The following is a 55,885-nucleotide window of genomic DNA, read 5'->3' on the forward strand; positions in this document are numbered from 1 at the left end:
AAATATTAAGGATAAAATATATGAATTACTTAGGATATGGTGGTATTGCTCTTGGAACAATACTTGCATAGTAATATCATTTAATGTGAATAAATCAATATTAGGGGCTATCATTCATGGATTTTTTGGATGGTTTTATATTGTATATTATTTGTTATTTAGAAAATAGACTTCTTGCATAACCTCCTTCTAAAGGTGATTTGTACGTCAATCCGGTACTCGCATCCTCACGTTGCTTGCGTGTACGCTGCGGTGGCAAGTGCTTCCGTCTTTCTTTCAAAGTCCCTCTTTCTAGATAGGTTATGCAAGAAGTCTAATAATAGGCATCATCTACGAGAATAAAAGCTTTAAGTTGCTTTAAAGAGTGAAGTTTGTTAATCTCTATAAAAACATATTTGAGATTATATGATAACTACATATTTAAAGGAAAATAGTTCTATAGTAAAAAATGAAGAATATATTATTAATGAATCCACATTATGGATTGATTTATTCAATATAACAGATGAAGAAAAAGTAATAGTAAAAAATACATTAAATATAGAAATACCGACTTTAAAGGACATATCGCAAATTGAGATTTCTGAGAGGTTATATGTTGAAAATGAGGCGTTATATCTAACTATTACGGAACTCGTTAATAAAGAGCAAGAATTTCCTGAAACACATTCTATAGTATTTATTTTGCATAAATGTTGTCTTATAACAGTTCGTTACGTAGAATTAATACCCTTTAATGACTGTATAAATAAATTTGCTAAGCAGCTTAATAACAAACATAATGCAGAAAATATTTTATTTATGTTACTTCGTAATATGGTAACAAGATTATCGAATATTGTACAGTCGATTAGTATGGATATTGATGATTATGGACGTTTAATACTTGATAATAATATTAATGATTTGCGTATAGATCATACCAATGTATTAAAGAAAATAGGTCGAAAAGGTGATTTACTTTCTAAAAGCCGTGAGTGTTTATTTTCTTTAACTATGGCTATTCAATATATTTTAAAATCTCCACAAATAACTCACAATAAAGCATCTAAGGATCTATTAGATACATTGCTTCGAGACGTAGGCTCAATAATTAATTTTTCACAATTTATATCTAGCGAGATTGCAAGAACCCTAGACGCAGCACTCGGTATGATTGCAATTGAACAAAATAATATTATTAAAATTTTCTCGTTGGTTACTATATTTTTTCTCCCACCCACTTTAATAGCTAGTATTTACGGCATGAATTTTACCGTAATGCCTGAGCTTAAATCACCATATGGTTATCCTATAGCCTTATTCTTAATGCTATTATCTACAATTATTACCTATAAATATTTTAAGAAACGGAAGTGGTGGTAAGTTTTTATTGAGAATAGTTCGATAGAATTTTGCATAAAAATCAATGACCGTATTTTATAGTCAATTGATTTGGACTCACCTACATCATTACTCGTTGCTTTCCTATTAGTTATAGGCTTCGTGCCTTGCGCCTTTTATGCAAATCTCATTGAATGACTATATTACCAACAGTTAAAATTTCTTAAATTTCAATTTAATAATAATTAGGATTTAAATATGAGCGAATTAGATTTTGCAGTAGAAAAGACAAGTTTTATAGTAAGTGTTATTGATGCTATTGAAGAGTATATAAAAGCAGAATTTTTATTTGACTATGAAGAGCAAAAAGAAAATTTTCAATATATCCAAGGTGATTTAAATAATTTTGAATTGCCTGAGATTATTAAAAATTCTGGAGTCATGCAAGAATTCTTTAGATTAAAATCAGAATTTAGGAAATATATTAAAGATAAAAATTATACAATAGAGGATGAATTTTTTGCAGAAATATATAAAAAATCAAGTATATCTATAGAAGAGAAAATTGTAGAAATAGATACAAAAATAGAGCATATTAAAAACGATCAACCTGAAAATGAAGAAAAAAAGGCTTGGGAGTGGAATAAGAGTAATGAATTAGAGCAAAAAGCAATAGAAGAGGTGTATCAGAAAAAACAAGATAAGGAAAGTATAGATAGTTATAAACAATTAGGGGCAAGGGTAAAAGCGGTAAGAGCTAAATCATCAATAGAAAAGATGGAAGATCATTTTTTAGTGAAAGAGAAAATATTAAGTGCAGAAGAAATGAAAGCTATTATTTCAAATCGTGAATTATTAAATACATTAGCTAGTTATAATTATATGGCTAGTGCAAATGCAGTAACAAAATTATTTGAAATTGCTCGTAATTATTATTAAGATGATAAGCACAAAGGCATAAATGAACTTGGAGCAATAAACTATACAAACAAAAACAACTTATCTTCTTAATGAAAATATTTAAAAATTACTTAAACAAAAGCAACTTAGTTTTAAAGATATTGATTACGTAGTTGGTCATGAGTTAGATAAGTTATGTGAGTTAATAGCAGGAAATAGTACAATCCTTACTTTTAATAATGATCAAATACATAACAGTAATGATTTTTTTGATTTAGCAATATTAGATAGGTTAGAAGAAACGCTCAAAAAGTGAGCTGATGATTTTACGGTAAATGATGAGCGGATAAAATTCTATAGAACACTAACAGAAGAAAATGATAAAAAATTCTTTTTTGAAAATTGGAAGTTAATAAAATGGTGTTCCGATACCATAACTTATAAGGAACTATTGCAGTTGTTACCTAGTAAAAATTTTATTAGATCTCTTAAAAGATAGAAATTTATATAAATTAACAGAAAAAATGACTATTTCTAAAAATGAGTTACTTGAGATGTCACAAGAGGCATAAGAAAATTATTTAAAAGAAATAAAGGTTGAAGATTGTTTAGATATTCATTTAGACTCTATGAACATGAATACTCTTAAACTTATTATAGCATCAAATGTGATTCTTAGTAATATCTAATTCAATTCTGATACTACCGTAATTATAGAAGCAGGAAGGTCTTTGAATATCGTTGGTACACTAAATCTAGTATCAGGCAGTACTTTAAATATATCTAGTGAGGGTACATTAGGGTCAAATATTGTTTCAAAAGGTATAATAGAAAATATAAATAATGGTCAATCAGTAATTAAGGATCACTTCTGAAATTCTTTTAAATAATACTATTGCACTCAATTTAAATTTTATGGAAGAAAATACGGATAGTAATTCAGATACAACAATATTGGGAAATACTGATCCGGAGATTTAATAAATAATATTGTAAGTTCTTTCTAAACTCTATTTTTATTCGCAACTAGGGATAAGATTAAAAAAAATCTTATCCCTTTTTTGTCGGTTACTTTATAGCCTTATTTTCAATGCTATTATCTATAATTATCAACTCTAAATTTTTATAAATACTATATAGCTTTATATGATTTTTTCTTGTTAAAAACTTAACAGCTATGAATAAAATACCAACTATATCTTGACTTTTATAAAAAATTGCCATATTATGTGGTAATTCCTATAGGATATGATAATTAAGTTAATTATATAATATATAAGGATATAAATATGCAAAAAATATTGTTTAAAGGCCCGAATATAAGTGTGAGAAATGTAAATTCTGATATCAAGGAAATAAAAACCTTAGCTGAATTACCTTCAGGTACAGGTAGTGAATATTTTATAAGTGCACATGGATTAGAGTTTTTCTATAAACCTACTAATTTAGGTTTAGTGGGAAGAATTAAATCATACTTTATGCCTGAGCCTTCTTACTTATCAATGCGTATATTTTCTGATGAAGGTACAACTTCTGTGTTAGATATTACACTGCTTAATAAAATACAAAATAATACCACTGCAAATCAATGTAATATTGTTCATATATTTTCTTGTCATTCAGGAGCCGCTCAACATCATTTAGATTGGATACAGGGCAATATGGTGTTATGCACTTATAATAAGGCCAGCGATGCAAATATTGTACTATTAGCTCAAAATAATTACGATGCTAGAACAAAAAATGACTCTTTATTTGAATATATAAGAGAGCATTTTCATCTATTAGTAGCATCAGATTTTAGTATAAGCTATAAATTAGACGATCAAATTTATAGTTTTTCTTTAAGTGCTAATAAAATTAAACAGATGAAAAGCATAAAGGAGTTGCCGGCTTTTCTCCATAAAGAATATAAAGCTTTTGTAAAATTTTATAAAAATATTCATGAGAAATATCATGAATCATATCCTGAAATATTTAACTTAAATATAGAAACAAAGCCGAAAGAATTAACATACGATGACTTAATCAGGGTATTTAATAGCGCTTTAACCTTAGAAGTATGTAATTTTAATAAATTTTCTCTAAGCAAGATAGAGACTATGTTAAATCAGAAAGGATTATGCACTGATACTAGTATAGCGAACGCTATAGAGAAAGGGAATTCTAAACTATTAATTTGTTTACTTAATTATGGTGATACTAAAGTAAGTACCTATAATCTTAATAAGGCTATAGAGAAAGGTGATTTAGCTATTCTAAAAGCTGTACTTGAGCATAGTACTACAAACATAGAATCATATAATCTTAATAAGGCTATAGAGAAAGGTGATTTAGCTATTCTAAAAGCTGTACTTGAGCATAGTACTACAAACATAGAATCATATAATCTTAATAAGGCTATAGAGAAAGGTGATTTAGCTATTCTAAAAGCTGTACTTGAGCATAGTACTATAGAGGTAGATAGCTATAATATTTATGAGGCTATAGAGAAAGGTGATTTAGCTATTCTAAAAGCTGTACTTGAGCATAGTACTACAAACATAGAATCATATAATCTTAATAAGGCTATAGAGAAAGGTGATTTAGCTATTCTAAAAGCTGTACTTGAGCATAGTACTACAAACATAGCATTATATAATCTTGATAAGGCTATAGAGAAAGGTGATTTAGCTATTCTAAAAGCTGTACTTGAGCATCCTACTATAGAGGTAGGTAGCTATAATATTTATAAGGCAGAAGAGACACATAATTTAGACGTTATCGAATTAGTAAAAAAATATTATAATTCTACTATAAATACTATTACGTCTGAAGAAAATACTATATATACAACACTTACTGTAGTAGAAGAAGTACCGGCATTAGGAGAGGGGACAGAGGGAGTATAAGTAATAAAATTCAATATTATTCCCGTGGAAGGCTTGCTTGCATGGTTTGAAAAACCTACTCGATGTCATTCCCGCGAAAGCGGGAATGACATAAAACAAGCCATGCCACAACGCAGCGACTGTAAGGAGCGTGGCAATCTATAAAAAATAGTAAAAAATTTGTAGATCAGAATTTTTTACTGGATTGCTTCGTCAAAATTTTCAATTTTTCCTCGCAATGACGGCAAAACCAAGCCACGTGAGTAATGCCAAGTCATTTCAAAGACCTCTTCGGACACTCTACTTCTAGAGGTAATTTGTACGTCGATCCGGTACTCGAATCCTCACGTACTCTTTTGTATGCTGCGGTTCTGCGTTCCGTGTCTCCTTCAAATTCCTCTCTATAAGCGAGTTTCCGAAGAGGTCTATTAAAATCTAAATATTTCTTAGAATTACTTTACTTAATTCATAATTCAAGTGTGAGAAGTTTATCTCTTCAAATCCTTTTCTCGGAATAATAATCATTGCAAATTTTATAGCCTTAAAGCTAGAATCACTAACAATAATTCTAATTAGATGTCGTATACGCCTTTTAATTTTGTTGCGAACTACAGCTTTTTTATTTAGCTTTCTGCTAACTTTGATTCCTAAAAAGGTATTATATTTTGATTCAAGGAAGCTTTTTGGAAGTTTTGTGGCGATTACCAAAATAAAATATCTCTCATGGAGCTTCTTTCCAAGCTTATTTATAAGCTCAAATTCTTTTTGATTTTTTAAAGAGGTAATAGACAATTTAGTAAGTCAGATTATTTTAAGCAGATAATTTATGTCTACCTTTAGCACGACGCTTTCTTAAGATTGCTCTTCCGGTTGGAGTCGCCATTCTAGATCTAAAACCATGTCTTCTTTTTCTAACTAAATTACTAGGTTGAAATGTACGTTTCATAATATTTATACCGAACGAAAATAAAAATTAATTATTATAAATATGTCATCCCGTGGTCAAGCCACGGGATGACATTAAATACTTAAATATGTGCTTTTGCTTTTTCTACGATACTTACGAATCCGTCACTGTTATTGACGGCAAGTTCTGCAAGTACTTTACGATCTATATCGATTTCTGCTTTTTTAAGAGCTCCCATAAATTGAGAGTAAACAAGCCCATGTTCTCTTACTGCTGCATTTATTCTTTGAATCCATAAGCCTCTAAAATCACGTTTACGGTTTCTACGATCTCTATAAGCATATTGGAGGGCTTTTTCTACTTTTTCAATAGCTACTCTAAAACAGCTATTTGCTCTACCTCTATAGCCTTTGGCTAATTTAAGGATTTTCTTATGTCGACTTTTGGAAATTTTTCCTGATTTTGCACGTGTCATTGCTTTAGCTCCTAGTTAATTAATTTATACCGTACGGTAAAAAATATTTTTTAATATTATATCCGTCTTGAGGACAAAGTATTGTAGTGCCTCTAAGGTTACGAATTTGAGCTTTAGTACGACGACGCATAAAATGTTTTTTACCTGCTTGAGATGCAATAACCTTGCCGCTAGCAGTAAGTTTAAAACGTTTTTTTACAGCAGATTTTGTTTTTAATTTAGGCATATTGTTCCTTATAATTGGTATTTCTAGGTTGAAACGGTAAAACATTAGGCATACCAAAGCCATATTACCGATGAAACCTAGATAATAGTTTTGTTTATTAGTTATTGCAAGATTTTTTTATAAAAATGTACTATAATGTTTTTAATCAATCGATAATAATTTAAAAATGTTTGGACAAAATCCTAAAAGAAGCATATTAAACGGTGACGGTACTCAGTTAGAGGTACAGTCTATTTTTAAGACTATACAAGGGGAGGGCATTTTTGTAGGTTGTCCTGCGATCTTTATTAGGCTTGGAGGATGTAATCTTGCTTGTAATTTTTGTGATACGGAGTTTGAAGATTTTGATTTAGTAGATATAGATAAGATTTTGAATAAAGTAGAAAGCCTGGCATTAAATTCTAAAAATGAAAAATCGATTAATTTAGTAGTAATAACCGGCGGTGAGCCGATGCGTCAACCTATAGAGTTATTATGTCAGAAGTTATTAGACCGAGATGTTAAAGTTCAAATAGAGACTAACGGTACGTTATATCGTTCTTTGCCGAAAGAAGTGTCTATAATTTGTTCGCCGAAGGTAGGTAAAACCGGTTATAGTAAAATAAGAGAAGATTTATTGCCTAAAATTAGTGCGGTGAAATTTATCGTTGCTAAAAATATTTTAGAATATAGTCTCATACCGGAAGTAGGGCAAACCTCTTATAATATACCGGTTTTTATTCAACCTATGGATCAAAACAACCAAAGACTTAATGGCGAAAATAATGAGTTAGCAGTAAAATTAGCATTAGAGAGCGGTGCTAGATTATCTCTGCAAACTCATAAATTTTTAAATATCCCATAGATTTAGGTCGCCGTATGACCCCTTTTCATCACCTAATAATATTACTATTCCAACGTTACCATTGTCAGAATTAGAAGGATAAAGCTCTTTAAAAATTTTAATTATAACGATATAATTTCCCTCATTGTCTTTGTTGTTCTACAGAAGGGAAAGGTAAGATAATTTTGTCAGCATCTATGTTACTTTTTGATGTTGATGTTATCATAGATTCAATTGAAAACTTTCGGTACAGAATTGTTGGAGTTGTGCTACATGTAATTACCTGCTTTTCATTGTCTAAATTAGAAACCTCCGCATTGTCTGCTTGTTCTCTAACATTTGTTTGGTAGCACATATGTAATATACTAAACTAAATCTAAGTGAATTTTGCATTCCGGTTCTTTAATTTTTAACAAGAGTATTGATACATAAGAATCGTCATCTTCACTATCTTCACTCTCGCTGTCACTCCCAAATATAGTCAGCGTCAGAAGAGTACATAATAGATTCAAGGAGAAAATCCTTATTATATCCTTGGCAGCAATTTCTTCTCCACAGTTTGAGGGATTTGCAATACGCTTAGGTTGTATCTGTTTCATAATTTCCTTACAAAATAATTTCGGTTAGAACTAAATTTCTTTTCAATATCCAATAAATTAAAGAATTTTAACTAAGGAATATATTACTACTATATTCTAGTCAAAAATTAATTTACTTGAATTTTTAATTGTACTTAAGTATGATAATGAAGATTTATTATAAGTTAATATGGAGTAATAATGAGTGAAATATTAGAGCTTGAAGCGGAATCCCGCACGGAATTCGGTACGGGAGCAGCAAGAGCATTAAGAAGAGCAGGGCGTGTTCCGGCTATTATTTATGGAGCGGGTAAAACACCAGTTAGTATTTCTTTGGAAGAAAAGGAAATAACTAAATATTATAGAAAGCCGGCTTTTATCTCTCAGTTAATTAATTTAACAATTGATAAGAAAAAATATAAAGTATTGCCGAAGGCTGTAGACTTACATCCTGTTACGGATATAGTACGCCATGTTGATTTTGTCTTTTTAGAAGAGAAAACCCAAAAAATGGAAGTACCTGTAGTATATGAAGGGAAAGAAAGAGCTTTAGGCGTTAAAAGAGGTGGATACTTTAATATAGTAAAAAGAAGAGTTACTTTATTATGTGATGTTAATAATATCCCAAGAAACGTAACTATAGATGTTACTAATATGCCTATGGCTACTTCGCTAAAATCGTCAAAAATAGAATTACCAAAAGGATGTAGTTTTGTTACAAAAAAAGAATTTGTCCTTGCAACTATTATAGGACGTAGAGGAGTAAAAACTGACGCTGAAGGGGAACAACAAGCCGCTGAAGCAGGGAAGTAAGATAATTTTCACGATAAGGACTTGCTTAGATACTTAAATCGTTATTGCAAGGATTCGTAAGCGTTGTTGTTTGGCTCGTTTTATGCCATTCCTAGCTAGAAGTGGGAATCCGGTAATCTTTAATTGTCATACTGCGAGCTTATAGCGGTATCCAGTCTTTGTTAATTTTTTTCTGGATACCGTGGTCAAGCCACGGTATGACATCGGGTAGGTTTTTCGATCCACGCAATAATGCTGAGCTAAGAATGACATTATTCTGTACTTCTTGCAAATCAATACTTCTTTAAAAATTTTCCATTACTATTTACTTAGGTAAATTATTATGATTCTTGTTATTGGTCTTGGTAATCCAGGAAAAGAGTATCAATATACGAGGCATAATGTCGGCTTTATTGCTATAGAGAAAATAGCAAACCAATATAATTCATCATTTAGTACAAAGAAAAAATTCAATTGTGAAATTGCTGAAACTATTAGTGATGGACAAAAGATAATTTTTATAAAGCCTACCACCTATATGAACTTGTCCGGGAAGTCAGTGATATCGGTGAAAACATATTATAATATCCACCCCGCAAAAATCTTTGTTATTCATGATGATATTGATTTAGAAACAGGTAGAATAAAATTTAAAACCGGTGGCGGTAATGGCGGGCATAATGGTTTAAAGTCGATTGATGGGGTTATAGGTAATAATTATAACCGGATTAGGATTGGAGTCGGTAGACCGCAAAATAATCAGGATGTAGCAGATTACGTACTTAATAATTTCTCTAAACCGGAGTATGAAACAGTAATGCAAGATATAGATAGAATCACTAGTAGCTTTGGTTTAATATTAGAGAATAAGTTAGAAGAATTTAAGAATAAGATAGCTTGATATATTCAATGTTATTCCTACGACTTGATCGACGTTGCTGAGTGGATACCAACTCGTCATTGCAAGGAAAAACTGTAAGTTTTGACGAAGCAATCTCAGGAATTCTATACTACTGCACGAGATTGCCACATTGATGCTACGCATCTCCTCGCAATGACGGGAAAACGATATTAAAACTAAACAGCAAAGAAGCAACGATTTATGACACAAAATTTTGAAATTGTTTATGCTGATGCAATGGATAGAACTCATAGAACTATAATTATTGAGGCATTGAACAAAGATGCTAGAGAACACAAGGGGTTAGTAGGATATATTGAATCTTTTTCATTTTCCTGTTTAGATCAGGATAAAAATTTTGTTGTAGGAATTAGCGGTATGAGTTCTTAGGGGGATTTTACATTGATTCACTCTTTGTTAATGAAAATATAAGAAACTAAAATTATTATGGTACTGTACTAATGCAAAAGGCTGAGGATTTAGCACGTGAACGAGGCTGTAATTTTATTCATCTTGTTACTATGGATTTCCAAGCAAAATCGTTTTATGAGACACTGGGGTATAAAATTGAATTTGCTATGCACGGTTACGAAAAAGATTCTATAATGTATTATTTACGGAAAAATTTATGACACTAAAACTCGGAATTGTTGGGTTGCCAAATGTCGGTAAGTCGACGTTATTTAATGCCTTAACGGCAAGTCAGGCTGCAGATGCCGCTAATTATCCGTTTTGTACTATTGAGCCTAATAGCAGCAAAGTTTTAGTGCCTGATGCGCGTTTGCATAAACTAGCAAGCTTAGCCGGAAGCGGTAAAATTATTCCGTCTTATATTGAGTTTGTCGATATTGCAGGGCTTGTTAAAGGAGCAAGCAAAGGGGAGGGGCTAGGTAATAAGTTCTTATCTCATATCAGGGAAGTCGATGCAATACTGCACGTACTGCGTTGTTTTGAAGATGAGGATATAATGCACGTACATAACAAAGTCGATCCGCTGCATGACCTCGAGATTATTGAAACGGAATTAATACTTGCCGATATAGAATCGGTTGAAAAGCGTTTAGCTACAAGTGCAAAACGCTTGAAGTCAGGCGATAAAGCAATGGCAGAGCAGATAGAGCTGTTAAAAGAGGTTTATAAGGTATTAGGTGAGGATAAACCTGCAAGAGTGCTAAATGAAGCTTTAAGAGTTGATAATTTAAAACAATTGCAGTTAATTACCTCTAAGCCCGTTTTATATATATGTAACGTACTTGAAAAAGATGCAGCTATAGGTAATGAATTTACAAAATTAGTAGCGGAAAGAGCAAAGAAAGAAAATGCTAAAAGTGTCGTAATTTCTTCAAAAATAGAAGCTGAAATTGCTTTACTTGAAAGCATGGAAGAAAAGGAAGAGTTTTTAAAATTTATAGGTTTAGACGAAACAGGGCTTAGTAAAGTCATTAAAGAGGGGTATAATCTTTTAAACCTTAAAAGCTTTTTTACTATAGGACCAAAGGAAGCCCATAGCTGGACTTTTAAAGACGGCACACTTGCACCGGCTGCTGCCGGTATTATTCATACCGATTTTGAAAAAGGTTTTATCAGAGCAGAAGTTATCGGCTATAAAGATTACATAAATCTCGGTAGTGAAGCAAAAGCCAAGGAAGTAGGTAAAATGCGTTTAGAGGGTAAAGAATATAAAATGCAGGATGGGGATATAGTACATTTTAGATTTAACGTTTAAATAACGATCAGCTATGAAAACAATTTGACCAAAATGGTCTCTTGAAGTTCAAGATAGGCTTGATTATATAGTGCAGCAAATTTTGGCTGTTGCCAAGGATAAAATTGCCCTGATTATCTTGTATGGCTCGTATGCTAGGTGATTGGGTTAAAGATATGTATACGGTATTACTTATAGTGATACAAGTGATTTTAACTTTTTAGTAGAAAAAAAGATAAATTTAAGGAGCATGTTACTTTAAGGGTAGAATCTAAGATAGAAAAAAGGTTAGAACAAACAAGCTTAAGAAAAGCCGAGGTTTTTTTTGCTAGAACCTTGGATAGACAAGCTTGAAAAAGGGCGTTATTTTTATACCGACATTAAGAATGAAGGTATTTTTTTATATGATAGTGGCGAGCAGCTTTCTCGAGCTAAAAATTTGCCTTGGAGTGAAGTAAAAGAAATGGCTAAAGAAGATTATGAATACTGGTTTGGTAGAGGCAAGAGTTTTTTTATTGATTGTAAATACCCATTAGAAAGAGGTGATTTTAGTAAAAGTGCTTTTGAGCTGCATCAAGCCACTGAAAGTGTTTACAGTAGCATTTTATTAGTTTTTGCCTGTTACAAACCAAAGTTACACGATATAAGAAAGCTAGGTGTATATTGTGTAAATTATAATGTTGAACTACTTAAAGTATTTCTGCAATCGTCTCCCAAAAAGAATGTTTTGAATTACTAGAAAAAGCTTACGTTGATGCAATATATGATAAAAATTATAGAATTAGCAGAGAGCAGTTACTTTACTTGATTGAGAGAATAGAAAGATTAAAAATGATAATGGAAAAAATTTGTTTGGAGCGGATTAATCGATAAAACTCGATGAACCGAAATAAAAAAAATCATTTATGAAAATTATTGCGAAGATTCCGGCATGGATGCTTTTATGCTTATTTATTTTATCACCGACTACGGAAACAATTTATACTTCAGGATTACCGAGTTTAACCAAATATTTTGGCATTGACGGTGGTCTCACTCAAATTACATCTACATTATATTTTCTAGGGTTTGCTCTTGGTATATTATCACTCGGCAGATTATCGGATATTTACGGCAGGAGACCTATAGCTTTATTAGGGCTTTTTATTTATGTTGTATCTTCAATTATTAGCATTTTTGCAGTTAATATAGAAATGCTGATGATAGCTCGTTTTGTGCAAGCTTTCGGTGTAAGTGTAGGTTCTGTTATTGGGCAGGCTATGGCTAGAGACTCCTATCAAGGCTTAGAGTTATCATATGTCTATGCTAGCTTATCTCCGTGGCTGTTATTTATCCCTTCTCTAGGTTCATCTATAGGGGGCTATATTATAGAATATTCAAGCTGGCATTATGTTTTTGTATTTTTTAGCCTTACCGGTACTATATTGTTAGCTTTATATTATAAAGTTTTACCTGAAACAAATTCTTATATAGATTTTTCCCAAAGCAGTAAATATTTTGAGGTTTTGCAGGTAATTATTAAAGATAAAATTCTTTGGTTATATGCTTTTATCATCGGTGCATTTAACGGCATATATTACGGTTTTTTCATAGAAGCTCCTTTTATTTTGATTGATAAAATGAAAGTTTCGCCATCTTTTTACGGTAAATTAGCGTTTTTGTTATCTTTTGCCGCTATCTTTGGAGGCTTTTTAGGAGGGTATTTAATAAAAAAATGCCATGTACACGATAAAAAAGTTATGGGTTTAGGATTTATTTTTAGTTTGTGCGGTTGTATATTATTTGCGGTAAATGCTGTTATATTAGAAGTTATTTCAACGAGTCATAATCTTGCAATCGCTATGATATTTGCACCGATGATGATTCATATGGTTGGGCATAATCTACTTATCCCTATGACGCTTCGTTATGCACTGAAGGATTATGCTAAAGTAACAGGTACAGCAGGATCTATATTTGGTGCAATATACTACGTAGTTATCGCTGCTGTAACTTATTTGGTTTCTAAAATACACGGCACAACGATAAGCAATTTTGCTTTATTATGCTTCGTTTTAAGTATTAGCTCTGCTATTTCGTTTTACTGTATTTGGATTTTATATAATAAAAAGTCAAATATTCCTAACTAAACACAGGTGTCGTCATTGTGAGCAGCTGTGGTGTTGTTGTATGGCCCGAAGAAAGCATTCGATGTCATTCCTACGAAAACAGGAATCCAAGGTAAAGCGAGATAAATTGAACTTTTAGTTTTAAAAATCTAGCATATTTATACTTTTTTTGACTGGATTCCCGCCTACGCGGGAATGACATTAAGAAAGTTAGAGATAACCTGGTATATCATCTGTATGCTCTTCACCCTCAAGAGTCATATCCTCTTTTAAGGCTTCCATACTACAGCTACTAAATACATCAAGGTTATTCTGCTCGGCTTGCCATTTTAAGCTAGCTTCTTTAAAACTAACAATACCTTTTTCAATTTCTGCTAATGTCAAATTTTTTATTTCGTGTAAAAAATTCTCTATATCTGCTTTTGCTTCTGGATTTTTTTCGATGAATGGATTAAAAAACTCCTTGATACCTGCTAATAATTCTTTTTTCCCAGGTTCTATATCTTTAGAATCTAGAGCTTGAGCTATCGGTGTATTAACTGTATCCTCGTTGTTTGCTATATCCTCTTCCTTTTCAAAACTTTTATCAAGTGCGTTATTAGAAGTATTAATATGGAATAACTCTTTATAAAAATTATTCATGACAATTTGGTCGTTAGGGTTATTTGCATTATAATGATTTATTATTTTATCAATAGCTTCTTTAAACTTTTCATTATAAGGTGCATTTCTAAAGGTGGAGCTTCCATATATAGACTTTTTAGCAAATTCTTTTAGTGCTTGCAGATTTTCAGTACTAGAATTACTCATCTCAGCATGTTTTTCCGGAATATAAGTAGCTATTTCTATTAATTTATTACCAAAAATGCTTTGAGCGGTTTTTTCATCAGCTTGTTGTGTTGCTTCTAATATTTTACCGGGCATATTATTTTTCACTAGTTCTAGCATGCCTCCGCCGCAACAAACAGTTTGGTAATCATCATTATTTTCTTCTTTTAATGATAAATACAAAGCGTTGTCTATGTGATAGTTATTTTCCTTTAATAATTTCCATGTTTGTAAGGTTGGGTCATTAGCATATATTCCACCATCAATAATTTTATGTGATTTAGTATTGGTTATATTACGGAAATTGTGGCTGGGGAAATATCCAGGTGCTGCAGTGATGCCTTGTATTATATCTGAAATGTAATAATCATTCTCTTCACTTTGTCTAGCAGCTATAGTAGAGAAGGTTATAAGAGGATTTTGTTTATTATTTAGATCATAACCTGTAACTACAACATCACCGATTAAATCCTTGAGGGTATAATCCTTACAATATTCTTTCAATAATTTTACTAATGGTTCAGGAGAAAATTTATGGCTGAATAAGCCATTAAAACTCCAAAGTTTTCTAAAAGTTAATCCTACCGGAAAAATATCGTGTGCCATTTCTTCAAACAGTTCTTGAGCTTGCTCTGCACTGAATAAAGGTTTTCCGGGATTATTAGGATTCGGTAAATTAAGCAAAATAGAAATAAGTCCTCCAACACTGGTCCCTCCAGTAAAATCGAATATCTCACAAATAGGCTTACCGGTTATTTGCTCCATTATTTTTAATTTTTCTAAATGGATATTTCCTTTTACTCCACCGCCTTCAAATAGTGCTAAGCTAATCTTATTATTGTTTATATCTACCATAACTACCTTTCAAAAATACTAAGCGAGCAAAATACAATAAAAATTAACTTTTGTCAATAAAATTATCTGTCTTCAGTCTAAACTGAACAAAAATTAACTTATAAAATAAATTGTCACTATTAGTAAAGAAAACTTAATTAATGATTAATATTTTAGTATATAGTTAATATTATAACTATAATGGTATGAGATACGCTAAGTCATCCTAGTAATATAGATCCTCAGTTATTAGCTCAAGAAGTAAATACAATGATGCCCTTAGTAGAGAAAGATTTAGCTGATGTTGAAGATACAATAACTTATGGAAAAGAACGATTATTTAAATTTGTTAAAGATAAGAAAATTACGGAAGCTTTGGCATTTATGTATTGTTTTGAGGGAAATACTGGACAAACTTTAGATATTAAAGAATTATGTACTACAAATGATTTATTGTATAGAGATGATTTCAGTGCCCTTACGGAGACACTAGATACTCTCGCCCCCCTTATAGGGATATTTTTTTCTAAATAATTTAACACTAATTCTACTATAAATAATAATGCTAAAATACGAAAACTTTGATAGCTCCTCTGATGAAGAGTTAAAAGGAAATTATACTTTACCTAAGTATCTTAATTTTTTACTTAAAAATATACTAGATATTAATTATATATATAACTCTGAAGATTTTAAACTTAAGCTAGGTTTAGTATTACATAATTTAGCTGATAGATTTTTTAAATATTCTACTATTAGAAATATTTATAAAAAAATTAAATCTGAAATATTAGTTGTAGATAATGAGTATTACGAAGAAAATTTTAATATTATCAAAACTGCTTTTAATAAACATAATTATTTAAAGATTATAACAAAGAAAATATAAGTGATAAGGATTATCAAAAGCTATTGCACTGTGTATTTAATCCAAATCACTCTATTCCTAAGATATTTGCTTTAGCAGACGGTATTAATGCTCAGCATGCAAAGAAAGTATTATTACAAGAATTGCAAAACAGTAATATCAACTTAAAAAAATATAAGTAATAACCCATACATAATTCTAAATGACTTTTAGCTTTTGCTGAAATGATTGGCAGGAATAATAAAATCATAAATTACTTTGCAGAAAAGTTAACACATTGGTTATTTATGCTTGCAACGCATAGCAATAATGCAACCTTATTTACGGCTCCTATGTTTTTAGCACTTATTGATAAAAATAGTATATTTATTATCATATAAGGAGTTTTTTCCTATGTCTGCTGAGCATGCCGTTGCTCAAACAAGAGGTATACTGAAAAACTATAAATATGTGTTACCAAATTCCTGTCCAATAGATTTATGACACTACAAATGTACAAAATGGTAATCTATTACTTATTAAAGAAGGTAATATATTAATAGAATGGCTTAGTAAAAAATTAAATAATTATAAACTAGCAAATATAGCACGAATATTTGACATCTTAGCTTCAATGTAATTTTACAAAAATATGGATAATGTAAAAAGCAATGATATAAAATCTTTTTTAGCAAAAGTGCATAAATTAGAGAATTGTCCTATAAATTTGTTAAATGCATTAGACCAAAATTTAACTGCTTTAATTCTTAAAGTAAACAATATAGGAGAACGCAATTTAAAGCTTACAAAAACTAAATTGCTTGAAAAAAAGGATTTTTCTCAAGATTTAAAGGATTTAATTGAAATAACCTACTTGGAATTTACTGAAAGCTTAAAAAATATTGAAGGGTTTTTAGCTCAAAAACACGCATCTCTCAAGAAAGAAATTAAAAAAATCCTACCTGAAATTCTACAAATTTTATGTGCTAAAATAAAAGAATGGTATGATATTGATGCACCTGAATATGCTAAGAATGTATTACAAGATATTACCCCCAAATTTAATCAAACTATTTCTCCTACCTCGTCTCAAAAGAGATTAAAACTTTCCTTTTCTAAAAGAAAAGATATATATGATTCAAATGATGATAATAATCAAACTTTGGAAACAACTGATATAGACAATAGTATGAAAGAATATTTTAAACTAATTGGAGAACATACTAATACTATATACGATTAAAAACAGTATTAATATTATGGTCTTTTTGAGGTCCTAGAACTTGGTAGCTAAGAGTAAATGAATCAGGATTTAAAAATACATAGGTAGTATTATATTGATCTTTACCACATAGATGATTGCCTGTAGCTTGTATACTCAAATGATTTGAAGAATTGTTTCTGCAAAACTTCGGAGGACTCGCATGCTCACCTATTAATTATGGCTGTGTGTACTCGCTCCTCGTTTTACATTCCAATTCTCCAAATCATTTGAGTATACCCTGTCTGCATAAACAAATTTTAATTGATAAAATAAGCTCTTTTCAGGAGCAATAAAATATTTTGTAATATTACTATTCTTAAAAATATACCTATATTCTTGATTAGCGTGGATTTGATAATCGTAGTCGTGATAGTGAATTTGTAATTCCTCTTTCTAGATTAATTCATTTAAACTTTTAAGTAAGAAATATGCTACCCCCTCACCGTAACCATAATTATCTATAATTCTGTTAATTTGGTATTTTCCGGAGAATCTTGAAAAAATTTCTTTTACTGAATCGTTTTTTGAGAGCATTTGATATATATCTATGTCATTCCTGTGACGTTGTGGCTTTATTGTATGGTTGTTTATGTCATGACCACGAAAGCGGAAATCCAGTAATTTAAAGGTTATACGCAATAAGTTTGTACAATTAAAAGCTCGATTGATTTTGCTTTACCCGGGATTCCCGCTTTCGCGGGAATGACATCGAGTTGGTTTTTCGGACCATGCAACAAAGTCGGCTTGACCACGGCATGACATTTAGTTCTGCAATATTTTCATTAGCAAATTAATCTCTTCGCGTAATTCTATATCGTTTTCCAGTAATTCTTCTACTTTCTTAATAGCATACATAACCGTCGTGTGGTCTTTTTTACCGAATTTTTTACCGATATCTGCAAGACTTTTCGGCGTTAATGCTTTACTAAGATACATGGCTATTTGACGCGGTCTTGCAACTTCTCGTAATCTCCGTGATGAAGACATATCGGATAACTTAATATTATAACGGCTAGCTACCTTTTTCTGAATATCTTCAACGGTAATTATTCTTTCATTAGAACGCAGTAAATCCCGCAAAATATTTTGTGTGTTTTCGAGTGTAATTTCTTTTAAAGTAAAATTAGAATGAGCGATCACCTTATTTAAAGCTCCTTCAAGTTCTCTAACGTTTGAAACGATTTTAGATGCTAAAAAATCCATTACGTCTTTTGGTATTTTAACGTTCATCTGCTCAATCTTAGATTCTAAAATACCAAGTCGTAGCTCATAAGTAGTACTATGAACGTCGGCAACTAAGCCCCATCCAAGACGAGATTTTATCCGATCTTCAATATTATCTAAATCTGAAGGCGATCTATCACAAGAAATAACCATTTGACGGTTATTATCAATCAATGTATTAAAAGTATGGAAAAATTCTTCCTGCGTACTATCTTTACCGCAAATAAATTGAATATCATCAATCATTAACACGTCAACCGAACGAAATTTCTCTTTAAACGAGATTACTTCTTTATTACGCAGAGCTTTAACAAACTGATACATAAATTTTTCTGCCGACATGTATATCACTTTGCGGCTTGGATTATTCTGCTTGATGTACCAACCGATTGCATGCATTAAATGAGTTTTACCAAGCCCTACGCCGCCATATAGAAAAAGAGGATTAGACTCAGAAACCGCACCTGATGATTCCGCAACCGCTCTTGCGGCTGCATAAGCTAGCTCATTTGGGGCTCCAACCACAAAATTATCGAAAGTAAAACGTACGTCAAGGGTTGAAAAGATATTTTCCGAATTAAGCTCACTGCTGCCGATATCGGCAAAAGTCTTAGTAGGTAATTCTATAACTGTTTGGGTTGTTCCAGGTAACTCTTTAGTAATTATTTCAATTGACTTAATGGTATTATTATAATGTTGAAATAGTTGCAATATGACCATAGAGTACTTGGATTTTATCCAATCTCTAACAAAGTTAGTAGGGACACAAAGAATAACGGTATTTAATGAAGACTCGATAAAATTGACTTTACTAAACCAGCTATTATATAGAGTTTCACCGTAATGATTGTAAAGATCTTGAGCCACGTGACTCCAGACATTTACATAATTATCACCTTGATCCGTTAAAATTATTTGGTTAGTACTCACTTAAAACTGCCACGGTAAGTTATTTTGTTTCCAGCCTTTATCTTGATTATTTCCTTCAAAGCCGTCACTAATATTATAACAATTTTTATAACCTATACTAGTTATAAAATTTGCTGCGATAAATGACCTATATCCTGAACGGCACAGAAAAAATATTATTGCATGAATTTTATCGTTAACGATAGATAAAAAACTATCTTCAAAATCTTTATTCAATTGCCAACTTAGAAAGATCACCTTATTTTTATTATCTAAATGAGGTATCCCCACTTGCTGCCACTCTTCTCTAGTTCTAACATCTACAAGAAAAGCATTATCATTTGAAATTAGCATATCATAAGCTTTTGTAGAACAGATATTTTGAACCGACATATTTACGCTTTTTTGCTGTTATTGATAATAAAAGTTAATAGAATTTTACCCATGTAGAATGGATTTATTAGAGTGCTGAATTATTAAAGTATTTTAAAATGATCTTGGTATCTGATTATTTTAATAATATTATTATAAAAAAATTTTGCAAGATGTTATAGATGAATAAATTAAATAAAAATTCTTTACAAAAGAAACTTTTTTACCGTAGTAAAAATCGCGGTTGCAGAGAAATGGATTATATACTCGGTAGCTTTGCCGAAAAGTATCTATCCTTAATGGATGAAAAAAAACTTGGAAGCTATTCTTTAATACTTGATCAAAATGATAATGATCTTTATAATTGGATTAATAATAAATCTTCTGCTCCTTCTTATCTAGATGCCGAAATAATTGATAAATTACGCAAAATAGCAAAAATATAAACTCCTGTAGAATGTTACAACAAAAATTTCCGGCGGCTGCCAAATCTTTCTTTGCAATTGATAATTTTACTAAGAATCTTAAGCAAGATTTCATCTTGAGTGCGAGTAATGAAGAGGAGGCGTTGCAATTATACAAGCAAGCTTTATTTTTTTCTTCTAATGAAAAGATTTATTACTTTCCAAGCTATAATACCATCCCTTATGACCATACGTCACCAAATGCAAATATCTTATCTAGACGTGCAGAAACATTAACCAAGCTAACAACAAATAATAGTAATAGCAAATTACTCATCACTCATACAGCGAACTTATTAAACAAATTACCGCCGAAAGATTTTTTTTCTAAATATTTTTTGAAATTATCCCCTAAAATGAAATTTACTACGGATGAGCTTGCTATGTTTCTAGTAGAAAATAGTTTTACAAGAAATGCGATTAGCATCGATGCCGGGGAATTTGCGGTTAGAGGCGAAATCATTGATATAATATTGCCCGGTCCTAAAGCTTATAGAATTCATTTTAGCTGGGGTTATATTGAATCAATAAAAGAATTTGATATTGATACGCAAATTTCGACTAAATCCTGCAGGGAGCTTATTATTAGTCCTGCAAATGAGATAGTTTTAAATAGTGAAACTATAGGTAATTTTAAGAATAATTACTTACGAAATTTTGGAGTTAATCATACTGATAATGCTTTATATGAGGCGGTAATATCTGGAAGAAAATTCACAGGATATGAACAATTACTCCCGTTATTTTACGATTCCTGCTCTAACTTAATAGATTATTTAAACGATCCTATTTTCATATTCGATAATTTGTCAAAAAAAGCCATTTTAGAATTTGAACATAGTTATAACGATTTTTATTCGGCAAGGTCAGAGGCAAATAAACTTAAATTTAATAGTTTCTATCCCACCCTTGCACCGACTAGCTTATATTTTACCGCTTCTGAAATAACGGAATTACTAGAACAAAAAAATAATATACTACTTACTTTTGAAAACTCAGAGCAAGCTAGCTTAATTGAAAATATAGCTGCTACAAGTTTTATAGAAAAGAAAACGGTTTCCGATAAATTATTTGAGGTTATTAAAGCAAATTCTCATAAGAAAATTATTATAGGCTCAAGCGTTTTAAGTAGTTTTGAGCGAATCAAAAGCATAATTCAAAATTATGAATATAAATATAATGAGATAAATAAATTAGATGAGGCTAAGGCTTCAATGATAAATGTCGGGATAATTCCTTTAAATCAAAGCTTTTATACGAAAGAATATTTATTTATTACCGCTAGCGAATTATTAGAAGAAAAACCTCGCGCTACAAACACTAACAAAAAACTTAAAAATATCTTGCTGGAGCTTGATAATTTAGCTGAAGGCGAATTGGTTGTTCACAAAGATCATGGAATAGGGCAGTTTTTAAAGCTAGAAGCTTTAGAAATTAAAGGCAAACCACATGATTTTTTAAAGATTTTATATGCCGGTAATGATAAATTATATATACCAGTTGAAAGTATAGAGGTAATAAAAAAATACGGCAATGATAATGCGGAGCTTGATAAGCTTGGTAGCGTTTCATGGCAAAGAAGTAAGGCAAAGCTTAAAAATCGTATAAAAGAGATAGCACTGCATTTAATACAAATAGCAGCTAAAAGGAAACTTAATAGTAGTGCTTCCGTTGAATTTGACCTTGAAGAATATGATAAATTTTGTGCTAATTTTCCTTTCAGCGAAACGGAAGACCAATTAATCGCTATAAACGATATTAAAGAAGATCTAAGAAACGGTATGTTAATGGATAGGTTAATATGCGGTGATGTCGGGTTTGGTAAAACAGAGGTAGCAATGCGTGCCGTATTTATGGTAGCAAAATCTCTAAATGAACATTTACCTCAAGTAGCCGTAGTTGTACCGACAACTATTTTATGTAGTCAACATTTTTCAAGGTTCATAGAAAGGTTCAAAGGTTTTGGTTTAAATATCAAGCAATTATCTAGCGTTATTAGTTCTAAAGAAGCAAAAATTATAAGATCGGAGCTTGAAAGCGGTAAAATAAATATAATAATAGGCACTCATTCTTTATTACATAAAAATATAAAATTCTTTAATTTGAAATTGTTAATAATCGATGAAGAACAACATTTCGGTGTCGGTCAAAAAGAATTTCTTAAATCGCTAAAATCCTCTTCCCATGTACTTGCAATGTCGGCAACACCGATTCCTCGAACGCTGCAAATGTCAATGACTGGTTTAAAAGAACTTAGCATTATTGCAACGCCGCCTCTAAACAGGCTGGAAGTTCGTACCTTGGTGATGCCGTTTGATCCTGTTATTATCAGAGATGCATTATTACGCGAACATTTTAGAGGCGGAAGAAGCTTTTATGTAGTTCCAAGAATTAAAGATATAGAGGATATCACAAAACAATTAAAACAAATCGTGCCGGAATTGAGCTATAAAATAGCTTACGGAAAAATGACTCCGAGTAAAATTGATGAGGTTATGAGCGAGTTTTATGCCGGCAAATTCGATATACTAGTCTCAACTACTATTATAGAATCAGGAATTGATATAGCCGAGGCAAATACCATGATCATACATAATGCTGATATGCTGGGTCTTAGTCAGCTATATCAATTGCGTGGTCGCATAGGTCGAGGTAAAATGCGGGGTTATGCCTATCTAACGGTAGCAAGTCATAAAAAGATGACATCGCACTCCTTAAGACGCTTAGAGATAATACAAAATAGTTGTGCTTTGGGCTCAGGTTTTACTATTGCAAGCCGTGATATGGATTTACGAGGTGTCGGTAATTTGATAGGTGAAGAACAATCAGGACAAATTAAAGAAGTAGGTACAGAACTCTATCAAGAAATGCTGGAAGAACAAATAGCTATTTTAAAAGATGAACCGATTGTTTCAGAACAACCCTTTATCCCTACTATTAATTTGGGATTATCCGTTTTTATTCCAGATAATTATGTAGCCGATGCGGCTCTTAAACTTGGACTATATAGAAGAATAGGTAATTTAAGTAATGAGATAGAAGTAGAGACATTTAAAGATGAGATGATTGATAGATTCGGTTTACTACCGATTGAATTTAATAATTTACTTGATATTGTAAAAATAAAACTATTATGCTTTAAGTTAAATATTGAAAATCTAGATTCAGGAGATAACGGATTTGTGATTAAATTTTATAAAAATGCCGATATGACTGATAAAATTTTAAAATTCGTTAGTACTTACTCTGATCAGGCAAAAATCAAACCAGATAATAAATTAGTGTATATCAAGAAATTAGTAGATAAAAATATAATTGTTGAGGCAAATCAACTACTTTGGAATTTATCGGAGGTGTAGACTCGATGTCATTCCTGCTCCGTCATTGCGAGCAGCCGTAGGCTGCGTAGCAATCTCATGAAATAATAACAAACTCCTGAGATTGCTTCGTCAATTGCTATGCAATTTCCTCGCAATGACGGTAACACGTTTTTAACATAATAAATATGTCCCATAACCTAAAGCAATTATTTCAACAACATAACGTAAAAGGTTTGTCGATTAATTCTAAAACCGTTAAGGATAAAGACGTCTTTTTTGCGATTAAAGGACGGAATACTGATGGAAATGATTTTATTAAGGATGCTTTAAGCAAAGGTGCAGTATTAGTAATTACGGACAATAAAAAAAATATTGTTATAGATAAAGTAATTTACGTAAAAGATGTGCAGGCAGCTTTATATGAAGCCATAGAAATATTCTATCCTAAAAAACCAAAGGATCTAATAGCCGTAACCGGTACTAACGGTAAAAGCTCGGTAGTATCCTATATAGCTCAAACATATTCATTACTTGGGAAAAAAGCAGCATCTATAGGTACGATAGGGGTAGAAATATTTGGCTGCGTTAATCTTATAAATGATGTACCGGAATTAACAACTTTAGACTATTTAAGCTTTAGAAAAATTGCTCATAATTTAGCTGAAAATGGTATAGAATATTTAGTTTTTGAAGCTTCTAGTCATGGTCTTGATCAAGCAAGACTTAGGGACATAAAAGTAAATATTGCATGTTTTACTAGCTTTAGTCAGGATCATCTAGATTACCACCATACAAAAGAAAATTATTTATTAGCCAAACTGAAATTATTTATAAATCATTTATTACCGAACGGCATCGCAATATTAAATTCTGATATAGAAGAAATAGAGTTTGTTAAAGATTATCTACATAATCATAATATTAAATTTATAACCGTTGGGAAAAAAGGTGATTTAGAAATAACTAGAATTAACGGTTCTTTAAAAGGACAAAATATTAATTTTACATTTAATAATAGAGAATATAATTTTAATACCCCGATAATTGGTAGCTTTCAGGCTAGTAATTTATTAATTGCTATTCTTAGCATTCATTATATTGGTTTTGCTTTTGATGATGTTATAGATTCTTTAGTAGAAGTTAAAGCAGTAAAAGGCAGAATGGAGAGAATAGATAACACTAATATCTTCGTTGATTATGCCCACACTCCTGACGCTCTTGAAAAAGCTTTAACGGAACTGAAAAATATTAAATTACGTGATAGTAAGCTAAGTGTAGTTTTTGGCTGCGGCGGTAATCGTGATAAGGCAAAGAGAAGTCTTATGGGGCAAATAGCCGCAAAACGTGTCGATACCATCATAATTACAGATGATAATCCACGCCATGAAGACCCAAAGCTTATTAGAGCTGAAATCATAAGCGGTATAGAGAAAGCAGATTATACAGAAATAGCCAATAGAGAAGAGGCTATTAAATACGGTATAAATAATTTAAAACAAGATGATATCTTATTAGTTGCCGGCAAAGGTCATGAAAATTACCAAATTATAGGCGATAAGAAATTACCTTTTGATGATGCTGAGGTTGTGAGGAAGTGTTTAAAAGTTTGTCATCCCGTGGCTTGACCCATAGTACCGGACAGTTTTAAAAAAACCTTGATGTCATCCCCGCGGAAGCGGGGATCCAGAAAAATAACTTCAATATTAATACAGAAGTTACATATTTGATAAAATAAACATATAAAAAGCAAGCTTTTTATATGTTTACTGGCTTCCCGCCTACGCGGGAATGACATAAACAAGCCATACAACAACACATAAATAACAAAAACATATGATCTGGAACTCTAAAACTTTAAGTGCTGTTCTCGGTATAACAATCTCTAATTCTATAAATTGTAATGAAGTGCAATTTAATTCCAAAGATGTTAAAAAAGGTGATTTATTTATAGCACTTCAAGGTAATAGAGATGGTCACGATTATGTTCTAGATGCAATAGATAAAGGAGCAGCAGCCGTAATTATTAGTAAGCGAGTAGAGATCAATGATAAAGATAAAATTATCTTAGTCGATAATTGTTTTGAAGCTCTACAAAAAATGGCTTTATATAAACGAGAGAATTCAAAAGCTAAATTTATAGCTATAACAGGCAGCGTCGGTAAAACTTCTACCAAAGAAGCACTGAAAGTATTATTACAACATGATTTTCTAGTTTTTGCTAGCCGAGGTAACTTCAATAACAAACTCGGTATGCTTATTAATCTTGCTTCAATGGCTGATGATACGGAATATGCTATTTTTGAGCTTGGCATGAACCATAAAGGTGAAATAAGAGAGCTGGTTCAAATATTAAAGCCGAATATTGCCATGATTACTAATATTTCGGAGGCGCATTTAGAATTTTTTAACTCGCTTGAAGAGATAGCTGAAGCTAAATGTGAGATTTTTGCAAATTTTAGCAAAAATGATATTGCCGTTATTAATGCCGATACTAATTGCTATAACAAAATATTATCGATATTAAAAAACCTTTCTATCACCGATATACATAGTTTCGGTAGATCAGCTAAAACTTCAGCAGAATTAATTTTATATGAGAACCTAGGAGAGCAAGTCTACTTAAAGTATAAGATAAATAATAAAGTCTTAGATGTAACGATACCGTTTATTCCTCGGCATTTTACCGAAAATTATACTGGTGTACTTTTAATTATCGATATATTAGGTAAAGATATAGAGATAGCTGCAAATCACTTAGCAAATATTTCTCCTGCTAAAGGAAGAGGGGAAATTATCAATATACAAAATTGTCGTGTAATTTGTGATTACTATAACGCAAGTCCGCAGTCAATGAAAGCTGCATTAGAATATTTAAAACAAGTACCTGCCGAGCATAAAACTGCTATAATAGGCGATATGCTAGAGCTAGGGGAAAATTCTAAACGATTACATGAGAAACTAGTGCAATACATATTAGATGCCGCTTGTTCTAAGGTCTATTTAGTAGGAGTAAATACTAAATATATTGATGATTTACTACCTTCCAAAATAGCTAAAAAATACTTTAAAAATGTTGATGAATTAATTACGCATATCACGGATTTATTTGAAGGTAATGAGCTTATTCTAATAAAAGGGTCAAGAGGCGTAAAACTTGATAAGATTGTTGATTATTATAAATAAATACACTAGGATATTCTTAATATTGTGTGGTTTGGTTGCCCGTAATTGCGCGGAAATTACGTAGTAATTGACGAAGCAATCTCAGTATGTTTGACGAGATTGCTGCCGCGCAGTCTACGACTGCTCGCAATGACGATTTGGTATCCATGCACAATGAATAACATCAAAATATACTTTTAAATTTAAATCTACAAATGTTATACAATCTTTTACTTCCTCATATCCATAATTCACATATAGCTAATTTATTTCACTATATTACTTTTCGTAGCGGTCTTGCTATTATTATAACTCTAAGCCTTAGTTTTATCACGGGTCCGATATTAATAGAATTTCTGCGATCTCTTCAAAAAAACGGTCAGCCTATACGCTCAGACGGACCTGAATCGCATCAAACAAAAGTAGGTACTCCGACAATGGGGGGCATTATGATTATTTTGTCTAGTTGTCTTTCTACTTTATTACTTGCTGATTTAACGAATAAATATATTTGGATTACGTTATTTGGTTTTATTAGTTTTGGTATTATAGGATTTATGGATGATTATGCTAAGGTAACTAAAAATAATCATTACGGAGTAAGAGGAAAAAGTAAGCTTTTACTTCAAGGAATTATTAGCTTCATTATATGTGTTTTACTAGAATATCTGGATAAAAGTCCAAGTCATTTACTTAACGTACCGTTTTTTAAAAATTTAAGTTTGGATCTTGGTTATTTTTATATAGTTTTTGCTATATTTGTTATAGTCGGCTCTTCTAATGCTGTGAATCTAACGGATGGGCTTGATGGTCTTGCTACCGTTCCTATTGCCTTTACTGCCGGTTCTTTTGCTTTAATAAGTTATTTAGTAGGAAATCTAATTTACTCGAACTACTTACAGCTAACCTATATACCGAATACCGGAGAGTTAACGGTGTTATGTGCGGGATTAGTCGGTAGCTGCCTTGGATTTTTATGGTTTAATGCGCAACCGGCAGAAGTTTTTATGGGTGATACCGGTAGTCTAAGTCTTGGCGGTGTGCTTGGTATTATTAGCGTTATTACTAAGCATGAAATAGTTTTAGCTATAGTCGGTGGCTTGTTTGTTATTGAAACGGCATCCGTAATTTTACAGGTATATTACTTCAAAGCTACTAAAGGAAAAAGAATATTTAAAATGGCACCGCTCCATCATCATTTTGAAAAACACGGCTGGGCAGAATCAAAAGTCGTAATAAGATTTTGGATTATTTCAGTTATATTTGCTCTTGTAGGCTTATCATCCTTAAAATTACGTTAACTATATTCGGTTATCTATCTTTTATTTATCAAAAATACATTACATAAATTAACTTTCTATTTGCTTTTGTACAAGAAATTTGCTATAATAATGATATTAATTTATAAGTAGGTGTATGGCATGGTTAAAGAAATAGATATAAGTAAATTATTAGCACAAGAAAATAATGCTTTAAATACTATATTAAGCCAAGTAAATGAATTATGCGAACAAAATAAGCAGTTGCAAGGTTTAATCGAAATACAAAATGAAACTAAAGCACTAGAAAAAGAACATAATAGATCGCTGCCTTGGTTTAAAAGATTTGTAAAAACAGTTTCTAATGTAAAGTATATTTTGATAAAAAGTGAAGAACAGTTAACAAATGAAGCAATAAAGTATAATAATAAAATATTAAAAGATATTGATAATAAGATATATAATATAGTGGAAAAATCTGTACCTTTAAAGCAAGAATTACAAGAAGAAATCGCAAAAAATTTTAAGGATTTAACAAAGAAAGATTTATCTAAAGATCAAAGAGCAAGATTATCGGAAGTATTTTTTAGTTATAAGAGTAAACCTGAAAGATTCTCAGCTCTACATATGACAAATCCATTACAATTCATTAATGCTGAAGCACTAGAGAAACAATATAATTCTTTAAATGCTACAAAACAAAACATCCAAAATTTAATATCCGAAAATTCTAATATCAGAGAACTTAAAGAAATACAAAAACAGGTTGCTGAAATTAGGGCAGAAGTACCTTATACATTTTTTGAAAAATTAAATAATATTTGGCAAAATGTTAAAAATGTTTTTGTAAATAATAGTGAGCAGGTTTTAGCAAAAAACAAAGAGAGTAATACTAGAACAATTAGCAAGATAGAGGAACAATTATATAAAACGAAGCATAAATTTGAGGAATTAATTGAAAATAAAGAAAGAAATATTAAGGATATAATTGCAAAATTACCTGACAATGAGGAGTTACAAAAGATAGTAAGTAACCTTACAAATCACATGGCTTCAAAAAAAGAACCAATATTAGCAAATTCATCCCTAGATAAACCTTTGGAAAATAATATAACACCACCGCCTTCTTTACCGGAAAATAACATTCCACCTCCGCCACCGCCTTCTTTACCGGAAAATAACATTCCACCTCCACCTCCACCACCGCCTTCTTTATCGGAAAATAACATTCCACCTCCACCTCCACCACCGCCTTCTTTATCGGAAAATAACATTCCACCTCCACCTCCACCACCGCCACCGCCTATGCCTACGGCTCAGACTAAGACATTATCTAAGCCTGTAGAAGCTACTACGGTTAAAAGACCGGAAAATCAACCACGTCCTTCTATAGATACTTCTGATTTAATGGGAGAAATAGCAGGGCCACACAAACTAAAAAAAGTTGAAAAAACGGATGTTCAGGAACAAGATTCTAGAGATTTATTGCTGCAGTCCATAAGAGGTGAACACAAACTAAAAAAAGTTGAAATTGACCCTAATACAGGAAAACCGGTTGCACATTCTCAGAGTAAGCCTGCTCAGAATGTTAACAAACTTAGTGGAGTTGCATCAATTTTAGCACGAAGAGTTGCTATGGAGATGAGTGATAGTAGTAGCAGTGAAAGCGATAGTGGTAACTGGAGTGATGTTAGTGTTAATAGGAATAAATCAAAAATTCTTAAAACTAAAGGAGAACGAGATGCTAAAGTGACTACGCATGCTCAAAAAATTAATAATAGGAACTCACAAAAACCATCATTTGTTAGATAATAAATGTCATTCCCGCGGAAGCGGGAATCCAGTAAAACCTATAAAAACTTGTTTTTTTAGGTTTATTTTATCAATTAATGGTAATTTTATAGCAGCATTAAAGTTATTTTTTGGATTCCCGCTTCCGCGGGAATGACATAAAACACCATATAAATCTACCCTTTAAACTTCTTAGTTATTTCAACTATTCTTTTACCAAAGAAATTAGCAGTTCTTAAATCGCCTTGAGTAGGAGTAATATCAGGAGAAGATTTGTGGTTAGATTGAGTCATACGTCCTGACCAGCTACCTAAGCGGTTAATTTTAATTTTATCGGGATCAGGCATCTCATGATCGGAAAAATTCGGAGCAGCTTCAGCTTGCCCGACCCAAATCATACAATGCTGCATAGCGAAGTGAAATAGCTGCTGAATACTGCATACCTGCATAAGAAGTAGAATTAGTAAAAGCTGCAGCTATTTTATCTTGCCATTGTTGTTGTGCCCATCTAGTTGAGGTAGCTTCCATAAATATTTTAAACGATCTGGCTAAACTACCCATATAGGTTGGGACTCCAAAAATGATAGCATCTGCATTGTCTAATAAATCCCAATCGAGATTATCAGGTTTATCTTTATTTATTTGTATAAGAAACATTTGCTCCTACTTCTTGTATGCTCTTATTTAGTTCTTCAGCTACTTTTGCAGTATGACCGTATCCACTATAATATACGATAGCTACTTTAACCATTTTATTCTCCATATTATAAATTAACTATAAACTCGGCTTCAGTTTTAGACTTTATTTCTTCAATAGTAACATCGTCAGCTTGTCTAACTAATATCATTTCATCTTTATCAATATCAAAAATTCCAAGATCGGTAATTACTCTGTTAACTACTTTTTTACCTGTTAACGGAAAGCTGCATTCTTTTAATAATTTAGCACCGCCATCTTTTGCGTTATGTTCCATTATAATAACTACTCTTTTGGTGTTAGCGACCAAATCCATAGCTCCTCCCATACCTTTAACCATTTTACCCGGAATAGTCCAGTTGGCAAGATCTCCTGTTTGTGAGACTTGCATAGCACCTAAAATAGTTAAATCGACATGCGAACCTCTAATCATCCCAAATGAAAAGCTACTGTCGAAATAGCTGCTTTCAGGAATAGCAGTAATAGTTTGCTTACCGGCGTTAATTAAATCAGGATCTTCCTCTCCTGCGTAAGGAAATGGTCCCATACCAAGCATACCGTTCTCGCTTTGAAATATTACATTCACTCCTTGAGGTATATAATTTGCTACATGCGTAGGCATACCTATACCAAGATTGACATATAATCCGTCTTTAAGTTCCTCTGCTGTTATTTGATAAATTTCTTCTTTGCTCCAAGGCATCTCTTATTTTTCCTTGACAGTTAATTGCTCAATACGTTTCTCATATTTTTCACCTACTATTAATCGCTGTATGAAAATATTAGGTGTGTGAATATTGTTAGGGTCAAGCTCTCCCACCTCAACTATTTCCTCTACTTCACAAACTGTAACTTTAGCGGCACCTGCCATGACTGAATTAAAATTTCGTGCAGTTTTATTGTAAATCACGTTGCCGCTTTTATCAGCTTTAAAGCCTTTAATAATAGCAAGGTCAGCTTGAAGGGCAGTTTCCATTATATATTTTTTGCCGTTAAACTCCTTTGTTTCTTTACCTTCCTCTACAATTGTACCTATACCTGTTTTAGTATAAAAAGCCGGAATTCCCATACAAGCAGCCCTAATTCGTTCAGCTAAAGTTCCTTGTGGGTTTAGCTCAAGCTCTAAAACCTTATCAAGATATTGTTGCTCAAAAATCTTATTTTCTCCGACATACGAAGAAATCATTTTTTTTATTTGTTTAGTTTGAAGAAGAAGCCCAAGTCCGAAATTGTCAACACCGCAATTATTGCTTATAACTGTTAAATTTTGAACATTGATTTTAAGAAGTGCATTTATTAAATTTTCAGGAATACCGCATAGACCGAATCCGCCCGACATTATAGTCATGCCGTCATAAAGAAGTCCTTCAAGAGCAGCTTCAGCCGAAGGATAGATTTTATTCATAAATTTTAAATTATTTAATATCTATTATTTAAGAAATTAGGAGGCTTTTCAAAAGAAGTCAAGGATATACACAAGTTTGGTATATTAAAACAATACTTTACAAGAAATTAAATTTAACCATTGCTGCTTATTTTTTGTATTCATCAACAGTATTAGTAACTGCATCAAATATTGATGATGATATAACAATTCAAGAAAATTCTAAAAAAAATTATAGTTATATAGTGACTTATGATAAAGATATGTCCTCAAGAGCGAGTAGCGATGCTGCTATGTCATTAATTGAAGGTTACCGTCCATTAGATGATGCTATGTTTGCCGATTCAGATAATATAGCTATGAAGATCTTAAGTTATATTACAAGATTTACTGCTACATCTTGGATTATGGTAGGTAATCATGAAATAGGAGGTTATGGAGCAAGAGCAAAGAATTTGATTTAAAAGTAACAAAATATGAAGTAGATCCTTTTGAGGATACAACATATTTTAAAACTAAAGATTTTAATTCTTTGCAAGTTCATAAGCAAATTGCTATAGATACAGGGGGAATGCAAGCAAGTTATTTGTTATCTGAAAATATTAAAGATAGATACATGGCAAGTAACAAAATTAATCCTACTTACGGTATAGGTTATTTATGGACAAGACTAGATCAAGCAAGTTATATTTTTAGTACTAAGTTTGATGGCAAAGATAAAAGCGTTAATGATATAAATGCATATGTAAAAGCGATTAACTCCATATACGGTAAAAATTATATTACTAAAATTCGTTCATATGCTTATTTAGATTTATTTGATCCGTTTTTATTCTATTCAGGATATTCATTTTTAATGAATACTAACTTAAATAATATTCCGATGATTGAATTAGGACCGGTTAAATATTTACCGGCTACTGAGCGATACTTGCTCCATACGGTTTAGAGTGTGGTTTAGTTAACCATTTTGTTGTTGATAATAAATATATGCAAGTTAATATTCATTACGGCAAAAATCAAAAATTTAAGTCTTACGGTGTCGGAGTTAAAGCTAATAACTTAGTCAAAGTTGAATTTATCGGTTTAGGTTTAGAAGCGACATTTTGGAATCAGCCTAAAATGTTAACCGCTACCCCTTTAAAAGAAAGTTGTAAGCAAGGTGGACTTGGAGCCGTTAATTTGGGGCTTAGCTTAAATGAAACATTTAAGATAGTCGGCTCAGACGGTTACAAAACAGCAGGATTTATAGAAGGTATGCCTTTAAAATTCTCAGCTATAGTTAGAGCAGGGTTAAAATGAGATTTATAAGAGAAGGCTTGTTGCATGATTAATATGTCATTCCTGCGAAAGCAGAAATCCAGAAAAAAGCGCTATACATCAAGCTTTTAATTTTAAAAACTTACTGTGTATGCACCGTTTAATTACTGGATTCCCGCTTTTGCAAGAGTGACATATTAGTCATAATTTGTATATTTTATTATTCTTCTTTTATTATAAAGTATATATATTTGTATATAAGATAATTATGACTATATATGCTAACTATTTTAGAACAATTCTTATTCTCTTCTGTAAAAACGTTCATTAATATACGTGAAGATACCGTATCTGCTCTTAAAAGGCTTGGTATTAACAATATTCGTGATTTATTATTTTATCTACCTGTTTCATATCAAAATAAAATATTATCACCTAATTTAACTGAAGTTAGAGACGGTGACATAATCCAAACAGAAATTGTAGTTGAGAGCATTAATTTACCAAAGAAAAGTAGTCAGCCTTTAAAAATTACAGCTAGCAATGATACTGGTTCTTTGTTATTAGTGTTTTTTCATAAACCCCCACCGTTTATTTTTAATAAGCTGCAAGTTGGTACTTCTCATATTATCAGCGGAAAGGTACAATTTTTTGATCATTACTTACAAATTGCGCATCCTGAATTTATTGTAAATCCTAAACTCGCAAAAGAAATAGAGCCGATTTATTCCCTGACATATTTACTTAGTAACAAGCAGTTATATTCATATATCATAAAAGCAATAGAGATATTTGAAGAGAAGTGTAAGAGTATAGAAGATAAAGAAGTAAAAGATTATTTAGATATTATATTGCAGAATTTGCAAATATTGCATGTTTTCCGTCATTGCGAGGAGGCATTCATGCCGACGAAGCAATCCAGTAATGTAAAATTAATAAATTCTAGATTGCCGCAGCCCCTAAAGGGGCTGCGCAATGACGATTTATATACTAACGCCAAAAAACAACTAGCAGCTAAGGAGCTTATCGCTAATCAAATATCTCTTTTAAATGTACGTACGCAAATAAGTAGAAGACAAGGTAATATTTACCCTAAAGCTGTATCTATTCAAACAAATATATTAAATGAGCTAGGATTTGAGTTAACTTCTTATCAAAAGCAAGTCATAGAAGAAATAGAGTGTGATCAAAGCAATAAAATAGAAATGATGAGATTGTTGCAAGGCGATGTTGGCTCTGGTAAAACTTTGGTAGCTTTGCTGACGATGGTAAATGTGGTAGCCACTGGATTTCAAGCAACGCTTATGGCTCCAACTGATTTGCTTGCCAATCAGCATTATGAGTTTTTTGTTAAAGCTTTAAAAAATACTAATATAAGAGTCGGATTACTTACAGGTAAGATACTGGGGGCAGCTCGTAAAAATATTATGATACAACTTGACAACGATGAGATTGATATATTAGTCGGCACTCATGCTTTATTTCAAGAAAAAGTAACTTTTAAGAAACTAGGTTATATAGTTATTGATGAGCAGCATAGATTTGGGGTGCAACAGCGTTTGAATTTAATAAATAAAGGAGTAAATCCCGATGTTTTAGTTATGACTGCAACGCCGATTCCTCGAAGCCTTGCACTTACTATGTTTGGTGATATGACTATCTCAAAGCTAATGGGTAAGCCGAAAAGTCGTTTACCTATCGCTACAAATACCATATCCGTTAATAAGATAGAGCATATTATAGCAGCGATAAATAAGAAGCTTATTGCAGGTGAGCGGGTATATTGGATTTGTCCATTGATAGAGCAGGGAGCGAAAGAAACGTCGGAAGAGGATAGTTTATTGATGGATGTGATGAATCGTTTTAACTCTATCGACAATATCTATCAAGGTTATACCGGTATTATTCACGGTAAGATGAAGAACGAGCAGAAAGACCAAATAATGAAGCAATTTAAGGAAGGTGAAATTAAGATATTAGTTGCAACAACCGTTATTGAAGTTGGAATAGACATACCTGAAGCCACTTTGATAATTATTGAAAATGCCGAGCAATTTGGTCTCGCTCAACTTCATCAGCTTAGAGGTAGAGTAGGGCGGGGTAGTTTGCAGTCATATTGTATATTGTTATACAATCCTAAAAGGCTTAGAAAAGTTGCACGAGATAGGTTTGAGATAATGAAACAAACTAATGATGGATTTTATATAGCTGAGCAGGATTTAAAACTTCGAGGTAGTGGTGAGATTTTAGGAGTAAAACAAAGCGGCGAAATCGCATTTTTCTTCGCCGATTTAGCGGACGATTATGACCTACTTCTTAAAGCGCATAAATTTGCGGAAATAGGCTCAAAAGGTAATGTAAATTTTGTTAACTTTCAGATCAAGCTCTTTGCCAAATTTCAAGTAAGCGAGTTGGTTTAGTGTGAATATGCTATTGCCGCTTGGCATTGGCGTTGTTGCGTGGTTCGATTTTTACCGTCATTGCGAGAAAAGAATTACGCAGTAATTTGATGAAGCAATCTTGTGCCAAAGTCCTGAGATTGTCATGCTCCTTTCAGTCGCTTGCAATGACGAAAAACCGCACCGTGCAAGCAAGCTTTTTTATAAAATCTAGAATACTATAAGTTAAAGCTAATCCTGTGTGATTTCAGCAAGTCTAGTAAACAGAGCGTCAATCATATCCCAGCCTTTTTTTTGAATAGTGAGTAAAGAAGAATCATTAATGTTTATTTGTTTTAATAAATCTATTCCTATTTGTTCATGTTCAGGATCAAGATACATATGTGTTTTGAAATGTTTTGCTGCTTTATGATTAAAAAATATTGATCCTAGTTTTGCATAAAATATAGTAGCACAAGACTCTATTACTAAATGGACAAGGACGGCTCTTTCACTATCTCCAAGAGTCATCATTTTTAGCGTAAACCAAGAACCTAAGGCCTCAAAAATAGAATCTGTAGTTTCTTCATTATTTTCTAGATTTTGGAATAATTCTCTATTATGTCCAAATTCATCGGTAAGATGCTCCCATGCAAGTTGTTGAAATTCTTTTGTTTCAGAAAACACTACTCTTGCTAATACCATTTTTTGAAACTCATCTGACCAAATCCGAAAATGTTTAAGAAATTTATTTTTTCGTAGCGTACTATCTAACCTAATTTTAAATAGTTTGTTTTTTTTAAATTGCTCTTTATATTGTTCATTATCCAAAATTAAACGATCTATTATATTCATATATTTAATTATTAATTTATTTAAATATATTAATATTAACTAAATTACGCTGTCACTCATTATTAATGTTATTTACCAATTTTTAAAACCATATGTGTATTTATAGCTTAATATGAATTGTAAGATCATAATGTGTATGCAGTAAATATATAAAACATTGCGACTTATCCATTTTAGATTTATAGCTATTTTTTGTGAATAATCGCTTAGGATCATTAATATATAGGTAATTGTTAAGAAAGTGAGGTTTAAAATTAAGTCAGTATTTGAAAAATTAAACTCATTAAAGGAAAAAATCGCAAGAGTAAAAAGAGTTGAATGCACGAAAGAGGTAAAAATTGCTATAAAACAGCAAAGTTTTAAGTTTGCCTGCTCATGTTTTGAAATAAATCCAAGTATCATTGTAGCAATTACAAGAGTCCCGTAATCAATCAAAGCCCAGCTAATATACCACAATAGTACCATTATAATTGCATGACAATAACCGCTATAGAAAAAGTGAGTTAAAGAATTACGAAAATAATAAATATACCATTGCCCTAAATAGATAGAGATTAGAATATTTGTAGTAAGAAATTGTTTAAATAGTACAGTGGTATATATTTGTAATAAAACACCGAATATTATTATATGGGTTTTTGGTTTATCATGAAAATTATAACCGGCAAAAAAGCAAAATACTGGCATAGCTGTACGACCTATGATCCGCATAATCGTTAATTCAGGATATAGATATAAACCTACATGATCAATGATCATGGTTATAATAGCTAAGGCTTTTAGCCAATCCTGATAATTTGATTGGTGCTTATTTTTTGTTATTATCATAATTAACCGCTTTTAATAAATATGCCGTGCCAAAAAATGCTCCCATTCCAACTGCAATTGTACTACCTAGCATACAGACTTTAATCAGTAAAGATTCCGAATAAAAATATTCTAAATAATAATGCTTTATTAAAGCAATTATAATAGACATTAAGATACAGCATAACAAAATTTTACCGCAGAAAAGTTTTATACCGGCTTCTATATGAAGCTTATTTTGTTTTTTAGTATAGCTATATAATAAACCTAGATTATACCAAGCTGCAATAGATGTACCGACTGCAATACCGATATGTTTCAAATAATCCATTAATAATAGGTTCATGCCGGTATTAATTATTATTGAAAATAAGGTTATTTTGAGTGGTGCTTTAGTATCTCCGTTAGCATAAAAAATAGGAGTTAAAATTTTTGCCAAAATAAAAGCAGGGAGCCCAAGTGCAAACGCAGAAATAGCCTCAGCTGTATTTGTAGTATCTTGGCTCGTGAATACTCCTCTTTCATAAATTATATTAATAATCGGATGAGATAGAATTATAATACCGAATGTAGCAGGCAACGATAATAATAATCCCATTCTAATAGCATTATTCTGTATTTTTTTTGCAACTACTATATCATTTGATTTATAGATTTTTGACAGCTCAGGTAGCAATATAGTAGAGAAGCTAGTACCTATTATTGATAGAGGAAATTGATATATCCGGTCGGCATAAGATAATATAGAAATAGCACCTTCAATAAAGCTAGCAATAGATTGGGATATGAAAAGGTTTAATTGCTGTATGCCGGAGCTAATGGTTGCCGGTCCCATATTAATCAAAAGCTTTTTTACATCGGGATCGCTTGGGTTAAAAATTATCGGAAAGTTTAAATCCGCTCTTTTCACACAGACAAACATAAACGAAACTTGTAATATTCCGGCCATTATTAAAGATAAGCTAATTGAGATAGTAGATTCTATATAATGATCAAATGTTAAAGTAAAAATTATTACGCATATACTTAAAATAACCGGTGAAAAAGCAAATGCAGCGAATTTTCTTACAGAGTTTAATATTCCGCCAAGTAGAGCCGTTAATGAAACAAATATTAAATAAGGTATTGTAATGCGGCATAAAAATACCGTAAGCTCAAATTTTTCTTTTTTACCGTGAAATCCAGGAACAATAAACAGCATTAATTGTGGCATGAAGATTTGCATTAATGCTATTATTACTATTAATGTCAGAAGTAAAAGGGTAAAAACCTCACCTGAAAAATTATTAGCGGCTTTCTTAGAAATAAGCATTTTTTCATTATAAATAGGAATGAATACGCTTGATAATGCTCCTTCTGCAAAAATTCTTCTAAATAGATTCGGTAGTTTAAAAGCAACATTAATGCTATCACCCATAGGTGTAGAGCCGAATAATGATGCGATAAACTGTTCACGCACTAAGCCAAATATGCGAGAAATTAATGTGCAAAAAGCTACTACGACTCCTGAACGAAATAATCGACTTCTTGCATAACTTGCTTCTAAAGGTAATTTGTGCGTCAATCCGGTACTCGCATTCTCATGTACTAAAGTGTACGCTGTGGTGCTGCGTTCCGTGTTTCTTTCAAATTCCTCTTTATTAGCTACATTATGCAAGAAGTCGGTCACTGTTTGTTTTTTATCTTATTTTTCTGATGTCATTCCCGCGGAGGCGGGGATCCAGTAAAACCTATAAAAACAAGTTTTTATAGGTTTATTTTGTTAATTAATGTGTAATTGTTGAGTCGGGATTAAGGCTACTTTTTCTGGCTTCCCGCCTCCGCGGGAATGACATCCAACACCATGCAAGCAACGTCATGAATTCTTATCCCTAGCTGACCCTATCTATTCCTTCATTGATTAAAGCGTCTGCTTTTGATTTATTTTCCCATCCAGTAACTTTAACCCATTTACCTTTTTCTAAATCTTTATAATGCTCAAAGAAATGCACGATACGTTTCTTGAGCATGTCACATAAATCATCTAGCTCTTTAATATGATCGAAAGTAATATCGAGCTTAGAAGTCGGTACTGCGATTATTTTCTCATCAAGCCCTGATTCGTCTTCCATCATCAATACACCGACTGCTCGGCATTTTATAACTGACCCAGGTACTACTGGATGATGAGCTACGACAAGTACGTCTACCGGATCACCGTCATTTGAAAGAGTATGAGGAATAAAACCGTAATTGCATGGATAGCTCATGGTAGTTTGCATAAAGCGATCAACAAAAACTGCTCCTGATTCTTTGTCAAATTCGTATTTGATTGGACCGCTATTCATCGGAATTTCGATAATTACGTTTATTTCGTAATTATTTGCTTTTGCTTTGATTTTATCTATAAACATGTTGTTATTTATTTGGTTTAGTTATTTTTCGTCATTGCGAGGAGAATTACAACATAATTCGACGAAGCAATCTCAGGCCTATTTTACTAGATTACCACGTCGCTTCGCTCTTCGCAATGACGTTGTTATTGCGGAGGTCTGTAATTCTCATCATGCTTTGCAAGTAATTGTCTTGCTATAAATTTCCCGTTCGACAATTGCCCGATGGCAATAATTCCTTGTCCTTTACGAAATAGAGCCGGAAGGGCTCCTTGATATAATATCTCGAAATCCTTAATATTATCGGTAATAACAAAACTTATCTTATCGTCAGCAATTTTATTTATTGAGTCTGTTTTAACAAGCCCACCGACTCTTAACTCTTTGCCTTGTTCTATTTCATTAATTTTTGACGGCGGCAAAAAAAATACTATATTTTTCTCTAAATTGTAAAGTATTATAATAATTCCTAAACATGCTGAGCAGAAACAAATAATTATTGTTATTAATCTATTTCTTACTCTCTTTTGCATTAAAGTTCTGTTTATTTTTCAATGACTTGTAATTTAAAAAACTTACAATTAACAATATCGCTAAGGTTAAAAAGGTAAATAAATACGCTACCGATATATAATTATTCATTTCTTAAAAATTCCATAATTTCCTTAGGTGAAGAATCTAAATAGAAATGTTTCAGATATTTCCCGTTTGCATCGATTAAATATGTAAAAGATGAATGATCAAGCATATAGTTCGGGTCGTCATCATCACCATGCACACGAGCATAGAAAACCTTGAATTTATCAGTTACATCTTTTATTTGCTGCTCGTTACCGGTAAGACCTATAAATTTCGGATGAAAATGTTTTAGATATTCTTTAAGTGCTATAGGAGTATCACGTTTTGGGTCAATAGTGATAAAAACAGGTAGAATATCTATTTTATGTTTATTTAAAATTTCTACAATCTCCGTCATTTTATTTAGAGAGGTTGGGCATATATCAGGACAACTAGTAAATCCAAAGTAAATGAGGCTTAAGTTGCCTTTCAACTTATCACTATTAAATATCTTTCCATTTTGGTCTATTAGTTCAAAATCACCGCCTATTTTTACGTTATCTTCATAGATATTAACTTGACCGGCAAGTGGCTTTTCAGGCGTTCTTAAAGATAACAACAAATATAATGCTCCTACTCCTATTAATAAGCTAATTACGATAATTATTTTTATAATATTAGACTGTATTTTCATAAGATATTATCCATTTTTGCGTTGTCATCCTAGCTGGTCCTGCTGTATGGCTCTTATGTCATTCCTGAGAAAGCAGGAATCCAGAGAAAAGTGAAAATGTCATACCGTGGCTTGACTACGGTATCTTATATCACAGGCCGTGTTCTGAGATCCCGCAATCAAGTTGCGGGATGACATTAAAGGTTACTGGATTCCCGCTTTCGTGGGAATGACATAAAAAGACCATACAACCAAGTCTACTCTTTTACACAAGCCCTAATTTTTTAGGTTTAAAATATTTTACCCAAATATCTATTAACAATTTAGTAATGATAATCGCCGAAAACATTGAAGATATAATCCCGATCGTTAATGCAACGGCAAAACCTTTTATTGCACCTACTCCAAATATATAAAGTAAAAAAGCAACGATTAAAGTAGTTAGGTTAGCATCAAGGATAGTGGCAAACGCAGATTCAAAACCGGTTCTAATAGCATAAAGATTAGACACTCCTTTATGCAGTTCCTCTTTAATTCTTTCGTAAATCAATACATTAGCATCAACAGCCATACCCATAGTGAGTATTATTCCTGCAATTCCCGGCAGAGTTAAAGTAGCTTGGAAAAGTGAAAGTAAAGCTAAAATATATAACAATGCAAGGCTTAAGGCTATATTGGCAAATAAACCAAGCACACCGTAAGACCAAACCATAAATATACACACTGCTATAAATCCTATAAGTCCTGCTTTTTTGCCCGACTCTATAGAATCAGCACCCAAATTTGGACCTATACTTCTCTCTTCAATAATTTTAAGTGGGGCAGGAAGCGAACCGGCTCGCAATAATAGTGCAAGCTCATTTGCCGACTCAACGGTAAAATTTCCTGTTATTATACCGCTTCCGCCCATAATCGCTCCGTTTATCGTTGGAGCACTTAGTAATTTATTGTCTAAAACTATAGCAAGGCGTTTACCGGTATTATTTTTAGTTATTTCACCAAATATTTTACTACCTAAATTGTTGAAAGAAAAAGCAACTACCGCTTGCGAATTTTGGTCAAAAGAAGCTGAAGCAGTTGTAAGCTGATCCCCACCCAAAACAACTTTTTTCTTTATAACGACATAATACTCCCCATGACTTTCGTTATCTCCCTTAACTAGCATTGAACCTACTGGAACATGTCCTTTTACCGCTTCTTCGATATTGGCATTTTCATCAACTAAATGAAAAGTTAGCTTTGCAGTTTTCCCTAATATATTCTTCAGGTAAGAGGGATTTTCTTCACCGGGAACTTGCAGTAATATATGCTTATCGCCTTGTTTCTGTAGGGTCGGCTCTTTAGTGCCGGTACTATCAACTCTCATGCGAACGATCTCAATAGATTGGTCTACTACCTTATTAAGTAAGTCATTTAATCTAGATTCGCTGTAGCGAAGCTTTATTTTATTTTCATTTACTTCAGCGATAATTTCTGGATCGATTTTATTAATTATTTTCTTTAACGGCTTTAATTTCTCAGGCGATCTTACTTCTAATTGAATGCTATTTTGTCTAACTAACAGATTTTTATAGCTGATTTTATCCTCACGAAAATTTTTGCGTAAAGTGTCGGCAAGATTTTCCATTGAATCATTTAAGTAGGTGTCAAAATCAACATCGAGTAATAAATGGGATCCTCCTCTAAGATCAAGTCCTAGATTTACTGAATCATGAGGTAGAAACTTAGAGTTTACCTGCATGAAATTAGGTAAGGCACAAATAACTGCAAAAACCGTACATATAATTGAAAGAAAAATTTTCCACTTAGGAAGATTTTGCACCGCTTACCTTCTTATCTTTTTTGTTGTTTTCTTTTTTTACTGCTACTTCTTGTGTACGACTAGTTATATCGATAATAGCACTTTTTAAAACTTTAATACGTACATCTTTAGCTATTTCGATTTCAATATTATTGTCATTTTCACTTATTTTAGTCACAATACCATAAATGCCGCTATTTGTTAGAACTTCTTCGCCTTTTTTAACTTCACTTACTAATTTCTCTCTTTCTTTGCGTCGTGTTTCTTGTGGACGTAATAATAAGAAGTAAAATACAGCAAAAATTAAAACCATCGGTATTAAGCTTGTTAACCCCGATTGTAAAGAATTTGTTTCTACGGGCACTACCTCAGTTTCCTGTATTTCTATAGTGTCGTTATTATTTGCCTGATTATCTTGCGTATTTGCTGACATATGTAATTTCCTAATTGTTGCAATAGTCTTCCTGTATAACCTCTTTCTAAAAGTAATTTGTATACCGCAGATACTTCAAGATTTGGTACGTCAAATTTTAGGCTTCGCCTTTGCTCATGTAGTTTGCTACGCTCCGCAGGCTCACCACTTATTTGGCTTCCAACTTTTGAAGTATTTGCAGTATACATCAATCCGGTACTCGCATCTCACGTCCCTTTTTGTACGCTGCGGTGCTGCGTGCCGTGTTTCCTTAAAATTTCTCTTTATAAGATAGGTTATGCACTAAGTCTAATAAAATAAAAATAGCTACCTAATAGCTTTAATGCAAGGGTAAAATAATAATATAAAATATATTTAAATGTATTTTATACTAATATAAGTTATCACAAAACCGATAAATGGCTATTTTTATGACAGTTATAAATACTAGAATTTCTAATGAACTAGATATTATACTTTCTAATGTTGCTAAGGAAATCGATAGACCAAAAGGATATATTATACGTAAAGCAATAGAAAGTTATATAGAAGAAAAAGCAGATTTATTAATTGCTTTGTCTCGTATAGAAAAAAGAGAAGAAGTAATTTCATTAGAAGATATTAAGAAAAAATATGGTTTGGAAGATTGAATTTATGATAAACTTACTGATGTCATTTGCAAAAGGGCGTTGTTGCTTAGCTCGAAAAACATGCTCTACATCATTCCCGCCTACGCGGGAATGACATAAAACGAACAAAATCAGTGGAGCGGGTGAAGGGATTCGAACCCTCGACTTCAACCTTGGCAAGGTAGCGCTCTACCCCTGAGCTACACCCGCTTAAATAAAATAACGGCGTTTTAATGTAAAAAGTTTAAGGGGATCAAAATTAATTACATATAAAACGCCTTAGTGCTTTTTAATCTAAGCGGATCTGAATATAAGTAATTATAAGATAAATTGCAAGTATTAAATTAGAAATTTATTGGCATTGCTCAATAAAGATAGATTTATTTAATAAATTAACGCCATTGCAAGGAAATTACAAAGTATATTGACTAAGCAATCTAGTTAAAAACTCTGTAAACTAGAATTTATTATTATTTTTTTAGATTGATATGCTCCTTTCAGTCGCTCAGCTCATTATACGACACCTGTCTTGAGTTAGCAATGCTATAAAATCTAATTTTGTTAAATTGACTTTTATTTTTATATAAAACAGTATAGTTCTTTATTAATTTTAACTAATCTGTAAAAAAGTATGTGAAGTTACGCAAAAGAGCAAAAAAGTTTAGCCCGTAATCAAAAAGAAGCATAGGACTATTTTTATCTATTGTTATATTTCTTGAGTATTGTGACCTAATGCTTTACGTGCATATAGCAATACTTTTAAATGATTTATTTTTTTTCTAAGTATGATCCTTTTGTTAATTCACTTCTTAATGCTTTTGCGTTTTGTTCTACTTTCGTTTTTAGACCGGTAGGGGCTATATAATATTTGGTTGGATTGGTGACAATATAGGCAGAAAAGCAACTGTTATTATCACCACAGCTATTATGGCAATTACTATTACAACAACTCTTGCTCCTTACTCAGAAATAGGTATAGCTGCTACTATTATGTAGAGTTGCTCAAGGGATCTCATCAATGGGCGAGATTATAGGGGCTCAAATTTACTTAACCGAAATCACAAAACCTCCTACTCAATATTCAAGCGTGGCTATGATTGTCGCAGCATCTACTGTAGTAGGCGTTGCAGTACTCGGTATAGCATCTATAGTTACCAGCTATAGTTTTAGTTGGCGTATAGCCTTTTGGATGGGAGCAGTGATTGCCGTGATTGGACTAACTGCACGAACTACTTTATAGGAAACTCCTGTATTTGCAGATGCAAAACACCAACTTCAAGAAAGCTTAGCTGATGCTATTGAAAAAGGAGATATAAATATTAAAAAACCATTTTCTACTACAAGAAAAGGTCAATAAAAAAACCTGTTTGGCTTATTTTTTAATTGAATGTGCATGGCCTGTATCATTTTATTTTACCTACTCACATTGTAGTAATATATTAAAAAATACCTTTGGTTACACCAGTGAACAGATCATACATAATAATTTTATTGTCTCAATAGTAAATTTAGGTTCATATATAACATTAACTTATCTACGCTATAAAATATATCCATTAATTCTTATAAAATTTAAGTTATTAATATTTTGGTTATTTGCTTTATCACGAGCTTTAATGTTTGCAGTTTCTTCTTGTAGAACAATTTACTTGATAGATTATTTTAATCACTGGGGATTATTATTCTTGATTATTCCAATTCTAATTGGTTATAACATTTGGAGTAAATCATTTTATAAAGTTAGAGGAGGAAGCAGAGAGTTATTATTAGAAAAAGCTTTGTGTCTTTCAAGTTCAATATTAAAAACTTTTAGGCATAACTTAGCAAATTCTCGTTCTAGTTTATAATTTATATTAGCAGCGACCAAAAGAAAATTTATTAAAGTCTCTTCAATAATTTTTCTAGTTTTCTCAGGTGATTTAATTCCCAAAGTTTGCACATTATGCATTCGGTCAAATAATTTTATTAATGCCGTATTGTATCTTTTCTCTGTAATTAATCAGTTTAGGCTTTCTCCGCTACTTATCTTCCCGTAAGATTTAATTCTAGTTAGACCTTCTACGTGTTTTGCTACTTCCGGTCCAAAAATTTCGGTAATTGCTTCTTCAGTTAATTCTGTATCCTCAATAGTATCATGAAGTAACGCAGCTTGTAGCATTATGGTCGTAAAAAGCTTAGGAACTTCTTCAGCTACAAACTCTGCAAGCATAATCGTCACCTCAATCGGATGGGAGTAATAAGGATCACCTGATTGACGTATTTGAGAACCGTGATACGTGCATAGTAGATACCTTTTTTGATTTCGAGCATATCTGAGTATATCTATAGGATTTGCTACTTTAGTATTTAAATATTCGAGTTTATCAAGTAATTTTTTACTATAAACACAAATTGCAAACTTTTTTTTCCAAGAGCTTATATCTTCCATAAAAGTTATTTCTTATTTTTTGTTAATAATAGTTGATTACAATTAAAGCAAAAGTTAAAATTATAATAATAAACAATTTTTTAACTTTTAAATAGATTAATAGCTTTTGGTTACATTGTATTTAAACAACTATCATTTTACTTTATTAGCTGCTTTAACTTCCACTTCCTCGTGCAATTTATACTTTGCTATTTTTTTTTGAAAATCTAGTAAAAATAACGGCAAAAGTAATAAATAATGCGGAAAAGAATTACAGTAGAATTCAGAAAGGTTCCGACAAGATAAATTTCAAGGCGAGCGAACTAGGCGTATATTAATATATGAGCAAAGGCGATAGTACAAAATTTGCTTGTATCAAGCTTTATGAATTATGCTGTATATGAAAGATTCTAAAAACTCGTATGAATCAGGAAATTTATTCAGTGTCATACCATGGCTTGTTGACCACGATATAGCATTATTACGCGGATCGATTCCGCCCATATCATCCTAGTTCGCTTGACCGCAGGTTCCAAAAACAATAAACCAAGTAATTTATAATGTTAATACGTAACTATGGCTAAAGCAAGATAAAACAGATATAAACTGTCATACCGGGACTTGTTCCCGGTATCCAGAAAACCTTAAAAAGTTTTGGATCCCGTGGTCAAGTCACGGGATGACAAATTAATAGCATACCATTTTTATTTAACCCTAGCTATATCAATCTCTTCTCGTTTTCTTCTTGTCAACGAATTAACGTAAACTTTATTAGACTTCTTCAGAAATAAGGATTTAGAGAGGAATTTGAAAGAGACACTTCACTTTGAACCGAAGCGTACATACTAGTATGTGAGGATGAGTGGTAAGGATCGACGTACAAATTACCTCTAGGAAGTAGAATTTCCGAAGAGGTCTATTGTATGACACTGAACGTGTTTCCTGATTTACACAATAAAAAACTATAACTATAAAGAACCTGGGAATTTAGAAAAAGTACTAAAAGATGCTCAAATTTAGTATTTTTGTACTGGATTATTTCGTCAATTACTTTGTAATTTTCTAGCAATGGCATTAAATTATTAACTAATATATACTTAGTTAGAAACGCCATTTCACAAAGATACTGTTTTTCTTGATAGGTTTAACTATTGTAACATTTAAAACTGAAAAACTTGAGTTTAAGCTTCATTCATTGTTTGATATTTTCGTTGAAATACTAAAAACTTTTGATTGGTGGGCGATGACGGACTCGAACCGCCGACACTCTCGGTGTAAACGAGATACTCTACCAGCTGAGCTAATCGCCCATATTTTTTATTAATTAGTAAAATAACATCATTTATAATTCATAAGAAGTATATAAATAATTTAGCAAAATTTTATTAGTTTTTGCTTTTAAATTACTATAGAGTGTTATTTACTTTCAAACTTTTTATTTGCCTTGATAATCTGCTGATTTTTCTTGAGGCGGTATTTAATTTAATTATATTTTTTTTCACACCTTGCATTATCTTAGACTGAGCAACAGATAAAGCTATGTTAGCATTTTCTTTATTACCAAGACTGATTTCATGTACAACTTTCTTTATAAAAGTTTTTATTGCACTAGATCGTTTTTTATTGATTAGAGTTCTTTTTACTGTTTGTCTAGCAGCTTTTTTTGCTGAAGAATGATTAGCCATTACCGAGTCCCTTATATTTTAATTTTTAATTTCTTCATTAGCATCTTGCTGTATATTTCCTTTAGCATTAATATCTCTATCTACAAATTCAATATATGCTATCGGTGCTAAATCACCATAACGGAATCCGGCTTTTATTATTCTAGTATAACCGCCAGGTCTATCTTTATATCTGGTACCTAAAATATTTATAAGCTTTGCTACTGCTGTTTTGTCTTTTATTTTTGATAAAACGCTTCTTCTTACCGTTAAATCAGCTTTTTTAGCTTTAGTAATTAGAGTTTCAATATAAGGTCTTAATTCCTTAGCTTTTGGTAAAGTAGTTTTAATTTGTTCATGGGTTACAAGTGCTACAACCATATTAGCGAGCATTGCTTGCCGATGACTACTTGTTACATTTAACTTTCTGCCTTTAATTTTATGTCGCATTTTTTAGTCCTTAATTATAAGAATCTTCATAACGTTTAGATAATTCCTGAATATTTTCCGGTGGCCAATCCGGTACATCCATACCGAATCTTAAATTAAATTTTGCCAATATTTCTTTAATCTCATTTAAAGATTTTCTACCGAAATTTGGAGTTCTCAGCATATCGGATTCCGTTCTTTTTACTAGATCCCCTATATATATTATATTATCATTTTTCAAACAATTTGCAGATCTAACCGATAATTCCAATTCATCAACTCTCTTAAGTAAATAAGGTGAAAATGGTAAAGCATCAGTTTTAACTTGCTTATCTTCTTCCTGTTCTTCAAAAGAAATAAATAATTGTAATTGCTCCTGTAAAATACGTGCAGCTAAACCTACAGCCATTTCAGGTAATACATCACCGTTAGTTTCTACAAACATAATTAATTTATCATAATCGGTAACCTGACCTACCCTAGTATTTTCTACCCTATAAGTAACACTCTTTACCGGATTAAATAAAGCATCTATAGCTATTTCACCAATAGGTAAATTATCCTCATAACTATTTGTGCTAAGTACATATCCTTTACCAACCTTGCAAGTTAATTCCATTTCAAGCTGCTTATCCTTAGCTAGATCACAAATTACATGATCCGGATTCAGTATTTCTACATCATGACCTGTTTCAATCATACCGGCCGTTACAACACAAGGTCCTGTTGCTTTTAATTTCATGATACGTTTTTCTGCAACATGCATTTTTACTTCAATACCTTTAATGTTTAAAATCACTTCCGATACATCTTCTTTTACACCGGGTATAGAAGAAAATTCATGTTCTATAGCAGGGATCTTTATAGAAGTGATAGCTGCTCCTTGTAAAGAAGAAAGTAATACTCTTCTCATAGCATTACCGAGTGTTAAACCAAAACCTCTTTCTAAAGGTTCAACTACAATTTTAGCTTTATTATTGGTTTCTGGAAAATTTTCATACGCGACTTTATTCGGCTTTATTAAAGTATTCCAATTTTTACTTAACGATAACATTTAATACCTATGATTCTCTTATACTCTTCTTCTTTTTGGCGGTCTTACTCCATTATGAGCAATTGACGATACATCTAAAATTGATGTAACCACAAAATTTTGTCCGAATAAAGCTCTCATTGCTGATTCACGCTGAGCCCCCGGTCCTCCAATCCTAATAGAAATAGTTTTTAGACCATATTCTTTTGCTTTTTCCGATGCTCTATCAATTGTTACTTGAGCTGCATAAGGTGTTGCTTTTCTTGCCCCTTTAAACCCATTACCTCCTGCCGATGCAGAAGAAATAGTATTACCTTGGATATCAGTAAATGTTACTATAGTATTATTAAATGATGCTCGGATATGCACAACACCAAGAGTGATAGTTTTTTTCTTTTTCTTAACTTTAACCGTCTGATTCATTATTTATACTCTATACTTAAACTATTATTTTACAGCTTTTTTCTTTCCGGCTATCGCAATAGCTTTACCTTTTCTAGTTCGAGCATTAGAATGCGTATTCTGTCCTCTCACCGGCAACTTACGTATATGTCTAAGTCCTTGATAACATCTTATATCTTTCTTTTTCTTAATATTAAGCGTAACTTCTCGTCTTAAATCACCCTCAACTTTATACTCACTTTCAATAATATTACGTAAGCTTATTAACTCTTGATCTGTCAGTTCTTTCACTTTTGTATCTTTCGATATTTTTGCTTTATTACAAATCTCTGCTGCCATAGTAGGCCCAAGACCGTAAATGTAAGTTAAACTCACAACTAAACGTTTATTATCAGGAATATTAACACTTGCAATTCTTGCCACAAATAATCTCCAAAATTTTACTGGTAACTAAAAAATAATATAAAAATCTTTGATAAAGTCAATTTATTTTTAGTATCTTCTGTATATCAATTTCTATTTCGTGTTCATTTTTACTTCCATTAACTATATAAAAATTACCACTATTTTTATAATAATCTATTAACGGATATGTTTCTGTTTTATATACTTCAATTCTTTTTTTTATTACTTCTTCATTATCGTCTTTTCTATAATCAAATGTACTTGAACCACAAACATCACATACATTATCAGTTTTAGGCTGCAAGAAGTAACTATTATATATTTTACCGCAATTTTTACAACTATATCTTCCTAAAATTCTTTTAATTAATAATTCATCTGAAACATCAAAATATATTATTTTAATTTTTTCTTTAATAAATGATTCAAAAAATTTTGCTTGCTCTAAATTACGCGGATATCCATCTAATATGTAGCCGTTTTTATATTCAGAGGATAATAAAAAATTTTTGATTACTTGATTCACTATTTCATTAGGGATAAGCTCCCCTTGCTTCACATAATTATTAATTAACTCTGCTTCACTAGTTGATGTTTTAATAATTGTTCTAAATATATCACCGATTGCTATATGTGGTAAATCAATTTTTTTAGCTATCTTTTTTCCTTGTGTGCCCTTTCCCGCTCCTGGAGGACCTAAAAAAATTACTATCACTATTTAAGCTCATTTTGAATTTTTTAATTTTACTTTCTTCATTAAACCTTCATACTTACTACTAAATAAGTAAGTTTGAATCTGAGTCATAGTATCAAGTACCACGTTCACTACAATTAAAAAACTCGTACCTCCTAAAGAAAGAGAGATTACATATTTATTCATTAATAGCTCCGGAATTACACATATTACACTTAAATATATCCCACCTATAACCGTAAGCCTTGTAAGTATATAATCAAAATAATCAGACGTATTTTTTCCTGGTCTTTTACCTGGAATATAAGCACCGTATTTTCTTAAATTATTAGCAGTTTCTTCAGAATTAAATACTATTGCAGTATAAAAAAAACTAAAAAACATAATTAATGCTACATATAATAAAATATATACAGGTTTTCCATGCCCTAAGTAATAAGTAAGCATGCCCATAGTTTCTGAATTACTATTAGAAAAATTAGCAAGCGTAGCAGGAAATAGTAAAATTGAACTAGCAAATATTGGGGGTATTACACCAGAAGTATTTAACTTGAGAGGCATATGGGTTGCTTCGCCTCCATAAATTTTATTTCCTACTTGTCTTTTAGGATACTGCACCAATAATTTTCTTTGGGCTTTTTCAAAAAATATAATTATAGCTATTAATACAACTACTCCAATACAAACAGCTATCGCTATTAAAGGCGATAATGCTCCTTTTCTTGATAATTCAAACACACTAATAATAGCACTAGGTACTCCCGAAATTATACCTATAAATATAATTAAAGACGTACCATTACCTATTCCGCGTTGTGTAATTTGTTCTCCTAACCACATTAATAGCATCGTGCCTACAACTAAAGTAATTACGGTTGTAACTCTAAAGAAAAAACCCGCTAAAATTACTACAGGACCGGTATTGGTTACAATCGACTCTAAACTTATAGCAACTCCATAAGCCTGAAAAGAAGCCAACAGAACCGTTAAATATCTCGATAGCTGATTTACTTTTCTTTTGCCGACTTCCCCTTCTTTTTTTAAATTTTCCAAAGGTTTATATGCAACTGACATTAATTGGATAATAATTGAGGCGGTAATATACGGCATAATTGCTAAAGCAAAAATGGACATTCTACCTAGCGATCCTCCGGATAGCATATTAAACATTCCGAGTATTCCGGATTGATTCTTTGCAGCCACACTACTTAAAGCAATTGAATCTATACCAGGTATAGGTATAAAAGACCCAAATCTACATACTATAAGAATGAGAATAGTAAAAACAATACGACTAACTAAATCATTACCGGATTTTTTAGAAAAATTCTGCCCCATATACTATAATAATTTTCCACCTACTTTCTCGATTAAATCCTTAGCTTTAGAAGAATAGGCATCTAATTTTAATGATAGAGGAGCAGCAAAATCATCACTACAAATAGATAATAATTTCACTAATTTCTTATTATTTTTATTATTCACTACTCTGGCTTCTACCAATTTTTCTTTCGTAATAGTATCATTAGCACTTAAACGCCCATCGGCTAATGCTTCTTCAATATTATAAATATTTATTATATTGTATTTTTTAGTTGAAATACAATTAAAACCTCTTTTAGGTAGTCTTTTGATCATAGGTGTTTGACCACCTTCAAACCCTTTTATTGCAACGCCGGATCTAGATTTTTGACCTTTAATTCCTCTACCACCGGTTTTTCCTTTACCACTACCAATACCGCGTGCTATTCTTTTCTTATTTTTTTTAGCACCTATATTATTATATAATTCATTTAATTTCATTTAAAAACTCTAATTACATATTTTCTATTTTTAACAAATGCTTTACTTTTTTAACCATCCCTTTGATTGAATTAGTATTTGCAAGAATAACGCTCTTATTAATTTTGTTTAAACCAAGCCCAACTAATATCAATCTTTGATCATACTTACGACCTATAGCACTTTGAACTTGAGTAATTTTTATATTATTGATCTTATTATTCATAACTTCACCTTACTTACGCAACATTATTCATTAACTTGAATGTCAGCAGATTTTACAGATATTTCATTTACTTTTTTATCTCTTCTCATAGCAATAGATTTTGGTGATGCAAGTTTATTTAATGCATCAAATGTTGCAGAAATCATTGCGTAAACATTCGTTGAACCTATTGATTTAGCAACAATATCATGAACGCCTAAAGAGTCAAAAATTGCTCTCATAGATCCTCCGGCTATAACGCCTGTACCTGCTTTAGCTCTTCTTAAAATCACTTTAGCAGCTCCACTTTTACCGACAACGTCATGGTGAATAGTCCTATTTTGATATAACGGCACTTTCATCATTCTCTTTTTAGCGGCTTGTTTTGCCTTGCCTCGAGCTTCATTTACTTCTTTAGCTTTTCCGTGTCCCGCTCCGACTCTGCCGGCTTTATCACCGACCACTACATAAGCAGAAAAAGCAAAGCTTCTACCGCCTTTTACTACTTTTGTAACTCTATTTACATCAACTAAAACTTCACTTAAAGCCTCGTCATTTTTTTTAACTTTAGACATTACTACAACCTTATAACCTAAAATTTTATTTTCTCTCTAGCTGCATCAGCTAGAGCTTTTACAACACCGTGATACTTATATCCGCCTCTATCAAACACTACGTCTTTTATCCCTGCAGAATCAGCTTTTTTTGCTATTTCTTCGCCCACTTTGATAGCATTTTCAATATTACAATGAGATTTTTTTAATTTTTTTATTTTCTCATCTAAAGTTGAAGCTGCAGCAATCGTTATAGACTTAGAATCATCAATAATTTGTGCATATATATGTCTACCTGACTTAAATATTGATAATCTAACTCTATTAGATGTTTTAGATATTTTATGTCTTATTCTACTTCTTCTTTTTTCAAATTTTAGCTTAGCACTACGCATATTTAACTCTTAAATTTAATTTTTCTTACCTTCTTTACGCGGTATAAATTGATTTTCAAATTTAATTCCTTTTCCTTTATAAGGCTCAGGTGGTCTCTGTTTTATAATAATTGAAGCAAATTGTCCTAATTTTTCTTTATCTGTTCCCTCAAGAATAATAATGTTTTGCTTAGGCATCTCTATTTTAATACCTGAAGGTATTTCAATTTTTGTATTATGGCTTTTAGCAAGCATTAAATTTAAATATTTACCTTTTACCATCGCCCTGTAACCGACTCCGTTAATTTCGAGTTTAAGCTTAAAACCTTCTTTAACGCCGGTAACCATATTTGATATTATGCTTCTTGCAGTACCCCACATAGCACGTGCATTTTTATTGGCGGCTAAAGGTTTTACTAAAAGCTTATTTTCTGCCAATGAAATTGCTATATTACCTTTAAAAGTTTTTGATAATTCGCCTTTAGGTCCGGATATTTTTACTTCTAAATCATTTAAATCAATTTTTACACCTTCAGGTATAGTAATTGGCAATTTTCCAACACGTGACATTTTTTTACCTTAAAATACTTTACAAATTACTTCGCCGCCGACATTTTTAATATGAGCTTCTCTATCAGACATAACACCGTAAGGAGTAGAAAGAATATATATACCCATATTATTATAATATCCTTTCAAATCTTTAATAGCAGAATATACTCTTTTTCCAGGCTTTGATACTCTATGAATTTCGCATATAGAAGCATCGCCATTAACAGAGTATTTTAAAGCTACCTCAGTATAACTAATATTATTTTTTTGAGTCGTTATATAATCTTTTATATAACCTTCTTTTTGCAAAACATCTAAAATTGAAGTTTTAATTTTAGAACTAGGGAAAGAAACATTTATCAATTTGCTTTTATAAGCATTTCTAATTCTAGTTAACATATCTGCTACATTATCCGTCATTGACATATGATTTACCTATCGACTTTTTACCAACTTGACTTAACTACACCGGGAACTAAGCCTCTGCCTATTAATTCTCTAAGCTTATTCCTCGATATACCAAACTTTCTTGTAACACCTCTTGGTCTACCTGTAAGCTCACATCTATTTCTTATTCTAGTAGATGATGAATTTCTAGGTAATTGTGCAAGTGACATTACCAAAGCAAAACGCTCTTCTAATGAAATATTTTTATCATAAATTTTACTTTTTAGTGCTAAACGTTTATTATGTAAACTTTGTGATTTTTTTTTCCTACTTTCGTTCTTTTTTATAGAACTTACTTTTGCCATTATATATATCCTAAAAATTAATTATAAAAAGGTAAATTAAACCCTGATAACAAAAATTTACTTTCTTGATCTGTTTTAGCAGATGTAACGATTGTAATATCCATACCTCTTATTGTATCGATTTTATCGTAATTAATTTCAGGAAAAACTATCTGCTCTTTTAATCCAAAAGTAAAATTCCCTTTACCATCAAAACTTTTATAAGAAAAACCGCGAAATTCCTTAACACGGGGTAATGCAACAATTACTAACCTCTCTAAAAAATCATACATTCTATCTTTACGTAATGTAACCTTGCAACCTATTTTCATATTTTCGCGTAACTTAAAAGTTGCAATAGATTTTCTTGCTAACGTTACAACCGGCTTCTGACCGGAAATCAAAGTAAGATCATTTACTGCATTATTAATTACTTTGGAATCGGCTGTTGCTTCCCCTACTCCCATATTTATAACAATTTTCTTAATTTGCGGTATTTCGTGTTTATTTTTATAAGAAAATTTTTTTTGTAAGTTTTCAATAATTTTTTGCTGATATAATTCTTTAAATCTTAACATTATTTACCTTCCTTACCAATAATTTCCCCTGATTTCTTTGCTACTCTAACCTTAGAACCGTCTTCTAAGAATTTAAAAGCTACCTTGGTAGGGTTACCGGCTTTTGGATCGATGTGTGCAATATTTGAGATATGTATAGGTAATTCTTTAGTTATTATCCCGCCTTCACTCATTTGATTAGATTTAGTATGCTTTTTTACTAAATTTACTCCAGAAACAATTACTTTACTGTCCTCCGGGAAAACTTTTAATATTTTACCTTTTTTTCCTTTGTGCTTTCCGGTAATAACAACAACTTCATCACCTTTTTTTACTTTTAATTTAATCATTTATAACACTTCCTCTGCAAGCGACATTATTCTAACAT

General features: G+C 31.7%; 70 protein-coding genes, 2 tRNA genes and 5 pseudogenes (1 of these 77 cut by a window edge). 29 read left to right on the forward strand and 48 right to left on the reverse strand.

Annotated features, from left to right (window positions below; translation table 11 throughout):
* Positions 1-154: 154 nt before the first annotated feature.
* Complete coding sequence (locus RJP_RS11085) at positions 155-280, reverse strand: hypothetical protein (RefSeq protein ID WP_261792617.1); 126 nt, start codon at positions 278-280, stop codon at positions 155-157.
* 125 nt (positions 281-405) lie between these two features.
* Here RJP_RS11085 and RJP_RS04835 point away from each other — a divergent pair, with 125 nt between their 5' ends.
* The 3 genes and pseudogenes from RJP_RS04835 (at position 406) to RJP_RS08125 (ending at position 3,109) form a co-directional block, all read left to right on the forward strand.
* Entirely contained in the window at positions 406-1,365 is a 960-nt protein-coding gene (locus RJP_RS04835) for a magnesium transporter CorA family protein (protein WP_014120957.1), read from the forward strand.
* Between the two features lie 216 nt (positions 1,366-1,581).
* Positions 1,582-1,908 (forward strand): annotated as a pseudogene (locus RJP_RS11430) (hypothetical protein); the annotation flags it as partial.
* A gap of 944 nt (positions 1,909-2,852) precedes the next feature.
* A pseudogene (locus tag RJP_RS08125) lies at positions 2,853-3,109 on the forward strand (hypothetical protein).
* Between the two features lie 182 nt (positions 3,110-3,291).
* Here the strand turns inward: RJP_RS08125 and RJP_RS09625 are convergent.
* On the reverse strand, positions 3,292-3,447 hold the full coding sequence (locus RJP_RS09625) for a hypothetical protein (RefSeq protein WP_014014578.1): 156 nt from the start codon (positions 3,445-3,447) through the stop codon (positions 3,292-3,294).
* Between the two features lie 65 nt (positions 3,448-3,512).
* Here RJP_RS09625 and RJP_RS04850 point away from each other — a divergent pair, with 65 nt between their 5' ends.
* Positions 3,513-5,114, forward strand: coding sequence for a hypothetical protein (locus RJP_RS04850; RefSeq protein ID WP_014120958.1), 1,602 nt, complete (start codon positions 3,513-3,515; stop codon positions 5,112-5,114).
* Between the two features lie 414 nt (positions 5,115-5,528).
* On the opposite strand, the gene rnpA is transcribed toward RJP_RS04850, so the two are convergent.
* From rnpA to rpmI, 4 genes are all read right to left on the reverse strand, one after another.
* The gene (gene rnpA, locus RJP_RS04855; protein ID WP_014014576.1) at positions 5,529-5,885 is read right to left on the reverse strand and encodes a ribonuclease P protein component; all 357 of its coding nucleotides are present in this window, start codon (positions 5,883-5,885) and stop codon (positions 5,529-5,531) included.
* A gap of 19 nt (positions 5,886-5,904) precedes the next feature.
* The gene (gene rpmH, locus RJP_RS04860; RefSeq protein WP_011270688.1) at positions 5,905-6,039 is read right to left on the reverse strand and encodes a 50S ribosomal protein L34; all 135 of its coding nucleotides are present in this window, start codon (positions 6,037-6,039) and stop codon (positions 5,905-5,907) included.
* 82 nt (positions 6,040-6,121) lie between these two features.
* Positions 6,122-6,475, reverse strand: coding sequence for a 50S ribosomal protein L20 (gene rplT / locus RJP_RS04865; RefSeq protein WP_014014575.1), 354 nt, complete (start codon positions 6,473-6,475; stop codon positions 6,122-6,124).
* 19 nt (positions 6,476-6,494) lie between these two features.
* Positions 6,495-6,701 (reverse strand): 50S ribosomal protein L35, encoded by a 207-nt coding sequence (rpmI, locus tag RJP_RS04870; protein WP_004997924.1) that lies wholly within the window; start codon positions 6,699-6,701, stop codon positions 6,495-6,497.
* Positions 6,702-6,867: 166 nt separating this feature from the next.
* On the opposite strand from rpmI, the gene RJP_RS04875 reads away from it, so the two are divergent.
* Positions 6,868-7,545, forward strand: a complete 678-nt coding sequence (locus RJP_RS04875; protein WP_004997925.1) for a 7-carboxy-7-deazaguanine synthase QueE — start codon at positions 6,868-6,870, stop codon at positions 7,543-7,545.
* A 344-nt stretch (positions 7,546-7,889) separates the two neighbouring features.
* Here the strand turns inward: RJP_RS04875 and RJP_RS10655 are convergent, their stop codons facing one another.
* The gene (locus RJP_RS10655) at positions 7,890-8,123 is read right to left on the reverse strand and encodes a hypothetical protein (RefSeq protein WP_225981239.1); all 234 of its coding nucleotides are present in this window, start codon (positions 8,121-8,123) and stop codon (positions 7,890-7,892) included.
* A 180-nt stretch (positions 8,124-8,303) separates the two neighbouring features.
* Here RJP_RS10655 and RJP_RS04890 point away from each other — a divergent pair, with 180 nt between their 5' ends.
* Positions 8,304-8,915 carry a 50S ribosomal protein L25/general stress protein Ctc gene (locus tag RJP_RS04890; RefSeq protein ID WP_014120960.1) on the forward strand — a complete coding sequence of 204 codons (612 nt, stop codon included), beginning with the start codon at positions 8,304-8,306 and terminating at the stop codon, positions 8,913-8,915.
* A 139-nt stretch (positions 8,916-9,054) separates the two neighbouring features.
* Here RJP_RS04890 and RJP_RS11090 read toward each other — a convergent pair whose 3' ends face one another.
* On the reverse strand, positions 9,055-9,186 hold the full coding sequence (locus RJP_RS11090; RefSeq protein ID WP_261368691.1) for a hypothetical protein: 132 nt from the start codon (positions 9,184-9,186) through the stop codon (positions 9,055-9,057).
* Between the two features lie 51 nt (positions 9,187-9,237).
* On the opposite strand from RJP_RS11090, the gene pth reads away from it, so the two are divergent.
* The 6 genes and pseudogenes from pth (at position 9,238) to RJP_RS04920 (ending at position 13,629) form a co-directional block, all read left to right on the forward strand.
* The gene (gene pth / locus RJP_RS04895; protein ID WP_014120961.1) at positions 9,238-9,795 is read left to right on the forward strand and encodes an aminoacyl-tRNA hydrolase; all 558 of its coding nucleotides are present in this window, start codon (positions 9,238-9,240) and stop codon (positions 9,793-9,795) included.
* Positions 9,796-9,996: 201 nt separating this feature from the next.
* Positions 9,997-10,182: pseudogene (locus tag RJP_RS04900) on the forward strand (acetyltransferase); the annotation flags it as partial.
* 74 nt (positions 10,183-10,256) lie between these two features.
* Complete coding sequence (locus RJP_RS04905) at positions 10,257-10,427, forward strand: N-acetyltransferase (RefSeq protein ID WP_024704620.1); 171 nt, start codon at positions 10,257-10,259, stop codon at positions 10,425-10,427.
* Positions 10,424-11,521 (forward strand): redox-regulated ATPase YchF, encoded by a 1,098-nt coding sequence (ychF, locus tag RJP_RS04910; protein ID WP_014120962.1) that lies wholly within the window; start codon positions 10,424-10,426, stop codon positions 11,519-11,521. Before RJP_RS04905 ends, ychF begins: the two co-directional genes overlap by 4 nt.
* 304 nt (positions 11,522-11,825) lie before the next feature.
* Positions 11,826-12,239 (forward strand): HEPN domain-containing protein, encoded by a 414-nt coding sequence (locus RJP_RS08140; RefSeq protein ID WP_225981238.1) that lies wholly within the window; start codon positions 11,826-11,828, stop codon positions 12,237-12,239.
* 166 nt (positions 12,240-12,405) lie between these two features.
* Entirely contained in the window at positions 12,406-13,629 is a 1,224-nt protein-coding gene (locus RJP_RS04920; protein ID WP_014120963.1) for a Bcr/CflA family efflux MFS transporter, read from the forward strand.
* A 189-nt stretch (positions 13,630-13,818) separates the two neighbouring features.
* On the opposite strand, the gene RJP_RS04925 is transcribed toward RJP_RS04920, so the two are convergent.
* Positions 13,819-15,291 carry a patatin-like phospholipase family protein gene (locus RJP_RS04925; RefSeq protein ID WP_014120964.1) on the reverse strand — a complete coding sequence of 491 codons (1,473 nt, stop codon included), beginning with the start codon at positions 15,289-15,291 and terminating at the stop codon, positions 13,819-13,821.
* 249 nt (positions 15,292-15,540) lie between these two features.
* Between RJP_RS04925 and RJP_RS04930 the strand changes: the two genes are divergently transcribed.
* The 4 genes from RJP_RS04930 to RJP_RS10665 all read left to right on the forward strand — a co-directional run bounded on the left by RJP_RS04930 (position 15,541) and on the right by RJP_RS10665 (position 17,360).
* Positions 15,541-15,804, forward strand: coding sequence for a hypothetical protein (locus tag RJP_RS04930; RefSeq protein ID WP_014120965.1), 264 nt, complete (start codon positions 15,541-15,543; stop codon positions 15,802-15,804).
* Between the two features lie 28 nt (positions 15,805-15,832).
* On the forward strand, positions 15,833-16,159 hold the full coding sequence (locus RJP_RS04935; RefSeq protein WP_014120966.1) for a hypothetical protein: 327 nt from the start codon (positions 15,833-15,835) through the stop codon (positions 16,157-16,159).
* A gap of 203 nt (positions 16,160-16,362) precedes the next feature.
* Complete coding sequence (locus RJP_RS10660) at positions 16,363-16,518, forward strand: hypothetical protein (protein WP_225981237.1); 156 nt, start codon at positions 16,363-16,365, stop codon at positions 16,516-16,518.
* 251 nt (positions 16,519-16,769) lie between these two features.
* Positions 16,770-17,360, forward strand: coding sequence for a hypothetical protein (locus RJP_RS10665; protein WP_225981236.1), 591 nt, complete (start codon positions 16,770-16,772; stop codon positions 17,358-17,360).
* On the opposite strand, the gene RJP_RS10670 is transcribed toward RJP_RS10665, so the two are convergent.
* The 4 genes from RJP_RS10670 to RJP_RS04960 form a co-directional block, all read right to left on the reverse strand.
* Positions 17,347-17,499: a DUF6314 family protein gene (locus RJP_RS10670; protein WP_222610397.1), complete on the reverse strand. Its 153-nt coding sequence runs from the start codon at positions 17,497-17,499 to the stop codon at positions 17,347-17,349. The two genes, RJP_RS10665 and RJP_RS10670, sit on opposite strands and share 14 nt — an antisense overlap.
* Before the next feature lie 275 nt (positions 17,500-17,774).
* Positions 17,775-17,915 (reverse strand): hypothetical protein, encoded by a 141-nt coding sequence (locus tag RJP_RS09630; RefSeq protein ID WP_167535735.1) that lies wholly within the window; start codon positions 17,913-17,915, stop codon positions 17,775-17,777.
* A gap of 228 nt (positions 17,916-18,143) precedes the next feature.
* Positions 18,144-19,535 (reverse strand): chromosomal replication initiator protein DnaA, encoded by a 1,392-nt coding sequence (gene dnaA, locus RJP_RS04955; protein WP_014120967.1) that lies wholly within the window; start codon positions 19,533-19,535, stop codon positions 18,144-18,146.
* Positions 19,536-19,907 (reverse strand): rhodanese-like domain-containing protein, encoded by a 372-nt coding sequence (locus tag RJP_RS04960; protein ID WP_014120968.1) that lies wholly within the window; start codon positions 19,905-19,907, stop codon positions 19,536-19,538.
* 161 nt (positions 19,908-20,068) lie between these two features.
* On the opposite strand from RJP_RS04960, the gene RJP_RS04965 reads away from it, so the two are divergent.
* The 6 genes from RJP_RS04965 (at position 20,069) to RJP_RS04990 (ending at position 29,903) form a co-directional block, all read left to right on the forward strand.
* A complete protein-coding gene (locus RJP_RS04965) occupies positions 20,069-20,332 on the forward strand; it encodes an FAD assembly factor SdhE (RefSeq protein WP_008580148.1) in 264 nt (87 codons plus the stop codon).
* Positions 20,333-20,343: 11 nt separating this feature from the next.
* A complete protein-coding gene (gene mfd / locus RJP_RS04970) occupies positions 20,344-23,709 on the forward strand; it encodes a transcription-repair coupling factor (protein WP_014120969.1) in 3,366 nt (1,121 codons plus the stop codon).
* Positions 23,710-23,855: 146 nt separating this feature from the next.
* The gene (locus tag RJP_RS04975; RefSeq protein WP_014120970.1) at positions 23,856-25,295 is read left to right on the forward strand and encodes a UDP-N-acetylmuramoyl-L-alanyl-D-glutamate--2,6-diaminopimelate ligase; all 1,440 of its coding nucleotides are present in this window, start codon (positions 23,856-23,858) and stop codon (positions 25,293-25,295) included.
* A gap of 208 nt (positions 25,296-25,503) precedes the next feature.
* Positions 25,504-26,853 (forward strand): UDP-N-acetylmuramoyl-tripeptide--D-alanyl-D-alanine ligase, encoded by a 1,350-nt coding sequence (locus RJP_RS04980; RefSeq protein WP_014120971.1) that lies wholly within the window; start codon positions 25,504-25,506, stop codon positions 26,851-26,853.
* A gap of 194 nt (positions 26,854-27,047) precedes the next feature.
* Positions 27,048-28,133 carry a phospho-N-acetylmuramoyl-pentapeptide-transferase gene (mraY, locus tag RJP_RS04985; RefSeq protein ID WP_014120972.1) on the forward strand — a complete coding sequence of 362 codons (1,086 nt, stop codon included), beginning with the start codon at positions 27,048-27,050 and terminating at the stop codon, positions 28,131-28,133.
* Between the two features lie 120 nt (positions 28,134-28,253).
* Complete coding sequence (locus tag RJP_RS04990; protein ID WP_024704622.1) at positions 28,254-29,903, forward strand: V-type ATP synthase subunit I domain-containing protein; 1,650 nt, start codon at positions 28,254-28,256, stop codon at positions 29,901-29,903.
* 155 nt (positions 29,904-30,058) lie between these two features.
* Here the strand turns inward: RJP_RS04990 and RJP_RS10675 are convergent, their stop codons facing one another.
* From RJP_RS10675 to RJP_RS05010, 5 genes are read right to left on the reverse strand one after another with little or no spacing between them, the layout of a single operon-like run.
* A complete protein-coding gene (locus tag RJP_RS10675; protein ID WP_024704623.1) occupies positions 30,059-30,280 on the reverse strand; it encodes a hypothetical protein in 222 nt (73 codons plus the stop codon).
* On the reverse strand, positions 30,258-30,539 hold the full coding sequence (locus tag RJP_RS10680) for a flavodoxin family protein (RefSeq protein ID WP_024704624.1): 282 nt from the start codon (positions 30,537-30,539) through the stop codon (positions 30,258-30,260). Before RJP_RS10680 ends, RJP_RS10675 begins: the two co-directional genes overlap by 23 nt.
* Positions 30,517-30,633, reverse strand: a complete 117-nt coding sequence (locus RJP_RS10685; protein WP_109559333.1) for a flavodoxin family protein — start codon at positions 30,631-30,633, stop codon at positions 30,517-30,519. The genes RJP_RS10680 and RJP_RS10685 overlap by 23 nt, the downstream gene beginning before the upstream one ends.
* 13 nt (positions 30,634-30,646) lie before the next feature.
* The gene (locus RJP_RS05005; protein ID WP_014120974.1) at positions 30,647-31,282 is read right to left on the reverse strand and encodes a 3-oxoacid CoA-transferase subunit B; all 636 of its coding nucleotides are present in this window, start codon (positions 31,280-31,282) and stop codon (positions 30,647-30,649) included.
* Positions 31,283-31,285: 3 nt separating this feature from the next.
* Entirely contained in the window at positions 31,286-31,984 is a 699-nt protein-coding gene (locus RJP_RS05010) for a CoA transferase subunit A (protein ID WP_014120975.1), read from the reverse strand.
* Between the two features lie 134 nt (positions 31,985-32,118).
* On the opposite strand from RJP_RS05010, the gene RJP_RS05015 reads away from it, so the two are divergent.
* The 4 genes from RJP_RS05015 (at position 32,119) to RJP_RS05030 (ending at position 35,643) form a co-directional block, all read left to right on the forward strand.
* Positions 32,119-32,427, forward strand: a complete 309-nt coding sequence (locus RJP_RS05015) for a hypothetical protein (protein WP_024704625.1) — start codon at positions 32,119-32,121, stop codon at positions 32,425-32,427.
* A 68-nt stretch (positions 32,428-32,495) separates the two neighbouring features.
* Positions 32,496-32,912, forward strand: coding sequence for a hypothetical protein (locus RJP_RS05020; RefSeq protein ID WP_225981235.1), 417 nt, complete (start codon positions 32,496-32,498; stop codon positions 32,910-32,912).
* 41 nt (positions 32,913-32,953) lie between these two features.
* Positions 32,954-33,265, forward strand: coding sequence for a hypothetical protein (locus RJP_RS10690; protein ID WP_225981234.1), 312 nt, complete (start codon positions 32,954-32,956; stop codon positions 33,263-33,265).
* 236 nt (positions 33,266-33,501) lie between these two features.
* Positions 33,502-35,643, forward strand: a complete 2,142-nt coding sequence (locus tag RJP_RS05030; RefSeq protein WP_014120976.1) for an ATP-dependent DNA helicase RecG — start codon at positions 33,502-33,504, stop codon at positions 35,641-35,643.
* Positions 35,644-35,853: 210 nt separating this feature from the next.
* Here RJP_RS05030 and RJP_RS05035 read toward each other — a convergent pair whose 3' ends face one another.
* The 9 genes from RJP_RS05035 to RJP_RS11435 all read right to left on the reverse strand — a co-directional run bounded on the left by RJP_RS05035 (position 35,854) and on the right by RJP_RS11435 (position 43,291).
* Positions 35,854-36,456, reverse strand: coding sequence for a hypothetical protein (locus RJP_RS05035; protein ID WP_014120977.1), 603 nt, complete (start codon positions 36,454-36,456; stop codon positions 35,854-35,856).
* 72 nt (positions 36,457-36,528) lie between these two features.
* The gene (locus RJP_RS05040; protein WP_014120978.1) at positions 36,529-37,284 is read right to left on the reverse strand and encodes a TraX family protein; all 756 of its coding nucleotides are present in this window, start codon (positions 37,282-37,284) and stop codon (positions 36,529-36,531) included.
* Positions 37,265-38,827 (reverse strand): murein biosynthesis integral membrane protein MurJ, encoded by a 1,563-nt coding sequence (murJ, locus tag RJP_RS05045; RefSeq protein ID WP_410525723.1) that lies wholly within the window; start codon positions 38,825-38,827, stop codon positions 37,265-37,267. Before murJ ends, RJP_RS05040 begins: the two co-directional genes overlap by 20 nt.
* Positions 38,828-39,134: 307 nt before the next feature.
* Entirely contained in the window at positions 39,135-39,656 is a 522-nt protein-coding gene (gene ppa / locus RJP_RS05050) for an inorganic diphosphatase (RefSeq protein ID WP_014120980.1), read from the reverse strand.
* A gap of 125 nt (positions 39,657-39,781) precedes the next feature.
* Complete coding sequence (ccmE, locus tag RJP_RS05055) at positions 39,782-40,168, reverse strand: cytochrome c maturation protein CcmE (protein WP_014120981.1); 387 nt, start codon at positions 40,166-40,168, stop codon at positions 39,782-39,784.
* Between the two features lie 101 nt (positions 40,169-40,269).
* Complete coding sequence (locus RJP_RS05060) at positions 40,270-40,887, reverse strand: SCO family protein (RefSeq protein ID WP_014120982.1); 618 nt, start codon at positions 40,885-40,887, stop codon at positions 40,270-40,272.
* 244 nt (positions 40,888-41,131) lie between these two features.
* Positions 41,132-42,688, reverse strand: coding sequence for a protein translocase subunit SecD (gene secD / locus RJP_RS05065; protein ID WP_014120983.1), 1,557 nt, complete (start codon positions 42,686-42,688; stop codon positions 41,132-41,134).
* Positions 42,672-43,100, reverse strand: a complete 429-nt coding sequence (gene yajC, locus RJP_RS05070) for a preprotein translocase subunit YajC (RefSeq protein ID WP_014120984.1) — start codon at positions 43,098-43,100, stop codon at positions 42,672-42,674. The genes secD and yajC overlap by 17 nt, the downstream gene beginning before the upstream one ends.
* Positions 43,052-43,291: a palindromic element RPE5 domain-containing protein gene (locus RJP_RS11435; protein WP_014120985.1), complete on the reverse strand. Its 240-nt coding sequence runs from the start codon at positions 43,289-43,291 to the stop codon at positions 43,052-43,054. Before RJP_RS11435 ends, yajC begins: the two co-directional genes overlap by 49 nt.
* Before the next feature lie 207 nt (positions 43,292-43,498).
* Here RJP_RS11435 and RJP_RS05075 point away from each other — a divergent pair, with 207 nt between their 5' ends.
* A complete protein-coding gene (locus tag RJP_RS05075) occupies positions 43,499-43,729 on the forward strand; it encodes an antitoxin (RefSeq protein ID WP_014014538.1) in 231 nt (76 codons plus the stop codon).
* Positions 43,730-43,843: 114 nt separating this feature from the next.
* On the opposite strand, the gene RJP_RS05080 is transcribed toward RJP_RS05075, so the two are convergent.
* A tRNA-Gly gene (locus tag RJP_RS05080) sits at positions 43,844-43,918 on the reverse strand.
* Positions 43,919-44,726: 808 nt separating this feature from the next.
* Between RJP_RS05080 and RJP_RS05085 the strand changes: the two genes are divergently transcribed.
* Positions 44,727-44,948, forward strand: coding sequence for a hypothetical protein (locus RJP_RS05085; RefSeq protein WP_041405561.1), 222 nt, complete (start codon positions 44,727-44,729; stop codon positions 44,946-44,948).
* A 352-nt stretch (positions 44,949-45,300) separates the two neighbouring features.
* Positions 45,301-45,478: pseudogene (locus RJP_RS11440) on the forward strand (proline/betaine transporter); the annotation flags it as partial.
* Here the strand turns inward: RJP_RS11440 and RJP_RS11605 are convergent.
* The 20 genes and pseudogenes from RJP_RS11605 to rplN form a co-directional block, all read right to left on the reverse strand.
* Positions 45,441-45,587, reverse strand: coding sequence for a guanosine polyphosphate pyrophosphohydrolase (locus RJP_RS11605; protein ID WP_390889712.1), 147 nt, complete (start codon positions 45,585-45,587; stop codon positions 45,441-45,443). The pseudogene RJP_RS11440 and the gene RJP_RS11605 sit on opposite strands and share 38 nt — an antisense overlap.
* Positions 45,566-46,136, reverse strand: a pseudogene (locus RJP_RS05090) (HD domain-containing protein); the annotation flags it as partial. The gene RJP_RS11605 and the pseudogene RJP_RS05090, both read right to left, overlap by 22 nt.
* Positions 46,137-47,349: 1,213 nt before the next feature.
* Positions 47,350-47,425: transfer RNA gene (locus RJP_RS05095), tRNA-Val, on the reverse strand.
* 96 nt (positions 47,426-47,521) lie between these two features.
* Positions 47,522-47,800: a 30S ribosomal protein S20 gene (gene rpsT / locus RJP_RS05100; RefSeq protein ID WP_004997845.1), complete on the reverse strand. Its 279-nt coding sequence runs from the start codon at positions 47,798-47,800 to the stop codon at positions 47,522-47,524.
* 18 nt (positions 47,801-47,818) lie between these two features.
* Complete coding sequence (rplQ, locus tag RJP_RS05105) at positions 47,819-48,229, reverse strand: 50S ribosomal protein L17 (RefSeq protein WP_014120986.1); 411 nt, start codon at positions 48,227-48,229, stop codon at positions 47,819-47,821.
* A 10-nt stretch (positions 48,230-48,239) separates the two neighbouring features.
* Complete coding sequence (locus RJP_RS05110) at positions 48,240-49,262, reverse strand: DNA-directed RNA polymerase subunit alpha (RefSeq protein WP_014014619.1); 1,023 nt, start codon at positions 49,260-49,262, stop codon at positions 48,240-48,242.
* An 18-nt stretch (positions 49,263-49,280) separates the two neighbouring features.
* On the reverse strand, positions 49,281-49,664 hold the full coding sequence (gene rpsK / locus RJP_RS05115; protein ID WP_008580920.1) for a 30S ribosomal protein S11: 384 nt from the start codon (positions 49,662-49,664) through the stop codon (positions 49,281-49,283).
* A 24-nt stretch (positions 49,665-49,688) separates the two neighbouring features.
* Entirely contained in the window at positions 49,689-50,066 is a 378-nt protein-coding gene (rpsM, locus tag RJP_RS05120) for a 30S ribosomal protein S13 (protein WP_014120987.1), read from the reverse strand.
* Between the two features lie 58 nt (positions 50,067-50,124).
* Complete coding sequence (locus tag RJP_RS05125) at positions 50,125-50,763, reverse strand: adenylate kinase (RefSeq protein WP_014120988.1); 639 nt, start codon at positions 50,761-50,763, stop codon at positions 50,125-50,127.
* Between the two features lie 9 nt (positions 50,764-50,772).
* Positions 50,773-52,080, reverse strand: a complete 1,308-nt coding sequence (gene secY, locus RJP_RS05130; protein ID WP_014120989.1) for a preprotein translocase subunit SecY — start codon at positions 52,078-52,080, stop codon at positions 50,773-50,775.
* A 3-nt stretch (positions 52,081-52,083) separates the two neighbouring features.
* Positions 52,084-52,545 carry a 50S ribosomal protein L15 gene (rplO, locus tag RJP_RS05135; RefSeq protein WP_014014623.1) on the reverse strand — a complete coding sequence of 154 codons (462 nt, stop codon included), beginning with the start codon at positions 52,543-52,545 and terminating at the stop codon, positions 52,084-52,086.
* Positions 52,546-52,558: 13 nt separating this feature from the next.
* Complete coding sequence (gene rpmD, locus RJP_RS05140; RefSeq protein ID WP_014014624.1) at positions 52,559-52,750, reverse strand: 50S ribosomal protein L30; 192 nt, start codon at positions 52,748-52,750, stop codon at positions 52,559-52,561.
* Positions 52,751-52,773: 23 nt separating this feature from the next.
* Entirely contained in the window at positions 52,774-53,304 is a 531-nt protein-coding gene (rpsE, locus tag RJP_RS05145; protein ID WP_014120990.1) for a 30S ribosomal protein S5, read from the reverse strand.
* Between the two features lie 17 nt (positions 53,305-53,321).
* Positions 53,322-53,678 carry a 50S ribosomal protein L18 gene (gene rplR, locus RJP_RS05150; RefSeq protein ID WP_004997824.1) on the reverse strand — a complete coding sequence of 119 codons (357 nt, stop codon included), beginning with the start codon at positions 53,676-53,678 and terminating at the stop codon, positions 53,322-53,324.
* 15 nt (positions 53,679-53,693) lie between these two features.
* Complete coding sequence (gene rplF, locus RJP_RS05155) at positions 53,694-54,227, reverse strand: 50S ribosomal protein L6 (protein WP_014014627.1); 534 nt, start codon at positions 54,225-54,227, stop codon at positions 53,694-53,696.
* A 9-nt stretch (positions 54,228-54,236) separates the two neighbouring features.
* Positions 54,237-54,635, reverse strand: coding sequence for a 30S ribosomal protein S8 (rpsH, locus tag RJP_RS05160; RefSeq protein ID WP_010977581.1), 399 nt, complete (start codon positions 54,633-54,635; stop codon positions 54,237-54,239).
* Positions 54,636-54,655: 20 nt separating this feature from the next.
* The gene (gene rpsN / locus RJP_RS05165) at positions 54,656-54,961 is read right to left on the reverse strand and encodes a 30S ribosomal protein S14 (protein ID WP_014014628.1); all 306 of its coding nucleotides are present in this window, start codon (positions 54,959-54,961) and stop codon (positions 54,656-54,658) included.
* Positions 54,962-54,978: 17 nt separating this feature from the next.
* Positions 54,979-55,518, reverse strand: coding sequence for a 50S ribosomal protein L5 (gene rplE / locus RJP_RS05170; RefSeq protein WP_010977582.1), 540 nt, complete (start codon positions 55,516-55,518; stop codon positions 54,979-54,981).
* The gene (rplX, locus tag RJP_RS05175; RefSeq protein WP_014120991.1) at positions 55,518-55,847 is read right to left on the reverse strand and encodes a 50S ribosomal protein L24; all 330 of its coding nucleotides are present in this window, start codon (positions 55,845-55,847) and stop codon (positions 55,518-55,520) included. Before rplX ends, rplE begins: the two co-directional genes overlap by 1 nt.
* Positions 55,848-55,885 carry the final stretch of a 50S ribosomal protein L14 gene (gene rplN, locus RJP_RS05180; protein ID WP_014120992.1) on the reverse strand. 331 nt of this gene lie beyond the right edge of the window, so the window shows 38 of its 369 coding nt (coding positions 332-369); its start codon lies off the right edge, out of view — the gene reads right to left on this strand; it ends in the stop codon at positions 55,848-55,850.

This window comes from Rickettsia japonica YH (assembly GCF_000283595.1).
GTDB lineage: Bacteria > Pseudomonadota > Alphaproteobacteria > Rickettsiales > Rickettsiaceae > Rickettsia > Rickettsia rickettsii.

Bases quoted from the DNA above. Each gene is read 5' to 3' on its own strand.
- rpsE (WP_014120990.1), bottom strand. From the start codon at position 53,304: ATGTCTAAAGTTAAAAAAAATGACGAGGCTTTAAGTGAAGTTTTAGTT.
- RJP_RS04850 (WP_014120958.1), top strand. From the start codon at position 3,513: ATGCAAAAAATATTGTTTAAAGGCCCGAATATAAGTGTGAGAAATGTA.
- RJP_RS05005 (WP_014120974.1), bottom strand. From the start codon at position 31,282: ATGCCTTGGAGCAAAGAAGAAATTTATCAAATAACAGCAGAGGAACTT.
- RJP_RS04960 (WP_014120968.1), bottom strand. From the start codon at position 19,907: ATGTCGGTTCAAAATATCTGTTCTACAAAAGCTTATGATATGCTAATT.
- rplE (WP_010977582.1), bottom strand. From the start codon at position 55,518: ATGTTAAGATTTAAAGAATTATATCAGCAAAAAATTATTGAAAACTTA.
- mfd (WP_014120969.1), top strand. From the start codon at position 20,344: ATGTTACAACAAAAATTTCCGGCGGCTGCCAAATCTTTCTTTGCAATT.
- RJP_RS04980 (WP_014120971.1), top strand. From the start codon at position 25,504: ATGATCTGGAACTCTAAAACTTTAAGTGCTGTTCTCGGTATAACAATC.
- rplX (WP_014120991.1), bottom strand. From the start codon at position 55,847: ATGATTAAATTAAAAGTAAAAAAAGGTGATGAAGTTGTTGTTATTACC.
- yajC (WP_014120984.1), bottom strand. From the start codon at position 43,100: ATGTCAGCAAATACGCAAGATAATCAGGCAAATAATAACGACACTATA.
- pth (WP_014120961.1), top strand. From the start codon at position 9,238: ATGATTCTTGTTATTGGTCTTGGTAATCCAGGAAAAGAGTATCAATAT.
- RJP_RS05085 (WP_041405561.1), top strand. From the start codon at position 44,727: ATGGGCGAGATTATAGGGGCTCAAATTTACTTAACCGAAATCACAAAA.
- rplQ (WP_014120986.1), bottom strand. From the start codon at position 48,229: ATGCGACATAAAATTAAAGGCAGAAAGTTAAATGTAACAAGTAGTCAT.
- RJP_RS04920 (WP_014120963.1), top strand. From the start codon at position 12,406: ATGAAAATTATTGCGAAGATTCCGGCATGGATGCTTTTATGCTTATTT.
- RJP_RS04990 (WP_024704622.1), top strand. From the start codon at position 28,254: ATGGTTAAAGAAATAGATATAAGTAAATTATTAGCACAAGAAAATAAT.
- RJP_RS05040 (WP_014120978.1), bottom strand. From the start codon at position 37,284: ATGATAATAACAAAAAATAAGCACCAATCAAATTATCAGGATTGGCTA.
- RJP_RS04975 (WP_014120970.1), top strand. From the start codon at position 23,856: ATGTCCCATAACCTAAAGCAATTATTTCAACAACATAACGTAAAAGGT.
- rpmD (WP_014014624.1), bottom strand. From the start codon at position 52,750: ATGAATAATAAGATCAATAATATAAAAATTACTCAAGTTCAAAGTGCT.
- RJP_RS10680 (WP_024704624.1), bottom strand. From the start codon at position 30,539: ATGTTTCTTATACAAATAAATAAAGATAAACCTGATAATCTCGATTGG.
- RJP_RS04905 (WP_024704620.1), top strand. From the start codon at position 10,257: ATGCAAAAGGCTGAGGATTTAGCACGTGAACGAGGCTGTAATTTTATT.
- RJP_RS10655 (WP_225981239.1), bottom strand. From the start codon at position 8,123: ATGAAACAGATACAACCTAAGCGTATTGCAAATCCCTCAAACTGTGGA.
- RJP_RS04935 (WP_014120966.1), top strand. From the start codon at position 15,833: ATGCTAAAATACGAAAACTTTGATAGCTCCTCTGATGAAGAGTTAAAA.
- rpsN (WP_014014628.1), bottom strand. From the start codon at position 54,961: ATGGCAAAAGTAAGTTCTATAAAAAAGAACGAAAGTAGGAAAAAAAAA.
- RJP_RS04890 (WP_014120960.1), top strand. From the start codon at position 8,304: ATGAGTGAAATATTAGAGCTTGAAGCGGAATCCCGCACGGAATTCGGT.
- RJP_RS10660 (WP_225981237.1), top strand. From the start codon at position 16,363: ATGATTGGCAGGAATAATAAAATCATAAATTACTTTGCAGAAAAGTTA.
- RJP_RS04875 (WP_004997925.1), top strand. From the start codon at position 6,868: ATGTTTGGACAAAATCCTAAAAGAAGCATATTAAACGGTGACGGTACT.
- RJP_RS05035 (WP_014120977.1), bottom strand. From the start codon at position 36,456: ATGAATATAATAGATCGTTTAATTTTGGATAATGAACAATATAAAGAG.
- mraY (WP_014120972.1), top strand. From the start codon at position 27,048: ATGTTATACAATCTTTTACTTCCTCATATCCATAATTCACATATAGCT.
- rplT (WP_014014575.1), bottom strand. From the start codon at position 6,475: ATGACACGTGCAAAATCAGGAAAAATTTCCAAAAGTCGACATAAGAAA.
- rplR (WP_004997824.1), bottom strand. From the start codon at position 53,678: ATGCGTAGTGCTAAGCTAAAATTTGAAAAAAGAAGAAGTAGAATAAGA.
- RJP_RS04965 (WP_008580148.1), top strand. From the start codon at position 20,069: ATGAATAAATTAAATAAAAATTCTTTACAAAAGAAACTTTTTTACCGT.
- RJP_RS10665 (WP_225981236.1), top strand. From the start codon at position 16,770: ATGGATAATGTAAAAAGCAATGATATAAAATCTTTTTTAGCAAAAGTG.
- RJP_RS05060 (WP_014120982.1), bottom strand. From the start codon at position 40,887: ATGAAAATACAGTCTAATATTATAAAAATAATTATCGTAATTAGCTTA.
- RJP_RS04925 (WP_014120964.1), bottom strand. From the start codon at position 15,291: ATGGTAGATATAAACAATAATAAGATTAGCTTAGCACTATTTGAAGGC.
- RJP_RS10685 (WP_109559333.1), bottom strand. From the start codon at position 30,633: ATGGTTAAAGTAGCTATCGTATATTATAGTGGATACGGTCATACTGCA.
- ychF (WP_014120962.1), top strand. From the start codon at position 10,424: ATGACACTAAAACTCGGAATTGTTGGGTTGCCAAATGTCGGTAAGTCG.
- RJP_RS05075 (WP_014014538.1), top strand. From the start codon at position 43,499: ATGGCTATTTTTATGACAGTTATAAATACTAGAATTTCTAATGAACTA.
- rpmI (WP_004997924.1), bottom strand. From the start codon at position 6,701: ATGCCTAAATTAAAAACAAAATCTGCTGTAAAAAAACGTTTTAAACTT.
- ppa (WP_014120980.1), bottom strand. From the start codon at position 39,656: ATGTTTATAGATAAAATCAAAGCAAAAGCAAATAATTACGAAATAAAC.
- RJP_RS05110 (WP_014014619.1), bottom strand. From the start codon at position 49,262: ATGTTATCGTTAAGTAAAAATTGGAATACTTTAATAAAGCCGAATAAA.
- RJP_RS09630 (WP_167535735.1), bottom strand. From the start codon at position 17,915: ATGCTCTCAAAAAACGATTCAGTAAAAGAAATTTTTTCAAGATTCTCC.
- RJP_RS09625 (WP_014014578.1), bottom strand. From the start codon at position 3,447: ATGGCAATTTTTTATAAAAGTCAAGATATAGTTGGTATTTTATTCATA.
- RJP_RS05010 (WP_014120975.1), bottom strand. From the start codon at position 31,984: ATGAATAAAATCTATCCTTCGGCTGAAGCTGCTCTTGAAGGACTTCTT.
- ccmE (WP_014120981.1), bottom strand. From the start codon at position 40,168: ATGCAAAAGAGAGTAAGAAATAGATTAATAACAATAATTATTTGTTTC.
- secY (WP_014120989.1), bottom strand. From the start codon at position 52,080: ATGGGGCAGAATTTTTCTAAAAAATCCGGTAATGATTTAGTTAGTCGT.
- rpmH (WP_011270688.1), bottom strand. From the start codon at position 6,039: ATGAAACGTACATTTCAACCTAGTAATTTAGTTAGAAAAAGAAGACAT.
- RJP_RS04930 (WP_014120965.1), top strand. From the start codon at position 15,541: ATGATGCCCTTAGTAGAGAAAGATTTAGCTGATGTTGAAGATACAATA.
- rplF (WP_014014627.1), bottom strand. From the start codon at position 54,227: ATGTCACGTGTTGGAAAATTGCCAATTACTATACCTGAAGGTGTAAAA.
- RJP_RS10690 (WP_225981234.1), top strand. From the start codon at position 32,954: ATGCAAGTTAATATTCATTACGGCAAAAATCAAAAATTTAAGTCTTAC.
- RJP_RS04835 (WP_014120957.1), top strand. From the start codon at position 406: ATGATAACTACATATTTAAAGGAAAATAGTTCTATAGTAAAAAATGAA.
- RJP_RS10675 (WP_024704623.1), bottom strand. From the start codon at position 30,280: ATGATTTGGGTCGGGCAAGCTGAAGCTGCTCCGAATTTTTCCGATCAT.
- RJP_RS05030 (WP_014120976.1), top strand. From the start codon at position 33,502: ATGCTAACTATTTTAGAACAATTCTTATTCTCTTCTGTAAAAACGTTC.
- rpsK (WP_008580920.1), bottom strand. From the start codon at position 49,664: ATGAATCAGACGGTTAAAGTTAAGAAAAAGAAAAAAACTATCACTCTT.
- rpsH (WP_010977581.1), bottom strand. From the start codon at position 54,635: ATGTCAATGACGGATAATGTAGCAGATATGTTAACTAGAATTAGAAAT.
- rpsT (WP_004997845.1), bottom strand. From the start codon at position 47,800: ATGGCTAATCATTCTTCAGCAAAAAAAGCTGCTAGACAAACAGTAAAA.
- rplO (WP_014014623.1), bottom strand. From the start codon at position 52,545: ATGAAATTAAATGAATTATATAATAATATAGGTGCTAAAAAAAATAAG.